The 53,830-nt window shown below is 71.3% G+C and carries 64 protein-coding genes (1 of these 64 cut by a window edge); 35 read left to right on the top strand and 29 right to left on the bottom strand.

The window, feature by feature from the left end; all coding sequences use genetic code 11:
• Window positions 1-164: 164 nt before the first annotated feature.
• The 9 genes from QQ657_RS34165 to QQ657_RS34205 are packed head-to-tail and all read left to right on the top strand — an operon-like array spanning window position 165 to window position 9,552.
• Entirely contained in the window at window positions 165-1,511 is a 1,347-nt protein-coding gene (locus QQ657_RS34165) for a SidA/IucD/PvdA family monooxygenase (protein WP_284746432.1), read from the top strand.
• The gene (locus QQ657_RS34170) at window positions 1,508-1,879 is read left to right on the top strand and encodes a cupin domain-containing protein (protein ID WP_350310727.1); all 372 of its coding nucleotides are present in this window, start codon (window positions 1,508-1,510) and stop codon (window positions 1,877-1,879) included. Before QQ657_RS34165 ends, QQ657_RS34170 begins: the two co-directional genes overlap by 4 nt.
• Entirely contained in the window at window positions 1,876-3,414 is a 1,539-nt protein-coding gene (locus QQ657_RS34175) for a class I tRNA ligase family protein (RefSeq protein ID WP_284746433.1), read from the top strand. Before QQ657_RS34170 ends, QQ657_RS34175 begins: the two co-directional genes overlap by 4 nt.
• Window positions 3,411-4,916 (top strand): FAD-dependent oxidoreductase, encoded by a 1,506-nt coding sequence (locus QQ657_RS34180; RefSeq protein WP_284746434.1) that lies wholly within the window; start codon window positions 3,411-3,413, stop codon window positions 4,914-4,916. The genes QQ657_RS34175 and QQ657_RS34180 overlap by 4 nt, the downstream gene beginning before the upstream one ends.
• A 17-nt stretch (window positions 4,917-4,933) precedes the next feature.
• A complete protein-coding gene (locus QQ657_RS34185; protein WP_284746435.1) occupies window positions 4,934-6,232 on the top strand; it encodes an ATP-grasp domain-containing protein in 1,299 nt (432 codons plus the stop codon).
• Entirely contained in the window at window positions 6,229-6,567 is a 339-nt protein-coding gene (locus tag QQ657_RS34190) for an avidin-fold protein (RefSeq protein ID WP_284746436.1), read from the top strand. The genes QQ657_RS34185 and QQ657_RS34190 overlap by 4 nt, the downstream gene beginning before the upstream one ends.
• A complete protein-coding gene (locus QQ657_RS34195) occupies window positions 6,564-7,910 on the top strand; it encodes an FAD-binding oxidoreductase (protein WP_284746437.1) in 1,347 nt (448 codons plus the stop codon). The genes QQ657_RS34190 and QQ657_RS34195 overlap by 4 nt, the downstream gene beginning before the upstream one ends.
• Window positions 7,910-8,446, top strand: coding sequence for a flavin reductase family protein (locus QQ657_RS34200; RefSeq protein ID WP_284746438.1), 537 nt, complete (start codon window positions 7,910-7,912; stop codon window positions 8,444-8,446). Before QQ657_RS34195 ends, QQ657_RS34200 begins: the two co-directional genes overlap by 1 nt.
• Window positions 8,447-8,502: 56 nt before the next feature.
• Window positions 8,503-9,552 (top strand): radical SAM protein, encoded by a 1,050-nt coding sequence (locus tag QQ657_RS34205; protein WP_284746439.1) that lies wholly within the window; start codon window positions 8,503-8,505, stop codon window positions 9,550-9,552.
• A 50-nt stretch (window positions 9,553-9,602) separates the two neighbouring features.
• Here the strand turns inward: QQ657_RS34205 and QQ657_RS34210 are convergent, their stop codons facing one another.
• Window positions 9,603-11,060, bottom strand: coding sequence for an HNH endonuclease signature motif containing protein (locus QQ657_RS34210; RefSeq protein WP_284746440.1), 1,458 nt, complete (start codon window positions 11,058-11,060; stop codon window positions 9,603-9,605).
• A 237-nt stretch (window positions 11,061-11,297) separates the two neighbouring features.
• A complete protein-coding gene (locus tag QQ657_RS34215; RefSeq protein ID WP_284746441.1) occupies window positions 11,298-11,666 on the bottom strand; it encodes a MerR family DNA-binding transcriptional regulator in 369 nt (122 codons plus the stop codon).
• Between QQ657_RS34215 and QQ657_RS34220 the strand changes: the two genes are divergently transcribed.
• Entirely contained in the window at window positions 11,614-12,078 is a 465-nt protein-coding gene (locus QQ657_RS34220) for an MFS transporter (RefSeq protein WP_284746442.1), read from the top strand. The genes QQ657_RS34215 and QQ657_RS34220 overlap by 53 nt on opposite strands.
• Window positions 12,079-12,298: 220 nt before the next feature.
• Here the strand turns inward: QQ657_RS34220 and QQ657_RS34225 are convergent, their stop codons facing one another.
• Together QQ657_RS34225 and QQ657_RS34230 are read right to left on the bottom strand one after the other, a co-directional pair.
• A complete protein-coding gene (locus QQ657_RS34225; protein ID WP_284746443.1) occupies window positions 12,299-12,583 on the bottom strand; it encodes a MoaD/ThiS family protein in 285 nt (94 codons plus the stop codon).
• Window positions 12,584-12,585: 2 nt separating this feature from the next.
• Window positions 12,586-13,668 (bottom strand): exo-alpha-sialidase, encoded by a 1,083-nt coding sequence (locus QQ657_RS34230; RefSeq protein WP_284746444.1) that lies wholly within the window; start codon window positions 13,666-13,668, stop codon window positions 12,586-12,588.
• 173 nt (window positions 13,669-13,841) lie between these two features.
• Between QQ657_RS34230 and QQ657_RS34235 the strand changes: the two genes are divergently transcribed.
• The 3 genes from QQ657_RS34235 (at window position 13,842) to QQ657_RS34245 (ending at window position 16,050) form a co-directional block, all read left to right on the top strand.
• Window positions 13,842-14,213: a YciI family protein gene (locus tag QQ657_RS34235; protein WP_284746445.1), complete on the top strand. Its 372-nt coding sequence runs from the start codon at window positions 13,842-13,844 to the stop codon at window positions 14,211-14,213.
• Window positions 14,214-14,264: 51 nt separating this feature from the next.
• Window positions 14,265-15,089, top strand: a complete 825-nt coding sequence (locus tag QQ657_RS34240) for an NAD(P)H-binding protein (protein ID WP_284746446.1) — start codon at window positions 14,265-14,267, stop codon at window positions 15,087-15,089.
• A 79-nt stretch (window positions 15,090-15,168) separates the two neighbouring features.
• The gene (locus QQ657_RS34245) at window positions 15,169-16,050 is read left to right on the top strand and encodes a M48 family metalloprotease (protein WP_284746447.1); all 882 of its coding nucleotides are present in this window, start codon (window positions 15,169-15,171) and stop codon (window positions 16,048-16,050) included.
• Here the strand turns inward: QQ657_RS34245 and QQ657_RS34250 are convergent.
• From QQ657_RS34250 to QQ657_RS34260, 3 genes are read right to left on the bottom strand one after another with little or no spacing between them, the layout of a single operon-like run.
• Window positions 16,040-17,014: an NAD(P)-dependent alcohol dehydrogenase gene (locus tag QQ657_RS34250; protein ID WP_284746448.1), complete on the bottom strand. Its 975-nt coding sequence runs from the start codon at window positions 17,012-17,014 to the stop codon at window positions 16,040-16,042. The two genes, QQ657_RS34245 and QQ657_RS34250, sit on opposite strands and share 11 nt — an antisense overlap.
• Window positions 17,011-17,235: a helix-turn-helix transcriptional regulator gene (locus tag QQ657_RS34255; protein WP_284746449.1), complete on the bottom strand. Its 225-nt coding sequence runs from the start codon at window positions 17,233-17,235 to the stop codon at window positions 17,011-17,013. The genes QQ657_RS34250 and QQ657_RS34255 overlap by 4 nt, the downstream gene beginning before the upstream one ends.
• Window positions 17,229-17,678 (bottom strand): hypothetical protein, encoded by a 450-nt coding sequence (locus QQ657_RS34260; RefSeq protein WP_284746450.1) that lies wholly within the window; start codon window positions 17,676-17,678, stop codon window positions 17,229-17,231. The genes QQ657_RS34255 and QQ657_RS34260 overlap by 7 nt, the downstream gene beginning before the upstream one ends.
• 106 nt (window positions 17,679-17,784) lie before the next feature.
• Here QQ657_RS34260 and QQ657_RS34265 point away from each other — a divergent pair, with 106 nt between their 5' ends.
• Together QQ657_RS34265 and QQ657_RS34270 are read left to right on the top strand one after the other, a co-directional pair.
• Entirely contained in the window at window positions 17,785-18,135 is a 351-nt protein-coding gene (locus QQ657_RS34265; RefSeq protein ID WP_284746451.1) for a YciI family protein, read from the top strand.
• Window positions 18,136-18,140: 5 nt separating this feature from the next.
• On the top strand, window positions 18,141-19,376 hold the full coding sequence (locus QQ657_RS34270) for an RNA polymerase sigma factor (RefSeq protein WP_284746452.1): 1,236 nt from the start codon (window positions 18,141-18,143) through the stop codon (window positions 19,374-19,376).
• A gap of 118 nt (window positions 19,377-19,494) precedes the next feature.
• Here the strand turns inward: QQ657_RS34270 and QQ657_RS34275 are convergent, their stop codons facing one another.
• Both QQ657_RS34275 and QQ657_RS34280 read right to left on the bottom strand, forming a co-directional pair.
• Window positions 19,495-20,112, bottom strand: a complete 618-nt coding sequence (locus QQ657_RS34275) for an enoyl-CoA hydratase/isomerase family protein (RefSeq protein ID WP_284746453.1) — start codon at window positions 20,110-20,112, stop codon at window positions 19,495-19,497.
• A complete protein-coding gene (locus tag QQ657_RS34280; protein ID WP_284746454.1) occupies window positions 20,109-20,702 on the bottom strand; it encodes a TetR/AcrR family transcriptional regulator in 594 nt (197 codons plus the stop codon). Before QQ657_RS34280 ends, QQ657_RS34275 begins: the two co-directional genes overlap by 4 nt.
• A 54-nt stretch (window positions 20,703-20,756) precedes the next feature.
• On the opposite strand from QQ657_RS34280, the gene QQ657_RS34285 reads away from it, so the two are divergent.
• Window positions 20,757-21,110 carry an arsenate reductase family protein gene (locus QQ657_RS34285; RefSeq protein ID WP_284746455.1) on the top strand — a complete coding sequence of 118 codons (354 nt, stop codon included), beginning with the start codon at window positions 20,757-20,759 and terminating at the stop codon, window positions 21,108-21,110.
• On the opposite strand, the gene QQ657_RS34290 is transcribed toward QQ657_RS34285, so the two are convergent.
• Window positions 21,107-22,318 (bottom strand): threonine synthase, encoded by a 1,212-nt coding sequence (locus QQ657_RS34290; protein WP_284746456.1) that lies wholly within the window; start codon window positions 22,316-22,318, stop codon window positions 21,107-21,109. The two genes, QQ657_RS34285 and QQ657_RS34290, sit on opposite strands and share 4 nt — an antisense overlap.
• Before the next feature lie 11 nt (window positions 22,319-22,329).
• Window positions 22,330-22,821 (bottom strand): EXPERA domain-containing protein, encoded by a 492-nt coding sequence (locus QQ657_RS34295; RefSeq protein WP_284746457.1) that lies wholly within the window; start codon window positions 22,819-22,821, stop codon window positions 22,330-22,332.
• 30 nt (window positions 22,822-22,851) lie between these two features.
• Here QQ657_RS34295 and QQ657_RS34300 point away from each other — a divergent pair, with 30 nt between their 5' ends.
• Window positions 22,852-23,646 carry a DUF1295 domain-containing protein gene (locus QQ657_RS34300; protein WP_284746458.1) on the top strand — a complete coding sequence of 265 codons (795 nt, stop codon included), beginning with the start codon at window positions 22,852-22,854 and terminating at the stop codon, window positions 23,644-23,646.
• Window positions 23,643-24,455 carry a carbon-nitrogen hydrolase family protein gene (locus QQ657_RS34305; protein WP_284746459.1) on the top strand — a complete coding sequence of 271 codons (813 nt, stop codon included), beginning with the start codon at window positions 23,643-23,645 and terminating at the stop codon, window positions 24,453-24,455. Before QQ657_RS34300 ends, QQ657_RS34305 begins: the two co-directional genes overlap by 4 nt.
• A 78-nt stretch (window positions 24,456-24,533) precedes the next feature.
• Here QQ657_RS34305 and QQ657_RS34310 read toward each other — a convergent pair whose 3' ends face one another.
• The 5 genes from QQ657_RS34310 to QQ657_RS34330 form a co-directional block, all read right to left on the bottom strand.
• Window positions 24,534-25,022 (bottom strand): tyrosine-type recombinase/integrase, encoded by a 489-nt coding sequence (locus QQ657_RS34310; protein ID WP_284746460.1) that lies wholly within the window; start codon window positions 25,020-25,022, stop codon window positions 24,534-24,536.
• Window positions 25,023-25,299: 277 nt separating this feature from the next.
• The gene (locus QQ657_RS34315) at window positions 25,300-25,767 is read right to left on the bottom strand and encodes a type II toxin-antitoxin system VapC family toxin (protein ID WP_284746461.1); all 468 of its coding nucleotides are present in this window, start codon (window positions 25,765-25,767) and stop codon (window positions 25,300-25,302) included.
• On the bottom strand, window positions 25,754-26,512 hold the full coding sequence (locus QQ657_RS34320) for a hypothetical protein (protein WP_284746462.1): 759 nt from the start codon (window positions 26,510-26,512) through the stop codon (window positions 25,754-25,756). Before QQ657_RS34320 ends, QQ657_RS34315 begins: the two co-directional genes overlap by 14 nt.
• A gap of 151 nt (window positions 26,513-26,663) precedes the next feature.
• Window positions 26,664-26,921 carry a hypothetical protein gene (locus QQ657_RS34325; protein WP_284746463.1) on the bottom strand — a complete coding sequence of 86 codons (258 nt, stop codon included), beginning with the start codon at window positions 26,919-26,921 and terminating at the stop codon, window positions 26,664-26,666.
• A complete protein-coding gene (locus QQ657_RS34330; RefSeq protein ID WP_284746464.1) occupies window positions 26,918-27,049 on the bottom strand; it encodes a hypothetical protein in 132 nt (43 codons plus the stop codon). Before QQ657_RS34330 ends, QQ657_RS34325 begins: the two co-directional genes overlap by 4 nt.
• Before the next feature lie 97 nt (window positions 27,050-27,146).
• Between QQ657_RS34330 and QQ657_RS34335 the strand changes: the two genes are divergently transcribed.
• From QQ657_RS34335 to QQ657_RS34345, 3 genes are all read left to right on the top strand, one after another.
• Complete coding sequence (locus QQ657_RS34335) at window positions 27,147-27,908, top strand: GntR family transcriptional regulator (RefSeq protein ID WP_284746465.1); 762 nt, start codon at window positions 27,147-27,149, stop codon at window positions 27,906-27,908.
• A gap of 122 nt (window positions 27,909-28,030) precedes the next feature.
• Entirely contained in the window at window positions 28,031-28,198 is a 168-nt protein-coding gene (locus QQ657_RS34340; protein ID WP_284746466.1) for a hypothetical protein, read from the top strand.
• Between the two features lie 165 nt (window positions 28,199-28,363).
• A complete protein-coding gene (locus tag QQ657_RS34345; RefSeq protein WP_284746467.1) occupies window positions 28,364-28,639 on the top strand; it encodes a hypothetical protein in 276 nt (91 codons plus the stop codon).
• Between the two features lie 8 nt (window positions 28,640-28,647).
• On the opposite strand, the gene QQ657_RS34350 is transcribed toward QQ657_RS34345, so the two are convergent.
• The 5 genes from QQ657_RS34350 to QQ657_RS34370 all read right to left on the bottom strand — a co-directional run bounded on the left by QQ657_RS34350 (window position 28,648) and on the right by QQ657_RS34370 (window position 32,328).
• Complete coding sequence (locus tag QQ657_RS34350) at window positions 28,648-28,953, bottom strand: hypothetical protein (protein ID WP_284746468.1); 306 nt, start codon at window positions 28,951-28,953, stop codon at window positions 28,648-28,650.
• A gap of 114 nt (window positions 28,954-29,067) precedes the next feature.
• Entirely contained in the window at window positions 29,068-29,814 is a 747-nt protein-coding gene (locus tag QQ657_RS34355; protein WP_284746469.1) for an SDR family NAD(P)-dependent oxidoreductase, read from the bottom strand.
• 125 nt (window positions 29,815-29,939) lie between these two features.
• Window positions 29,940-30,131: a hypothetical protein gene (locus tag QQ657_RS34360; protein ID WP_284746470.1), complete on the bottom strand. Its 192-nt coding sequence runs from the start codon at window positions 30,129-30,131 to the stop codon at window positions 29,940-29,942.
• A gap of 29 nt (window positions 30,132-30,160) precedes the next feature.
• Window positions 30,161-31,066 (bottom strand): LysR family transcriptional regulator, encoded by a 906-nt coding sequence (locus QQ657_RS34365; protein WP_284746571.1) that lies wholly within the window; start codon window positions 31,064-31,066, stop codon window positions 30,161-30,163.
• Window positions 31,066-32,328, bottom strand: a complete 1,263-nt coding sequence (locus QQ657_RS34370) for a cytochrome P450 (RefSeq protein WP_284746471.1) — start codon at window positions 32,326-32,328, stop codon at window positions 31,066-31,068. The genes QQ657_RS34365 and QQ657_RS34370 overlap by 1 nt, the downstream gene beginning before the upstream one ends.
• A gap of 46 nt (window positions 32,329-32,374) precedes the next feature.
• Between QQ657_RS34370 and QQ657_RS34375 the strand changes: the two genes are divergently transcribed.
• Both QQ657_RS34375 and QQ657_RS34380 read left to right on the top strand, forming a co-directional pair.
• Complete coding sequence (locus QQ657_RS34375; RefSeq protein WP_284746472.1) at window positions 32,375-33,103, top strand: alpha/beta fold hydrolase; 729 nt, start codon at window positions 32,375-32,377, stop codon at window positions 33,101-33,103.
• 241 nt (window positions 33,104-33,344) lie between these two features.
• On the top strand, window positions 33,345-36,572 hold the full coding sequence (locus QQ657_RS34380) for a tetratricopeptide repeat protein (protein ID WP_284746473.1): 3,228 nt from the start codon (window positions 33,345-33,347) through the stop codon (window positions 36,570-36,572).
• Here the strand turns inward: QQ657_RS34380 and QQ657_RS34385 are convergent.
• Window positions 36,509-36,733 (bottom strand): hypothetical protein, encoded by a 225-nt coding sequence (locus QQ657_RS34385; protein ID WP_284746474.1) that lies wholly within the window; start codon window positions 36,731-36,733, stop codon window positions 36,509-36,511. The two genes, QQ657_RS34380 and QQ657_RS34385, sit on opposite strands and share 64 nt — an antisense overlap.
• On the bottom strand, window positions 36,730-37,527 hold the full coding sequence (locus QQ657_RS34390) for an L-histidine N(alpha)-methyltransferase (protein ID WP_284746475.1): 798 nt from the start codon (window positions 37,525-37,527) through the stop codon (window positions 36,730-36,732). The genes QQ657_RS34385 and QQ657_RS34390 overlap by 4 nt, the downstream gene beginning before the upstream one ends.
• Window positions 37,528-37,555: 28 nt before the next feature.
• On the opposite strand from QQ657_RS34390, the gene pdxR reads away from it, so the two are divergent.
• Entirely contained in the window at window positions 37,556-39,001 is a 1,446-nt protein-coding gene (pdxR, locus tag QQ657_RS34395; RefSeq protein WP_284746476.1) for a MocR-like pyridoxine biosynthesis transcription factor PdxR, read from the top strand.
• A gap of 259 nt (window positions 39,002-39,260) precedes the next feature.
• Window positions 39,261-41,030 (top strand): MFS transporter, encoded by a 1,770-nt coding sequence (locus QQ657_RS34400; protein ID WP_284746477.1) that lies wholly within the window; start codon window positions 39,261-39,263, stop codon window positions 41,028-41,030.
• A 69-nt stretch (window positions 41,031-41,099) separates the two neighbouring features.
• Here the strand turns inward: QQ657_RS34400 and QQ657_RS34405 are convergent, their stop codons facing one another.
• Window positions 41,100-42,197, bottom strand: a complete 1,098-nt coding sequence (locus tag QQ657_RS34405; protein WP_284746478.1) for an acyltransferase family protein — start codon at window positions 42,195-42,197, stop codon at window positions 41,100-41,102.
• Window positions 42,198-42,305: 108 nt separating this feature from the next.
• Here QQ657_RS34405 and QQ657_RS34410 point away from each other — a divergent pair, with 108 nt between their 5' ends.
• Complete coding sequence (locus QQ657_RS34410; protein WP_284746479.1) at window positions 42,306-42,503, top strand: hypothetical protein; 198 nt, start codon at window positions 42,306-42,308, stop codon at window positions 42,501-42,503.
• Between the two features lie 126 nt (window positions 42,504-42,629).
• Here QQ657_RS34410 and QQ657_RS34415 read toward each other — a convergent pair whose 3' ends face one another.
• Together QQ657_RS34415 and QQ657_RS34420 are read right to left on the bottom strand one after the other, a co-directional pair.
• The gene (locus QQ657_RS34415; protein ID WP_284746480.1) at window positions 42,630-43,292 is read right to left on the bottom strand and encodes a peptidylprolyl isomerase; all 663 of its coding nucleotides are present in this window, start codon (window positions 43,290-43,292) and stop codon (window positions 42,630-42,632) included.
• 25 nt (window positions 43,293-43,317) lie between these two features.
• On the bottom strand, window positions 43,318-43,572 hold the full coding sequence (locus QQ657_RS34420; RefSeq protein ID WP_284746481.1) for a DUF2631 domain-containing protein: 255 nt from the start codon (window positions 43,570-43,572) through the stop codon (window positions 43,318-43,320).
• Between the two features lie 210 nt (window positions 43,573-43,782).
• Here QQ657_RS34420 and dxr point away from each other — a divergent pair, with 210 nt between their 5' ends.
• The 4 genes from dxr (at window position 43,783) to QQ657_RS34440 (ending at window position 48,104) form a co-directional block, all read left to right on the top strand.
• Window positions 43,783-44,985, top strand: a complete 1,203-nt coding sequence (gene dxr, locus QQ657_RS34425) for a 1-deoxy-D-xylulose-5-phosphate reductoisomerase (protein ID WP_284746482.1) — start codon at window positions 43,783-43,785, stop codon at window positions 44,983-44,985.
• A 3-nt stretch (window positions 44,986-44,988) separates the two neighbouring features.
• Window positions 44,989-46,206: a M50 family metallopeptidase gene (locus QQ657_RS34430; RefSeq protein ID WP_284746483.1), complete on the top strand. Its 1,218-nt coding sequence runs from the start codon at window positions 44,989-44,991 to the stop codon at window positions 46,204-46,206.
• A 118-nt stretch (window positions 46,207-46,324) separates the two neighbouring features.
• Window positions 46,325-47,476: a flavodoxin-dependent (E)-4-hydroxy-3-methylbut-2-enyl-diphosphate synthase gene (gene ispG, locus QQ657_RS34435; RefSeq protein ID WP_284746484.1), complete on the top strand. Its 1,152-nt coding sequence runs from the start codon at window positions 46,325-46,327 to the stop codon at window positions 47,474-47,476.
• A 37-nt stretch (window positions 47,477-47,513) separates the two neighbouring features.
• Window positions 47,514-48,104 (top strand): class I SAM-dependent methyltransferase, encoded by a 591-nt coding sequence (locus QQ657_RS34440; RefSeq protein ID WP_284746485.1) that lies wholly within the window; start codon window positions 47,514-47,516, stop codon window positions 48,102-48,104.
• On the opposite strand, the gene QQ657_RS34445 is transcribed toward QQ657_RS34440, so the two are convergent.
• Window positions 48,093-48,347, bottom strand: coding sequence for a hypothetical protein (locus tag QQ657_RS34445; RefSeq protein WP_155545387.1), 255 nt, complete (start codon window positions 48,345-48,347; stop codon window positions 48,093-48,095). The two genes, QQ657_RS34440 and QQ657_RS34445, sit on opposite strands and share 12 nt — an antisense overlap.
• 81 nt (window positions 48,348-48,428) lie before the next feature.
• Between QQ657_RS34445 and QQ657_RS34450 the strand changes: the two genes are divergently transcribed.
• Both QQ657_RS34450 and QQ657_RS34455 read left to right on the top strand, forming a co-directional pair.
• Window positions 48,429-49,235: a helix-turn-helix domain-containing protein gene (locus QQ657_RS34450; protein ID WP_284746486.1), complete on the top strand. Its 807-nt coding sequence runs from the start codon at window positions 48,429-48,431 to the stop codon at window positions 49,233-49,235.
• Entirely contained in the window at window positions 49,232-49,624 is a 393-nt protein-coding gene (locus tag QQ657_RS34455; RefSeq protein WP_284746487.1) for a VOC family protein, read from the top strand. The genes QQ657_RS34450 and QQ657_RS34455 overlap by 4 nt, the downstream gene beginning before the upstream one ends.
• Window positions 49,625-49,688: 64 nt before the next feature.
• On the opposite strand, the gene QQ657_RS34460 is transcribed toward QQ657_RS34455, so the two are convergent.
• Window positions 49,689-49,895, bottom strand: coding sequence for a DUF4177 domain-containing protein (locus QQ657_RS34460; RefSeq protein WP_284746488.1), 207 nt, complete (start codon window positions 49,893-49,895; stop codon window positions 49,689-49,691).
• 100 nt (window positions 49,896-49,995) lie between these two features.
• Between QQ657_RS34460 and QQ657_RS34465 the strand changes: the two genes are divergently transcribed.
• From QQ657_RS34465 to map, 3 genes are all read left to right on the top strand, one after another.
• A complete protein-coding gene (locus QQ657_RS34465) occupies window positions 49,996-50,850 on the top strand; it encodes a GNAT family N-acetyltransferase (RefSeq protein ID WP_284746489.1) in 855 nt (284 codons plus the stop codon).
• A 62-nt stretch (window positions 50,851-50,912) separates the two neighbouring features.
• Complete coding sequence (locus tag QQ657_RS34470; protein ID WP_284746490.1) at window positions 50,913-52,703, top strand: penicillin-binding transpeptidase domain-containing protein; 1,791 nt, start codon at window positions 50,913-50,915, stop codon at window positions 52,701-52,703.
• 23 nt (window positions 52,704-52,726) lie between these two features.
• Window positions 52,727-53,584 carry a type I methionyl aminopeptidase gene (map, locus tag QQ657_RS34475; protein WP_284746491.1) on the top strand — a complete coding sequence of 286 codons (858 nt, stop codon included), beginning with the start codon at window positions 52,727-52,729 and terminating at the stop codon, window positions 53,582-53,584.
• 1 nt (window position 53,585) lies between these two features.
• Here the strand turns inward: map and QQ657_RS34480 are convergent, their stop codons facing one another.
• A protein-coding gene (locus QQ657_RS34480) for an ABC transporter permease (RefSeq protein WP_284746492.1) crosses the window boundary here: on the bottom strand, window positions 53,586-53,830 show its final stretch. Its footprint extends 559 nt past the window's final position; the window shows 245 of its 804 coding nt (coding positions 560-804); its start codon lies beyond the right edge, outside the window; the stop codon is at window positions 53,586-53,588.

A 53,830-nucleotide genomic window follows, 5' to 3' on the forward strand; every position in this document is an offset into this window, starting at 1 on the left:
TTCTGGGCGCGTGGTGCCGGGAGATCGACGAGGTGCCGGTGCCGCGGCTGGTGGACCCGGAGCGCGCCGTCGACGTCGTCATCGAGGCGAAGAAACGCGGCCGGGGGGGGGCGGCCCCCCCCCCCCCGCCCCCCCCCACGTCGATCCGTGAAAGCAGTGATGACATGACTGTCCACGAAGTGGATGTCCTGATGATCGGGGCCGGCCCGGCGAACCTCGCGCTGGCCGTGGCCCTCGAGGAGTGCGGCCGGGCCGGCGTGGCCCGGAGCGCCATGGTTCTCGAGCAGTACGAAGACGTCAAGTGGCAGCGCAACCTGATGCTGCCGTGGGCGCGCAGCCAGGTGTCCTATGTGAAGGACCTGGTCACCCTGCGCAACCCGCGCAGCCGCTTCTCCTTCCTCAACTTCATGTACGAGCGCGGCGAGCTCGACGAGTTCGTCAACCTCGGCACCTTCAACCCGTTCCGCTGGCAGATCTCGGCCTACCTGCAGTGGGTCGCCGACTCGCTGGAGCAGGTCCGGGTGCGCTACAACGCCCGCGCCGAGCGGGTCCTGCCGATCCACTCGGAGTCGGGCCAGGTGCTCGGCTTCACCGTCCCGCTGTCCGACGGCGACACGATCCTCTGCCGCGACCTCGTCGTCGGCGGCGGCCGCGACGCCCACGTGCCGGAGGTGTTCCGCGGGCTGCCGGCCGAGCGCGTCGTGCACAGCACCGAGTTCAGCACCCGGGTCGCCGAGACCGTGGGGCTGGCCCGCCCGGGCAAGCCGCTGCGGCCGGTCGTCGTCGGCGGTGCCCAGAGCGCGGCCGAGATGTTCATGGCCCTGCACCAGGAGGCGCCGGGCTCGTCCCCGACGCTGCTGCTGCGCGCGATCGCCCTGAAGGACTACCAGACCAGCAAGTTCGTCAACGAGCTGTTCTTCCCGTCCTTCGTGGACGAGTTCTTCACGATGTCGGAAGAGGCACGTGCGAAGGTGCTCGAGGAGATGCACCTGACCAACTACGGCGGCCTGGCCGGGCCGTTCCTCGAAGAGCTCTACACGATGCTCTACAAGCAGAAGATGCTCGGCCAGCCCGTTTCGACGATCCGCGGCTCCGCCGACGTCGTCGGCTCCCGGACGGAGTCCCTGCCCGGCGGCGGTGAGGAGCTCGTGCTCGACGTCCGCGACCTCAAGCACGGCACGGTCGAGCAGGTCCGCTGCGACGCGGTGTTCCTCGGTACCGGCTTCGACCCGCGGATGCCGTCGATGGTCCGCGGCCTGGCCGAGTCGATCGGCCTGGACGGCGTCTCCGTCAACCGCCGCTACCGCGCCGACCTCGGTGCCGGTGCCCACGGCGCGCTGTACCTGCAGGGCGTCAACGAGGCGACGCACGGCATCTCGGACTCGCTGATCAGCGTGCTGGCCCAGCGGTCGGCCGAGATCGCCGGGGACATCGTCGAGCGCCGCGTCACGGGCACAGGCCCCGACGAAGACCGCCGCCGCTCCGACGAGTCCGTGGGGGTGGGGGTGTGATCGACATCCGCCGGCTCGACCGCGACCACTTGGAGCGCGCGTACGGGCTCGACTCGCAGCGGCTGCTGCCCTGGCCGGAGCTCAACGCGCCGTTCGAAGGTGCCTGGTGCGTCCTGCGTCCCGGCACCACCTCCACCGCGCACTCCCACCACGAGTACGAGATCTTCATCGCCGTCTCGGGCACCGCGACCCTGGTCGTGGACGACGAGCCGCACCCCTTCACCGCCGGCGACGTCGTCCGGCTGCCCCCGGGGTCGACGCACTGCGTCACCAACCGGGGCGCGGCGGACTTCGAGTACTACGGCGTGTGGTGGGACTCGGAGATGGCGGACCGCTTCACCGCCCGGCACGAAGCAGGCGTGTCATGAACGCCCGCACGGTCGTCATCTCGCCCGCCCCGACGGCGAACGGCGACCTGCACCTCGGGCACATCGCGGGCCCGTTCCTGGCCGCGGACGTGCACACCCGCTACGCCCGGTCGCAGGGCCGGGAAGTGTTGCTGGGAACGGGTTTCCAGGACACCTCGACGTTCGTGGTGACGACCGCGCACCGGCGCGGGGTCACCCCGGCGGAGCTGGTTTCCACGTCGGCCGCGCAGATTTCGGCCAGCCTCGAAGCCATGGGTATCGGCGTCGACGGCTACACCGGCGACGACGACCGGTTCACCAAGTGGGTCGTCGACTTCGTCGGCCGGCTGTACTCGGCGGGCAAGCTGGAACTGCGCACGATGAAGTTCCCGTACTCCTCGCGGTCGGGGCAGTTCCTGGTGGACGGCTTCGCGTCCGGCAGCTGCCCGGAGTGTCTCGCCGAGGGCTGCGCGGGGCTGTGCGAGAGCTGCGGGCAGCTGGTCGCCGCGGGGGACCTGCTGGACGTCCGGTCCACTTTGGACCCGTCGGACCCCATGGTGCTGCGCGAAGCCGACGTGCTCGTGCTGCCGGTCGAACGGTACCGGGCACAGCTGCAGGAGCACTTCGCGGCGCACGCGTCGGGAATGCGGCCGCACATGGCGCAGGCGATGGCGGCGATGCTGTCGAAGCCGTTGCCGGACTTCCCGGTGACGTACCCGATCTCGTGGGGCATCGAGGTGCCCTTCCCCGAGGTCGCGGGACAGCGCGTCAACCCGAACGCCGAGCCGATGGCGTGGAGCATGCACGCCACCGCGCTGGCCGCGGAGAAGCGCTCGGGCGCCGGTTCGTCGGAGGACGCCTTGTGGCTGGCCGGCGCGGGTTCGGAGATCGTGTACTTCCTCGGGTTCGACAACATCTACCCGTTCGCGATCGCCGGCCCGGCCATGCTCCTGGCGCTGGACGGGCGCTACGACCTGCCGACGCGGTACCTGACCAACGAGTTCTACGAGCTGGACCACCGGAAGTTCTCCACCAGCCGCGGGCACGTGGTGTGGAGCCGGGAGCTGGCGGCCGAGGTGCCGCGCGACCTGATCCGGTTCCACCTGGCCGCGACGAGCCCGGAGCACCAGCGGACGAGCTTCACCCGGGACGGCCTGTCCCGGGTGACCTCGACGCGGCTCGTCTCCCCGTGGAACCGGGTGGCGGACAAGGTGAACCGGTGGGTCGGTATCGGTCCGCTGCCGGTGTCTTCGCGGTCGCGTCGCGCGGCTGCGCTGATGGCCGAGCGGTTCGCGGCGTCGTACGAGCTGGCGGGGTTCAGCCTGAACCGCGCGGCGGAGACGATCGCGGAGCAGCTGGCCCGCCTGGACGGCCGCGAGGTGACGGGCGCGAACGCGGGCGACTTCTGCTTCGAGGTCGACCGGCTGCTGCGTGGGGCCGCGCCGATCCTGGTGGATCTGGCCGAGCAGGCGCTCGGGGAGGACGCGGGAGTGGACGCGGAGTCGTTCACCCCGGCAGCCCTGCCGCGCTTGCGCCCGGCGGGGAGCGACCGATGAGCGCGGACACGTTGCCGGGCGCGGTGGTCGCCGCGCCCGGCGCCGGCCGGGATGGCCCGGCCGGCGCGGTGACTCGCGCGGGCTTGGAGGCCAGCGCGGGCCGGGGTGACCTGGGTCGGGCGGTGTCGCGGACGAACCCGGCGGCGACCGTCGACGCGCGGCAGGCAAGCGTGCTTGCCGGGTCCGGTGGGACCGCCACCTTACCGGGCGTGACGGGCGCCGGCACCCGGCAGGCGACCGCGATGGTCGCCGGCCGGGCCGCCACTCTGCCGGAGTCCGCCGTCGCCGTGCCCAGCATGGGGCTGGGCGGGCCGCTGTCCCCGGCGGATCTCCCGGCGAGCGCCGGGCACAACGGGCTGCTCGGCACCACCCTCGCCGCGGCGAACGCCCCACGCCCCGCCGTGGCCGCGTCCGGGGCCGGCCGGTCCGCTCGGCGTGGCAGCCTGCGGGTCGTCGTGGTCGGTGGGGGTATCACCGGGTTGCTCACCGCGATCCAGTGCGTCCTCGCCGGGCACCGCGTCGTCCTGCTCGAACGCGGCCCCGTGCCGCACCCCGGGTCCACCTCCTTCGACCAGCACCGCGCGCTGCGGGCGCTCGTCGTCGGGGACCGGGCCGCCACGCGGCGGGCCGCCGAGCTGCACCGGCGGTGGCGGGAGCTGGACATGCTGCTCTGCGACCACCTGCCGGGGGCCGGCCTCTACCGGCGCGTCGGGGTGCTCCAGGCCCTGCCGCCCGGTCTCGTGCCGTCGGCCGTCGCCACTGCGGGAGCCGCCGGGGTGCCCATCAGGATCGTGCACCCGTCCGCCTACCCCCTCATCGGGTTCCCGCGGGGCAGCGGCGCCGTGTTCGAGCCGCACGCCGGGACGCTGCTCGCCGACCGCGTGCTGCACGCCGCCGCGCGCTGGCTGCGGCACCACCCGGACGCCGAGCTGCGGCCCGGCCGGGAAGCCGTCGCCATCGACCCGGACCAGGCGAAAGTCCACCTGGCCGATGGCACGACCGTGACCGGCGAAGCCGTCCTCGTCGCCGCGGGTCCCTGGACCGCGGCGCTGGTCGACCAGCCGGTCGCGCTGCACCGGCAGACGATGGTCTACCTGCGCCCGCCCGCCGCGCTCGCCCACGCCTGGGCGGCGACGCCCACCGCGGGCGGGATCGGTGCCGACGGCCGGGCGTGGCTGCTGCCCTCGGTGGCGGGCACGCTGCTCAAGGTCAGCACCGACGCCGTCCGGCGCGAGGTGCCCACCCTGTCCGGCCCCGACGACAACGCGGGCTGGGCGGCCCGCGTACTGGCCGCCGGCATCGTGTCCGATGTGGACGGTTACGACGTCGTGCGCGTCAAGCACTGCCACTACGCCACCTCCGACGGTGACGAAACCGGCTTCGTCCGCATCGGGCCCGCCGCCTGGGCCCGCCCGGCCAGCGGCGCCGACGGCTTCCGCACCGCCCCGCTGGCCGCGGACGCCGTCGTCGCCGAGCTCGCCGCCCAGCCTTCCTTCCTCTGACCCCGAAAGGACTTTCGATGACCTCGAACCCGGGTGCGCTGCTCGTCATCGGCAGCGGCCTCAAGCTCTACCGCGAATACCTCGTCCGCTCCGTGGCCGACCGGGCCCGCGAAGCCGGGCTGCGGCTGGTCCTGATCAACAACCTCAAGCCGACCTGGCAGCACGAGTACTTCGACGACATCACCGTGGTCAACGTCTTCGACCACGCGCTGCTCGCCGAGACCGCCCGTGAGCTGGCGACGCAGTACACCGTGGCCGGCGTGCTCTGCTGGGACGAGCCGCTGGTCATGCCGGCGGCCGAGCTGGCCGACGAGTTCGGGGTGCCCGGCCTGAGCATCCCCGGCGTGCACGGCTGCCGCGACAAGCACAGCTGCCGCGTCCGGCTCACCGCCGCCGGCCTGCCGCAACCCGGCTTCCACCTGGCCATCGACCTCGACGACGCCCGCGCGGCGGTCGCCCGCATCGGCTTCCCGGTGGTCGTCAAGCCCCGCGCGCTCGGCGCCAGCATGGGCGTCTCCCTCGCCCGTGACGCGGGGGAGTTCGACGCCGCCTACCGCGTCGCCCACGAGGCCAGCCTCGTCGGCGACGAGCCCTTCCGCGGCGGCGCGATCATCGAAGGTTTCGCCGACGGCCCCGAGATCAGCATCGACGGCGCTGTCCACAAGGGCGAGTACCTGCCGATGTTCATCGCCCGCAAGAGCACCGGGATGCCGCCGTTCTTCGAGGAGACCGGCCACCTCGTCGACTCCGCCGACCCGCTGCTGCGCGACGAGGAACTGTTGCGCGTCCTGGCCGAAGCCCACCGCGTGCTCGGCATCGAGAACGGCATCACCCACACCGAGGTCCGGCTGACCGAGCGCGGTCCGGTGATCATCGAGATCAACGGCAGGCTCGGCGGCGACCTCATCCCGCTGCTCGGCAAGACGGCCACCGGCATCGACCCGGGCAGCGTGCTGTTCGACGTCGCGACCGGCCAGCGCCCGGACGTCACCCCGACGCGGTCCGGGGTCGCCGGCATCGGGTTCGGCTACCCGGACCACGACTGCGTCGTGCACTCGGTCGAGGTGCCGTGGGAGGCTCCCGGGCTGATCATGGCGTCGCCGATGGTCGAGCCGGGCACCACGCTGCGGCTGCCGCCGGGCGGCTACATCGCACGCCACTCGTTCGTCGTGTGCGAGGCCGACGACACCGACACCTGCCGGCAGCGGCTGGCCCACGCGGCCTCGCTGGTCGAGGTGGACGCCGTCGAGATCGAACCGCCGCCCGCCGGCACGACGCTGGCGATGCCGGCCGGACTCCTGGACGTGGACGAATGAGCATCCACTACGACGGCCGCCGGTTCCGCACGCTGGGCGGTGGCGACGGCACCTACGCGGAGTACCGCCAGCACGGCGACCTGGTGTGGGCGGAGTTCGAGGGCGGCCACGTCCTGCGCGGCACGGTGACCGGCACCTGCGACGCCGGCGGCGTCCTGCGGCTGGCCTACACGATGGTCCTGGCGAGTGGCGAGGTGATCGCCGGGCACAGCACCAACACCCCGCAGTGGCACGGCGGCACCCTGGTGCTGCGCGAGGTCTGGGAACGCTACGGCGAGCACGCGGCCGCCGGCGTCTCCTACCTCGAAGAGGTCGCCGAGGCGGTCGCGTCATGACCGCCTGGGACGGCCTGCGCGGCCTCGGCGAGCTCCGGTTCCCCGGCGACCCCGGCTTCGCCGCCGTGTCGCCGGTGAACCGGCGGTTCGCCGCCACCCGCCCCGCGGCGGTGCTCACCGTGACGAGCGCGGGCGACGTCGCCCGTGCCGTCGGGTGGGCCCGCGCGGAGTCGGTGCCGGTGACGGTCCGCGGCGGCGGGCACAGCTACGCGGGCCACTCGGCGGGGCCCGGCCTGGTGCTCGACCTGCGGCGGCTGTCCGGGATCCGCGTCGATCGCGGCACCGGGCGGGTCACCGTCGGCGGCGGCACCCCGATGAAGGCGCTCTACGCGGGGTTGCGGCCGTGGGACCTGACGTTCCCGCTCGGCAACTCCGACACCGTCGGCATCGGCGGCCTGACCCTCGGCGGCGGTGTCACGACGATCTCCCGCGCGCACGGCCTGACGTGCGACGCGCTGGTCTCGACCGACGTCGTGCTCGCGGACGGCCGGGTCGTCACGGCGTCGGCGTCGGAAAACCCGGACCTGTTCTGGGCCTGCCGCGGCGGCGGGGGCGGCAACTTCGGCGTGAACACGGGCTTCACGTTCCAGGCGCGCCCGGCCCCGGCCGGCTCGACGTGCGTCGTGCTCTGGGCGTGGCCGCACGCGGTCGAGGTCCTCGCGGTGATGCAGGAGATCATGCTCGCCGCGCCGGAGGAGTTCTCCGCGCGGATCGGCATCGCGCGCTCGGCGGGCGACGACGGCGTCGTCTCCGTGGTGGGCCACCACCTCGGCCCGGCCTCGGAGCTGTGGGAGCTGCTGGCGCCGGCGTTCGCCGTCGCGGCGCCCGACCGGGTCGACATCGAAGACCGGGACTTCTGGGACGCGGCGTCCTTCCTGCACCACAGCAGCGAAGGCGGGGCGTTCGCGGTCCGTACGCGGTGCACGCCGCACGCGATCGCGGACGCCGGGCTGGAGGCGCTCGTCCGGGCGGTCGAGAAGTGGCCCGGCAGCGGCAATCCCGACGGCGCCGGGGCGGCGTTGTTCGCGTGGGGCGGGGCGATCGGCCGCGTCCCGGTGGCGGACACCGCGTTCCCGCACCGGGACACGAAGTTCCTGCTGAGCCTGGACACGTCGTGGGCCGAGCAGGACACGCCCGGAGTGGTCGCGGCGAACCTGGACTGGCTGCACGCGCTGCACGCCGAGACGGGCGAGTTCGCGCCGGACGCGTCCTACGTCAACTTCACCGATCCGGACCTCGAGGACTGGCGCGGCGCCTACTACGGCCCGAACGCCGCCCGGCTCGCCGAGGTCAAGCGCCGGTACGACCCCGACCGGTTCTTCTCGTTCCCGCAGGCGTTGTGATGACCATGGCACCCGACCTGCGTGGCGCGATGCGCACCTTCGCGACCGGCGTGTGCGTCGCCACGACGTACCGCGACACCCCCGGCGGCCGGCGGCACGACGCCGTGACCGTCAACTCCCTGGGGTCGATCTCCCTCGACCCGCCGCTGGTTTCGCTGTCGTTCCGCAAGGAGTCGGCGTTCCTGGCGGACCTCCTCGAAACCGGCCGCTGGGTGGTGTCGATCCTGCCGGCAGACGCGCGGGACGTGGCTCGGCGGTTCGCCGGCCCGCGTGCGTCGCGCTTCTCCGAAATTGCTGTCCTGGAGGCTAAGCCGGGGGAGCGGACGGGAGCGCTCGTGCTGGACGGCGCGAGCTGGCTGGAGTGCGCCCTGGCCGAGAAGTTCGACCTGGGCGACCACACGCTGGTGGTCGGCGAGGTGCTGGCCACGGGCCACGACCGGCACGCACCGGCCCTGGTGTTCGTCCACGGCGGCTACCACGCGGTGACCGACCCGCGGCACGTCGCCGGGCCGGGGCAGTGGGGCGAGGCGCTCTAGCGGTCATGTCCGAATCCGGCTAGCCCGGCCACCCCGGGCCGGGCATGCTCGTCGGAGTGAGTGAAGACGCGATGCGCTGGAGCGGCCAGCGCACGGACCGGGTCGACGAAGGAACGCTGCCGGGCCTGGCCCGGCTGACCGGGTTCGTGCGCAGTGTCCGCACGCCGGAGTTCCGGGACGTGACGTTCCACGAGGTGCTCGCGAAGAGCGCGCTGAACCACGTCCCGGCGGACGCGCGCATGCTGCCGGGCGAGTACACGATGAACCCGTACCGCGGGTGTACTCACGCTTGTCAGTACTGCTTCGCGAGGCCGACCCACACGCGCCTCGGCCTGAACGTGGCCGGCGACTTCGACAACGAGATCATCGTCAAGACGAACATCGTGGAGGTGCTGCGCAACGAGCTGGCGCGGAAGAGGAAGCTCCCCCCGCGCGTGGCGTTCGGCACGAACACGGACGTGTACCAGCGCGCGGAGGGCCGGTACGAGCTGATGCCGGGCATCATCGACGCGCTGACGGGGCACCGGGTACCGTTCTCGATCCTGACGAAGGGGCCGCTGATCCGCCGCGACCTCGACCTGCTGGCCCGGGCGGCCGAGCGGACGACGGTGCACTTGGGTGTGTCGCTGTCGATGCTGGACGAGGAGCTGCAGCAGTCGGTGGAGTTCGGCACGGCAACGACAACGGCCCGCTTGGCAACGATCCGCGCGATCCGCGACGCGGGGCTCGAGTGCACGGTGTTCCTGTCGCCGATCCTGCCGCACTTGTCGGATTCGCCTGCCCAGCTGGAGTCCTTGGTGTCCGCGGTGGCTTCGGCGGGGGCGACGGATGTGCTGTACCACCCGCTGTATTTGTCCAGCGCGGTGAAGGACGTGTTCTTCGCTTGGTTGCGGCGGACGTATCCGTCGTTGGTGGCGGAGTACACGCGGTTGTATTCGTCGGGCTCGGAGACGTCGTACCGGCACGAGATCGGGGCCCGGATCCGTCCGTTGATCGCGAAGTACGGGTTTCCGGAGCCGGACGAGACGATCGAGGACAAGTTCGCACTGAACGGGCGGCGGGAGCAGCAGCCTCCTGAGGAGCCGGCTCAGGCGACGTTGTTTTGATGACGTGGGTGTGGGCCCGTAGCCGGTTGGTTGCGGGCCTTTCCCTGTGTTCATGCTGCGAATGGCAGTGGTTGGTGGAGGTTGTTGCGCCTGGGTTTTCGGCGTTTGTCGAGGAATGTCGGTGGGAGGAATTCGGGTAGGCCGTCGGTGGCGATGCGGACTTGCCAGCCGGAGCGGTGCAGGAGTCGGTGGTGGTGGGCGCACATGAGGACCAGGTTGCCCAGCTCAGTGGCCCCGCCGTCGGCCCAATGCCGGACGTGGTGGCCGTGACAGTGTCGGGGTGGGCGGTGGCAGCCGGGGAATGCGCAGCCGCGGTCGCGGAGGTAGAGGGCGCGGCGGAGTGGGGTGGAGATGAGGCGGCGTTGGCGGCCGAGGTCGAGGGGTTCGCTCTTGCTGCCGAGGACTGCGGGGATGAGCATGCAGTCGCAGGCGTGGATTCGGGCTTCGGCTGCGGAGATGGTGCCGAGGTCGCCGAGGGTGGCCCGGCCGGTGCCTACCTTGGGGGCGGTACCGGTACCGCCGAGGGTGGCCTGACCGGTAGTGGGCCTGGGCGTGGTCCCGGTGTTGACGAGCGTGGCCCGGCCGTCAACGGCCTTCGCACGGGTCCAGGATTCGCCGAATGTGGCCTGACCGGTGGCGGGCATGGTGCCGGTGTTGCCGAGGGGCGCCGTGCCGGTGCCGACCTTGGGCATGGTGTCGCCGAGGATTGTTGTGGCGAGGCCGGACTTCAGGTCCTCCAACGACACCGCGATCATCACGTGGGCTCGTTCGCCGGCCTGCAGCGGCAACTCTGGGGAGTTGAACGCCAGGTCGATCGCGTCGGAGAACGCATCCCCGTAGCGTTCCAGTGGGGAACGTAAGTCTGGGCCTTCGTCGGTCGTGCGGCGTTGTGCGAGGGAGTCGAGCAGGGCGCTGGCTCGGGCGCCGGTCTCGTCGTCGAAACGGCCGTTCAGTTCCCAGAACCCGGTTCTTTTGCGGCGCAACGACAGTTCGCGGCTGAGCGTGGCCGGCTCGGTCTCGTCGGGTTCGGTGCCGTCGGGGTCCAGGTGGGCCAGGATGCGGGCGCCGAGCGCGGCGACCTGCTTGTGGCCGGCCTCGGAAGCGAAGGACAGTAAGTGCTGCTCGGCGTCGTCTCGGTGCTCGGGTGGGATTTGGGTCATCACGCCGACGATCGTGTCGATCATCGGGGTGCTTAGCCGACCGTCCGAAGCTGCAAAGCCGGTGGCGGGAGCGACGGCGGGGATGGGGGTGCCGTCGAGGGTGTGGGTAGGTGTGAGGGCTCGGGCCCGTTTGACCACGGTCTCGGCAGCGGACTTGGAGATGTCGGCGAGGTGTTCGAAGAGTCTTGCGGCAGAACGGTATCCGAACAACTCCATGACACCGCGGGACTCGATTTCCACGAGCAGAGAACCGATCTCAGCCTCAGCAGACCGCGCAACAGTGAGCAGCGCGGAGATGCGGTCGGCCAAGGCCACCGCATCCGCTTTCCACACCGCTTCGCTGTCCACACAACAAGATTACCAACATTCGAACACATGTCATCACTCGAAAGAATGATCCCGAGCAAGTCCGGCAGGGACACCGTTGCGTGGGGAATCGGCGCTCCCGCACCGAGCGGCAAGCGACCACACGAAGCGCCGATTTCCCACGCCCCGGCGAAGCCGGATCTCTAAAAGTCAGGAGCCCAAAGCCCATCAGCATCCTCAGTCTCCAACCGCCCCGATAGACCCCGATCTTCCGATCGATCAACTGAAAGTTCTCCTCCCGCTCAGCCAACCGAGCCAGCACCTCACCCGATGAGCCTCGAGCAACTCCAGCTGTTCCGGCTCATTTCCCCGCCCAGCACCAACCAATTCGGCATACCGCCGCCGCCCGCCGGAGGTGCGGTCGACGCGCGTGACCACCAGGCCAGCGCGTTCGTAGTACCGCAGCGTGTGCGCGCTGACCCCCGTGCGGCGCGCCGCCTCGGCAATGGTCAGGCCGTCGACGCCATGAAAGTTCCGGTTCTGGCCATCTGCTGCGCCAGCATCGTCGCCGTCATGGACATCTCGATCGTCACTGTTGCCCTGCCGTCGATCCGCGACGAGTCTGCAGTGGACAGTCGACGCCTGCACGCTGGTGCTGGCCGGGTTCCTCGTGCTCGCCGGGTCGACCGCCGACCGGTTCGGGCGCAAGCGCGTCTTCCTCACCGGCCTCACCGTCTTCGGGCTCGGGTCGTTGCTGTGCAGCGTGGCGCCCGGCATCGGCCGGCTGATCGCCGCCCGCGCCGTCGAAGCCGTCGATGGCACCATGCTCAACCCGGTCGCCCTGGCCATCGTCGTCACCACCTTCCCCGCGCCGGCCGACCGCGCCCGCGCCATCGGCGTGTTCGGCTCGATGTCCGTACTCGCGCTCGCGCTCGGCCCCATCCTCGGCGACAGCCTGGGCTGGCGGCCGTCTTCTGGGGCAACGTGCCGATCATCGCTGTCGCGATCGCCGCCACCGTCGCGTTCGTGCCCGAGTCCCGCGCGGCTCGGGCGTGGCTAGGCCCGTCGACGCCGCTTCCGCTCGTGCTTGCGGACTACCTGCTGTTCGGCGTCTTCCTCGGCGCGGTCAACCCGCCGATCACCAACTCGGCCGTCTCCGGCCGCCAGACCGGCACCACCCTGGGCGTCGCACTCGGTGCCGGTGGCCGCGCTCAGCACCGGCCCGCACGCGAAGGCGACGGCCACGCGCGCGGCAATACTGTTCGCCGAGGTCGAAGGAGTCAACCTCCGGCGACCGACGGGATGATCTGCACCTCGCCGCGGTCGCGCAACGCCGCCGAGGGGCCGCCGCGGTGGCGGCACTCCTCGCCGTCGACGTAGAAGTTGACGTAGCGGCGCAGCCCCGCCTGCTCGTCGCGCAGCCGCCGCTCCAACGCGGGATACCGCTGCGCGAGCACGTCGAGCAGAGCGCCCAGCGTGGCCGGCTCGCCGATCTCGACGTCCAGCCGGGACTCGCCGCCGGTCTTCTCCCGCAGGGGCCCGGGCACCAGCACGGTGATCCGCACGGTCACACCGTCGCCGCGCGGACGCTCAGCACGTCCGGCAGGTGCGAGACGACCAGTTCCCAGCTGTCGCCGTCGTCCCGGCTGGCGTAGACGTCGCCGGTCCGCGAGCCGAAGTACACCCCGGCCGGGTCGGCGTCGTCGGCGCACATCGCGTCGCGCATGACCCCGGCCCAGTACCCGTCCGGCAGCCCCGCGCCCACGGCCTCCCACGACTTCCCGGCGTCCTCGCTGCGGTACACCCGGCACCGGCCTTCGGGCGGGAACCGCATGACGTCGGCGGTCAGCGGGAACGTGTAGATCACCTCGGGCCGGTGCGGGTGGACGACCATCGGGAAGCCGAAGTCGCTGGGCAGGCCGTCGGCGATGGACTGCCAGCTCGCCCCGGCGTCGTCGCTGCGGTAGACGCCGTGGTGCACCTGCGCGAAGAACCGGTCCGGCGCGCTCGGGTGCATCGCGACCTTGTGCACGCAGTGGCCGTACTCGGGGTACGGGTCGGGCACGTGCACGGCCTTGATGCCGGTGTTGCTCGCCCGCCAGGACTCGCCGCCGTCCTCGGTGCGGTAGACGCCGCCGGTCGACATCGCCACGGTGACGCGGCCCGGCTCGACCGGGTCCGGGAGGACCGTGTGGATCGCCTTGCCGCCGCCCCCGGGCGTCCAGTGCTCGCGGTGCGGGTGGTCCCACAGGCCGCGGACCAGCTCGAACGTCCGGCCGCCGTCGGCCGACCGGAACAGTGCGGACGGCTCGGTGCCGGCGTAGACGACGTCCGGTTCGCTCACCGGCCCTGGCACGAGCTGCCAGGCGCGGACCAGGGACTCGGCGGTGTCCGGCGGGAACGCGATGGGGGCGTGGTCGGGCTCCTGCCAGGTCGCGCCCAGGTCGTCACTCGTGGCGACGCTCGGCCCGAAGTGCTCGCTGGTGACCCCGGCCAGCAGCCGCGGCGCCGCGCGGCGCGTGTCGATGCCGACCGCGTACACCTCGGTCATCGGGTGGTGGGGGCCGGTCACCGCCCAGCTCGTGCGGTCGTCCGTGCTGGTCGCCAGCCACAGACCCTTGCGCGTGCCGATCGCGAGCAGAACGGACATAAGGCACCCTTCCTCCCAGTGACCCGCGTCACAGTACCCTGCCGGAAAATCTTCGGAAAATCTTCGGGGAAAAATGTCGAACGCCGCGAGCGGCCGATCGACGCGGGGGTGAAGGCCGGTCGACGAGCCCGGGATGACCCGGGCCCCGGCCGACGAGAACAGGGAGAACGACCATGCGTTTCCTCATGATGCACCGGATCGACGAGAACGACCCGCAGGCGTGGAACCCCACCCCGGAGTTCGTGGAGAAGATGGGCGGGTTCGTCCAGGCGGCGGCCGAGAAGGGCATCCTGATCACGGCCGAGGGCGTGCACAAGTCGGACAAGGGGGCGCTCATCCGCAAGCCGCGCGGCGCGGCCATCCGCGTCACCGACGGGCCCTTCGCCGAGGCGAAGGAGGTCATCGGCGGGTTCGCGCTGATCAACGCCGCCGACCGGGCGGAGGCCGTCGAGTTCGCCAAGTCCTACGTCGAGCTGTTCGACAACGAGATCGAGGTCGAGGTGCGCCAGGTCGTCGAGTACGACGACCTGCCGGCGCAGGACTGACGGCCGCCGGTGGCGCTACGCTGGCCGGGAACCGACTCTGGGGGTAGAGCGATGTTCCTGGTCACCGGCGCCACCGGCAACGTCGGCGCGGAAGTGGTTGCGGCACTGGCGAAAGCGGGCGAACCGGTCCGGGCGCTGGTGCGCCGGCCGGACGTCGCGCTCCCGGACGGCGCCGAAGCCGTCACGGGCGATCTCAACGATCCCGCGAGTCTCGGCGACGCGCTCGAGGGCGTCGCCGGGATCTTCCTGCTGCCCGGCTACCACGACATGCCCGCCATGCTGGCTCGGGCGCGTGAGGCGGGCGTCCGCCGGATCGTGCTGCTGTCCGGTGGCTCGGCGGCGCTCGAGAACCTGGACAACGCGGTCTCGGCCTACATGACCCTGGCCGAACGCGCGGTGCGGGAGTCGGGGCTGGACTGGACGTTCCTGCGCCCGCGCGCGTTCATGGCGAACGCGCTGCGCTGGCTGCCGCAGCTGCGCGAGGGCGACACGGTCCGCGCGCAGTTCCCGCAGGTCGCGGCCGCGTCCGTCGATCCGGCGGACATCGCCGCGGTGGCGGCGCGGGCGCTCGCGGGCGGCCACGAAGGCCGGATCCACGACCTGACCGGCCCGGTGGCGCTGCGGCCCGCCGACCAGGTCGCGGTGCTGGCGGAGGTGCTCGGCCGGAAGCTGGAGTTCGTCGGCCTGCCGGACGACGAGACGCGCGCCGAGCTGGAAGCGACCATGCCGCGCGAGTACGTCGAAGCGTTCTGGGACTTCTACGTCGGCGGAACCCTGGACGAAGCGACCGTGTACCCGACGGTGGCCGAGGTGACGGGCCGGCCCGCCCGCACGTTCGCCGACTGGGCCGAGGCGCACGCGGACGCGTTTTCCTGACAGCTCCCGGACAGTTCCGGCGGACCGTTGTGCTCCGCCGGGCGTCACGCCAAGGTGGACCCCGGCCGGGAGGGGGAGCGTGAGCGACAAAGAGCGGGCCAGGGTGGATCTTTCCGCGGTCCTGGGGGTGGTGCTCGCCGTCCCGGTGGTCGCCAGCAGCCTGTTCGTGCTGGCCCTGCTCGGAAAACTGGTCTGGCCGGCGTACTTCTGGGTGTTCCCGGCCGGCTGGGCGGTGGCCGGCGCGATCACGTTCGTCCCCGTCTACGAGCACGTCGTGCTGTCCGTGCTGCTCAAGATGCGCGAGCCCAGCCAACGCGAGCTGACCTGGCTCACGCCGAGCTGGGCGGCCGTCTGCGCCGCGGCCGGCGTCGACGGCGGCCGGTACCGGCTGTGGGTCGAGCCCTCGCGCGAATTGAACGCCTTCGCCGCCGGGGGCCGGACCGTCGCGGTGACCCGGGCCGCCCTCGACCTGGAGCGCCCGGGTCTGGAAGCGATCCTCGCCCACGAGCTGGGCCACCACCTCTCCGGGCACACGCGGGCCACCCTGCTGATCCACTGGCTCGAGCTGCCGGCCCGGGTGCTGGCGCGGCTGATCCGGCTGATCGCCTGGGTCGTACCGCACGTCGGCCGGGCGTTCCGCTCCTTCGGCCGGTCGGCCGAGGTGCTGGTCACCGTGCTGCTCAGCCTCGGCATCCTCACCGCGCTCGCGTTCCTCGACCCCTGGCTGCTGCTGACACCGCTGCTCGGCCCGGTGCTCGCCTGGTCGAAGCGGCTCGGCGAATACCGGGCCGACCGGATGGCGGCGCGGCTCGGGTACGGCCGGGAGCTGGCGCTGCTGCTCAAGGCGTGGAGCCTGCGCGACCGCGGTGACGAGCGCCGGCTGTGGTCCCGGCTGATGGCCGGGCACCCTGCCCACATCGACCGGGTCAAGCGGCTGAAGGACCTCGGCGTCAGGCTGTGAGGACGGTGAGCACGACCTTGCCCGCCGCGCGCCCCTCGTGGAGGTGGCCGAGCGCGGCGGCGGCGTCGGCGAGGGGGTAGGTCCGGTCGAGCACCGGGGTGAGCTTCCCGGCCTCGATCAGGTCCCGCAGGTCGTCGAGGTCCGCGCCGCGCACGCGGGAAACGAGCCCGCACAACCGCTGCCGCACGAACGGGTTCAGCAGCGCCGCCCGGAACACCCGCTGGATGCCGCCGAGCCACCTGCGGCCGTTTTCGCCGCCGACGATCACGAGCGTGCCGCGCGGGGTCAGCGACCGGCGCAGGGTGCTCAGTGAGCGTAGGCCCGCGGTGTCCACGATCAGGTCGTACCGTCGGCCCGCGAAGTCCTCGCGCGTGTAGTCGACTACGTGCTCGGCGCCGAGCGTGCGGACCAGGTCCGTCTTGGCGGTGCTGCACACCCCCGTGACCTCCGCGCCGGACGCCTTGGCCAGCTGGACCGCGAAGGTGCCGATGCCGCCCGCCGCCCCGATGACCAGGACGCGCTGCCCGGCCTGGACGCGGCCGACGTCGCGCAGAGCCTGCAGGGCGGTGCCGCCGGAAACCAGCACGGCGGCCGCCTGCTCGAAGGAGAGACGGGCGGGTTTCGCCGCGACGAGGTGCTGCTTCGCGACGGCGTACTCGGCGAACGCGCCTTCGCAGACGCCGAACACCTCGTCACCCGGGCGGACCCGCGTGACGCCGTCGCCGACCTCTTCGACCGTCCCGGCGAAGTCGAGGCCGCGCACCGGCGGCTTCGGCCGGCGCAGCCCGAAACCCAGCAGGCGCAGCAGGTACGGGTGCCCGGTGGTCAGGTGCCACACGCCCGGGTCGACGCCGGCCGCGTGCACGCGCACGAGGACCTCGCCGGCACCGGGCGACGGTCTGCCGAGGTCGCGGAACTCGAGGACGTCCGGGCTGCCGTAGCGGTCTTGGACGATCGCTTTCATGGTGACTCCTCCGGGTACTGGAACACTTCTTCGAGCGGGACGCCGAACACGTGCGCGATCTGGAACGCCAGCTCGAGCGAGGGCGAGTACCGGCCCTGCTCGATCGCGATGACGGTCTGGCGGGTGACGCCGATCCGGGCGGCGAGGTCGGCCTGGGTCAGCCGGCCGTGCGCGAACCGGAGGGCGCGGATCGCGTTGGTGACGCGGGTCGGTTTCACCACGGCTGGAAACCCCGGCGGTAGGCGAAGATCCGGGCGGCCGACCCGAGGATCGCCGAGAGCGTGAACGCCAGGTAGACGGCGTTGGCGATCCAGAAGTGCGGTGCTTCGGCCATCGCCAGCAGCAGCGCCGCGACGGCGCCGATGACGACGAACGAGTGGCCGACGTACTCGCCGAACCGGCCGATCTCGCGGTCGCGCTGGTCCTTCCCGCCGTCCTTCGAGACCATCGCGGCGAGGATGCTGAGCACGATCGACGCGACGATCGACGCGCCGACCGTCCACATCAGCGTCGCGACGTACGGGACTTCGGCCAGCGGCCGCCCGCCGGCCCGGCCGAGGACCACGACCAGGTACACCGCGTAGCTCACTATCGCGGCGATCCCGAGGATCCAGGCGCGCTTCTCTTCGTGGGTCACCGTGTCAAGGTAAAACAAACCAGACATCGTGTCAAAGTTTCTTGACATGAGAAAATTATCGGCGAGGGTGTCCAAGGCGGCGTCGGCCGTTCGTAGTCACCGCGTACGGCAACCGAGCCATTGGAGGACCACCGTGAAGTACCTGATGCTGATCAACGCCAGCCTGAACGACCAGGGCGAGGTCACCGGCGGCTGCACGCCGGAGGGCTGGCAGCTGTTCTACAAGGAGATCAAGGAGGCGGGCGTCCACCTCTACGGGAGTCCGCTCGCCGACTTCACCACGTCCACCACGGTCCGGGTCGACGACCGCGGCGAGCGCGTCGTCACGGACGGCCCCTTCGCCGAAACCCGGGAGGTGCTGGGCGGCTACTTCGTCGTCGACGTGCCCGACCTCGACGTCGCGCTCGACTGGGCGGCGCGCTGCCCGGGCTCCCACGACGGCGGGTCCATCGTGGTGCGTCCCCTCGCGGATTTCGAGGGCTGACGGCGGTGGAGGGGCGGGCGTCGGTCGAGGCGGTGTTCCGGGAGGAGCGCGGGCTGTTGCTCGCCGCGCTCGTCCGCCGGTTCGGCGACCTCGACCTGGCTGAGGAGGTGACGTCGGAGGCGATCGAGGCCGCGCTGGTGCGCTGGCCCGCCGAGGGCGTGCCGCCGAAGCCGGGTGCCTGGCTGATGACGACGGCGCGGCGCAAGGCCGTCGACCGGCTGCGCCGCGACCAGGCCTACGCGGCCCGGCTCGCGGTGCTGCAGGTCGAGGCCGACCGCGCGGCGCCCGCCCCGCCCGCCGACGGCGGCCTGCCGGACGAGCGGCTCCAGCTGTTCTTCACCTGCGCCCACCCGGCGTTGCCGGCGGAGGACCGGACGGCGCTGACCCTGCGCTGCCTGGCGGGGTTGACGACGGCGGAGGTGGCGCGCGCGTTCCTGGTGCCCAGCGCGACGATGGGCAAGCGGATCGTGCGGGCGAAGAACCGGATCCGGGTGGCCCGCATCCCGTTCCGGGTCCCGGACGCCGCCGAGCTGCCCGGGCGGCTGCCGGGCGTGCTCCAGGTCGTCTACTCGATCTTCACCGAGGGCTACGCGGCGAGCTCGGGCCCGGACCTGCAGCGGCTCGACCTGGCGGAGGAGGCGATCCGGCTGGCCCGGATCCTGCGCCGGCTGCTGCCGGGGGAGCGGGAGGTCGCGGGGCTGCTGGCGCTGATGGTGCTGATCCACGCGCGCCGCGAGGCCCGCACGGGCCCGGACGGCGACCTGGTGCTCCTCGACGACCAGGACCGCGGCCGCTGGGACCGCGCGCTGATCGAGGAGGGGACGGCGTTGGCCGAGGTGGCGCTGACGGGCGGGCCACCGGGGCTGCACGGCGTCCAGGCGGCGATCGCGGCCCTGCACGACGAGGCCCCGGACGTGGCGGGGACGGACTGGCCGCAGATCGTGGGGCTGTACGACGTGCTGCGCGGGCTGGCGCCATCCCCGGTGGTGGAGCTGAACCGGGCGGTGGCGGTGGCGATGCGGGACGGCCCGGCGGCGGGCCTGGAACTGCTCGACGCCTTGGCGGACGAACCCAGGCTGCGGGAGTACAGCCCGTTCCCGGCGGCGCGAGCGGATTTGCTCAGCCGCCTCGGCCGCCACGCCGAAGCAGCGTCGGCGTACCAGGAGGCGCTGGCGTTGGCGGGCACGGAACCCGAGCGGGCCCACCTGCGCCGCCGCCTCACCGAGTGCCCAAAGCCATGAGGGGCACCCTTATGGACATAAGAGCCATGAGGGTGCCCTTCATGGCTTCCAAGCCGGCGCCGCGACCGGCCGGAACTGTCGGTGCCCCCGGGTAAAGTGGATACCGGGGGCCGGAGGCCTACGCCGGGGTGCGCAGCGCCGTCACCGCAGGCGCGAACATCGTCGCCTTGATCGCGCCCAGCGTCCCGCGGTCCTTGCCCGCCAAGGCCTTGACCCGCTCGGAAGCCACCTTCACCACGTCGCCCTCGGCCGCGATCTCGTCCACCAGCCCGAAAGACAAAGCGTCCGGGCCACCGAACCGGCGTCCCGTCGTCATCGACGCGATCGCCGCCGACGGCGTCAGCTTCCCCTGGATCAACGCCGCCATTCCCGGTGTGAACGGGATGTTGATGTCGGCCTCCGGAAAGCAGAAGTACCCGCGGTCCGAGCGCATCACGCGGAAGTCGTGCGCCATCGCCAGCATCGCGCCCGCGCCGAACGCGTGGCCGTTGATCGCCGCGACCGTCGGGACCGGCAGCGTCAGCACGCGCGCGAACAGCTCCTGCACCTCGGCCACGTACTCGGAAGCCTTGTCCCCGTTGGCCATGAGCCACTCGAGGTCGAGGCCGTTCGAGTAGAACTTGCCGCCGCCGGTGGTCACCAGCATGTCGTCCACTTCGTCCAAAGTGGAATGGACGCGCTGCAGCCACTCCGGCGTGAAGCGGTTTTCGTCGTCGCCCAAGGGTAAAACGGTCACGGTCGGTCCTTCTCTCGAGGGGGTACAGTCAGCACGGCTCGCACGGCGGCGGCCAGCCGGTCCCGCACCAGGGGATCGGTGATGTCGCGTCGGAAGAACGCCGTCGGCAGGTCGACGACGGCGGTGGTGATCACCTCGACGGCCAGGCCGTCGCCGCGGTCCCACACCTGCCGCGCCAGCCGCACGAGCAGCGCGACCAGGCGTTTGTCCAGCGCGTGCAGGGCGTCCGCCAGCTCGTCGGGCAGTTCGGGGCCGAACAGCCTGTCTGCCTTGACGCGAAGCAGCATCCGGGCCCCGTCGGGACGCAGGGAGGCGAACACCGCGGGCGTGTCGGCCGCCGCGACGACGGCGTCCACCGGGGACGAAGCGGCGTCCACCCGCGAGGTCTGCAGGTCGAGGAACGCGGTCGCCGCGCGCAGCCAGACCTGGGCCAGCAACTCGCTGAGCGACCCGAACGCGTGGTAGATCGTCCCGTTCGGCACGCCCGCGGCCGCCGCCAGGCCACGCACGGTGACCTCGCCCGACGACGCGACCAGCCGTTCGGCGACGTCGAGCAGCGCGTCGAGGTCGTGGACGCGGGGCCGGGGCATGCCGCGACCATAACAGAACGCGTGCTCCAAAACCAAGGCGGTAGGCTGCCGGTCGTGGAGATCTGGGTCAATCCGGCGTGTGCGAAGTGCCGGTCCGCCGTGTCGCTGTTGGACGAAGCCGGTGCGCAGTACACCGTGCGCCGCTACCTCGACGACCCGCCGACCGCCAAGGAACTGAAGGCCGTCCTCAAGCGGCTCGGCCTCGAGCCGTGGGACATCACGCGCACCGCGGAACCGATCGCGAAGGAACTCGGCCTCAAGACGTGGGGCCGCACCCCGGCCGACCGCGCGCGCTGGATCGACGCCCTGGCGGAGAACCCGAAGCTGATCCAGCGCCCGATCATCACGGCCGACGACGGCACGACGGTCGTCGCCCGTGACCCCGAAACGGTCCGCTCGGTCCTTTAAGGAATGCGCCCGTCCTTCGCGAGCAGCGGGACGTCGAGCGGCACCGTCTCCGGGTACTTGATCCCGGCGCCGGTGTTGAGCACCACGACGTCCTCGTCGCCGGAAAGCCATCCCGACTCGCGCAGGTGCCGCAGCGCGGCGAAGCACGCCCCGCCCTCGGGGCAGATGAACGTACCCTCGAAAGTGGTCAGTTCCCGTTGCGCGGCAAGCAGTTCCTCGTCGGTGACGGCCACCGCGGTGCCGCCGGTCTCGTACACCGCGTCAAGCACCAAGAAGTCGCCCAGTGCCTTGGGCACGGTGATGCCGAAGGCGACAGTCCGGGCGTCGGGGAACAAAACACTCTCCCGGGATCCCTGCGAGAAGGCCTGGACGATCGGCGCGCACCCGGTGGCCTGCACCGCCACCAACCGGGGCAGCGGCCCGGAAACCCAGCCCAGCGCGAGCATTTCCAGCAGCGCCTTGTAGATCCCGATGATCCCGACCCCGCCGCCGGTGGGGTAGAGGATGACGTCGGGCAGCCGCCACCCGAACTGCTCGGCGATCTCGTACCCCATCGTCTTCTTGCCCTCGATGCGGTACGGCTCCTTCAACGTCGAGACGTCCTGCACCCCCGGACGCCGCGGAACCGCCGCCGCCACGAGCTTCCCCGCGTCACCGATCAGACCGTCCACCCGGTACAGCTCGGCACCCGCGGCAACGCACTCGCGCATGGTGATCGCCGGGGCGTCGTCCGGCATCGCGATCAGGCTCGACAGGCCCGCGCGCGCCGCGTACAGCGCCCAAGCCGCACCCGCGTTGCCGTTCGTCGGCATCGCGATCCCGCCCACGCCCAACTCGGCCGCCCGCGAGACGCCGACCGCGGCGCCCCGCGCCTTGAACGTGCCGGTCGGGACCAGGCCTTCGTCCTTCATCCACAGCCGCGAAAGTCCCAGCTCACGGCCGTAGCGCGGCAGCCGCAGCAACGGCGTCATGCCCTCGCCCAGGCTCACGACGTGCTCGGCCGACCGCACCGGCAGCACCTCGTGGTAGCGCCACAGCGTCGGCTCGCGCCCCGCGATCTCCTTCGGCGTCACGGCTTCGCGGACGCCGTCGAGGTCGTACCGCGCCAGCAGCGGCGCACCCGACGGCGAGAGGCCCTGGACGGCGTCGGCGTCGAGGCGCTCGCCGGTCCGGGAGCATTCGAGGTGGCTGAGGAACGAGTACGGCACGGCGCCTCCGGTCAGAAACGGCGGGTGAACGGGAGTGGCTTGCGCATCCGGACCAGCAGCAGGAGCGGCACCAGGACGTAGGGCAGGTTGAAGGCCAGGAACTTCGCCGGGTTGCCGGTGCGGAAGGCCGGGTCGCCGAAGAACTCGACGCCGAACACGACGACCCCGGTCAGCGTGACGATCATCGTCGCGTAGATCACCGACGGCAGCTGGATCCAGTTCCGGCCGGAGAGCAGCGCGAAGACGAGCACGACGTAGAACGGCATGTAGACGAACGCCGAGAGCCCGGTGACGATCCGCATCCAGTCCGGCGGGTGCATGAACAGCGGGTCGGCGTCGTGGGCGTACCAGTAGTTCGAGTTCACGAAGAAGTTGTCCGACGGCTTCGAGAAGTCGACGCCGACGGTCGGCAGCAGGTCGCTGATCAGCGACGTCACCGTGAAGGCCGAGAACAGCACCGCGAAGAAGACGTCGATCTTCCGGTCCCGCAGCGGCAGGTTCATGAGATCGATCCTAGGTCCTATTGTGGGCGGATGGACGCGCTGCGGGTCTGCCTGTACGTCTTCGCCGGAGTGACGCTCGGCACCTGGGTGATGTCGGTGCTGACCAGGGAGTACTCCTGGGTCGACCGGATCTGGTCGATCGTCCCGGTCGCGTACGTGGCGATCTTCGCCGGCGCCGCCGGATTCGCCGACGCGCGCCTCGACGTGATGTTCGCGCTGGTCACTCTGTGGGGGATCCGGCTGACGTTCAACTTCGCCCGGAAGGGTGGTTACGCCCGCGGCGGCGAGGACTACCGGTGGGCGGTGCTGCGCGAGCGGATGGCGCCGTGGCAGTTCCAGGTGTTCAACTTCTTCTTCATCTCGCTCTACCAGAACGCGATCCTGCTGCTGATCACGCTGCCCGCTTACACGGCGCTGGAGCACCAGGGCTCGTTCGGCGTGGCGGACGTCGTCGTCGCGGTGGTCTTCGCCGCGTTCCTGGCCGGGGAGACGGTCGCCGATCAGCAGCAATGGGTGTTCCACCGGGAGAAGCACGCGGGCCGCGCGTCGACGCGGTTCCTCCAGGACGGGCTGTTCCGCTACTCGAGGCACCCGAACTTCTTCTTCGAGCAGGCGCAGTGGTGGGTGATCGCGGTGTTCGGGATCGTCGCCGCGGGTCTGCAGTGGACGGTCGTGGGCGCGGTGCTGCTCACGCTGCTGTTCGTCGGGTCGACGAAGTTCACCGAGAGCATCACCAAGTCGCGCTACCCGGAGTACGCGGACTACCAGCGCCGGACGTCGCCGGTCGTGCCGTGGTGGCCTCGCCGGGAGCCGGTCCGCGGATGACGGTCGTCGCCGCCCTCCAGATCGGCACGAGTGTCCCGCTTGCGCGGATCCTGGACTTCGAGGACGAGATCCGCGGTGCCTCGCTGGTGGTGCTCCCCGAAGCCGTGCTCGGCGGATACCCGGGCCGGCAGCCGTTCCCCGAGTACTTCCGCTCGGCGGTGGCGGTGCCGGGGCCCGAGACGACCGCGCTGGCCGGTCTCGCGGCGCGCACGGGCGCGAGCCTGGTCGTCGGCGTGATCGAGCGCGACGGCTCCACGTTGTACAGCACGGCGGTGTTCTTCGACCCCGATCTCGGGCTGGTGGCGAAGCATCGGAAGCTCGTCCCGACCGCGCGCGAACGGCTGTTCTGGGGTCGCGGCGACGGTTCGACGCTCCCGGCGATCCCGACGGCGGCGGGCCTGGCGGGGGCGGCGATCTGCTGGGAGAACCACATGCCGCTCCTGCGCGCGGCGATGTACGCGAAGGGCGTCGAGATCTGGTGCGCCCCGACGGCGGACGACCGCGACGTCTGGCAGGCGTCGATGCGCCACATCGCCGACGAGGGCCGGTGTTTCGTGATCTCGGCCTGCCCGCACGAGACGGAGGGCGACGACCCGTTCCGCGGCGGCAGCGTGATCGTCGGCCCGCTGGGCGACGTGCTGGCGGGCCCGTTGCGTGACGGCGAAGGTCTCATCACGGCGGAGATCGACCTGGAGGAGATCGTGGCGGCCCGCAAGAGCCTCGACGTCTCGGGGCATTACGCGCGGCCGGACGTCTTCGCGCTGACCGTGGACGAGCGGCCCCGGGACGGCGTCACCTTCCTGCGGTGACGAACCTCGGTCTACCTGCGGAAACCTCTTCGGGAGCCTGTGAGCGAGAAGGGGAGTGTGTGAGTGCGTTGTCGCTGGTCAGCCAGCGTTCGTTACGTCGCCTTCGGCAGCATCTGGGAGCGGCTGGTTGCCGAGGTCCGTCCCACGTGTCGTCCCACGCGATCCCACGGCCTTGAGGGACTGCTGTTCGCCGAGCGCGGCCAGCAGCTGAGCGTTCGAGGCCTCCGTCTCCTGGACGTAGCCGGCCAGCTCTTCGAGGTCGGCGTGACCCATCTTCCGCTGCACCAGAAGGACATCGGCGCCGCCTTCGACAGCGCGGGTGGCGTAGCCGTGACGCAGTTCGTAGCCGCCCGTCACGTCGAGATCGACTTTCTCGCCGGCGCGCTGCATGTGCCGGCGAAGTCCCGCCGGCGTGGTCGGGCGTCCGTCGACGTTCACGAACAGCAGTACGCTGCCGCATGTCTTGCCGTCGTAGTGCTCGCAACCACAACCGGGCTTCAGGCTCCGGCCTGCGATGCGCCGGTCGTAGATCTCGCACGCCCGGGTGGTCATCGGCACAGTCCGCATGTCTCCGTCCCTCGGGTGGCTGCGGATCGATCCCGCGCGGTACGTCGAAGGCGGAGATTACCTATAGCTGCGCCTCGGAGATCGACCTGTACGTCCAGGCGATCGCCTGAACAGTGAGGGAGGCTTGACGACGTGTAGCAAGGGACTGGTGACGGCGCCGGTGGTCTTCAATATCGAGGAGTCCAACCCGGCTCCGCCAAACGTCTTTCAAGGGCGGCGCGCGGCGAGGCGTACTTGCAGTTCGCAGGACCGCGTCGCCTTCAGCTGTACCCACCGGTCAGTCGTGGTCGAAGAGGGTGGGCTCGCCGGGGAGGTAGGGCAGGTCTACCCACACGGCTCCTACCTTGGTGCCGATGGGAAAGTCGTCTTCGTCGAAGGTGAAGAGCACGTCTACGCTAGCTTCTAACGCGCTAGCGATATGGATCGCATCGCCGAGCTTGTACTGCTTGATCAAATGCAAGTCGCGCGCCTGAAGGGCGACTTCGCGCCCGAATTCGACTAGCACTACGCGTGGACCGTCCACATATTGCAGTACGCGCGCGTCGAGTCCAACGTCAGGGTGCGGAGTCGGGCTTTGCGCTAGGCACTCAACCAAGCTGAAGGTGGAGACATAGATCTCGAACTGCCCCGCATCGGCAGCGTCCATGATGCGTTGTACGCGCTCCCATCCGTCGCCTCTCGCGAAGAAGCGGGTCAGGACACAGCTGTCTAAGTAGACGGTGCTGTAGGGATCAGGCCGTGCCATGCACGCCTCCCAGGTAGTCCTTCACCGTCGAGGTCACTGCTTCCTCAGCGATACCCAAGCCCGATGCGAGGCGGGGGGACTCATCGCGCGTTGGGAGGCGGGTGATCGCTCGCAGTTGCAGCGACAAAGGGCGTCCTCGATAGTCTCGGATCAGCTTGCCCCGAGCTTCGACCCGGCGGCCAATCAGGCTGCGGACGTTGTCGAGTTGTGCGGCGGTGAATCTGATGACGACCGACTTGCCCCCGCGCTCGGGCCATATCCGTGCTTCGTAGCGCTCGTGCACGTTGAGCGAGTCGAGGTGGCCAATGACTGATCCGATGCTTGTGCGGCGAAGAGAGCCAGCCTCACGGAGGTGGTCGCGTGTGACCAGGGTGATGCGCACCCGGTCAACGATCTTGTCGCCGTCCCTGAGTGTGAGTTCGGTTCCTTCAGCGTCGAACCCACCTAGATGTGCAGCGGCGTCTCGGCCAGCTTGTATCGCAGTGTCGTTCCAGCCGTCGGGGATTTCGGCGCCGTTTTCGGCTATGCGCAGTCCAGCGACGAGGCGCCGGAACGCGGCATCTGTCGTATCTGGTTCCTGCATCGGCCGGAATGCTGCATCGACGCTGCCATCGCGCAGATGGGCGAAGTGTACGGCGCCGCCGCCGAGAGCCTTGATCAGTTCGGCGACTTGGTGCAGACCAGTTAGAACCTGTGCAGCATCCATGTCGTTGGTGTGTCCATGCACGTAAATGGCCAGTTCCATAGTTCACCTCCTCGCTCCGCATCCTCATCACATCAGAACTTGCACAGCGTTCGTTACGACACGTCGAGGATCACACGAACGGACGAGGCTTGCGCGGCGGCGTGTGGAACCCGGCCGACGCGCCGATGGAGGGCAGTGCGCCGGCCGGGGCTCAGCGGCGGCCCTGGCGCGTGTGCTGCTGCGGGATACCGCGCTCGCGGCGGTAAATCGAGTCGCACCGCGGGTACTCCGTCGGCGAACCGTGGTCGCGGCGCTGGTTCAGCGGCTGGAACGCGGCGGCGGCCGTGGCGCCGCACAGCATCGTGATGCCCTGCCCCGGTTTAGGGATGCCAGTCAGTCGGGTCCGGTGCCACTCGCCGTCGATGACCGGGTGGATCGCCTCGAAGTCGATGTAGATCACGGCGCTCATCGCATGCCCAACTCGGCGTCGAACTGCTCGCGCAACTTCTTCGCTTCGGCCCAATCCTCCGGGGTCATCTCGGCGATCGTCGTCGGCCGCTCGCTGGCGTCGGTGACGCCGTCCGATTCCTGGTCCATCTCGCCCCGCCATTACTGGTAAGCACGTCTTGACCACTCACCGTGCCATGAGACAGGTCACTGGTCAAGACAAGCTGACCAGTGGGATACTGGAAGCATGGTTGATCGGACGAGCGGAATGCCCGCATTCAGGCAGGTAGCTGCGGACCTGCGCGAGAAGATCACCGCAGGCGAGTACTCGCCCGGCGAGCAACTGCCGAGCGAACGCGACCTCGTCGACTCCTACGGCGTCTCGCGACCGACGATCCGCGAGGCCGTGAACCTGCTGCGCTCCGAAGGACTCGTGACGGCCGAGCACGGCCGCGGCGTATTCGTCCGGCCGCCGGCCAGCATTCAGCGCGTCGCCCGGACGCGACTGTCTCGCGAGGCCCGCGAGCGCAACCGTGGTGCGTTCCTCGCCGATGCCGCCGCCCGCGGCTTCACACCGTCCACGTCGGTGAAGATCCGCTTCGAGCAGGCCGACGCCCGCGCAGCCGCACACCTCGCGGTCGACGAAGGGACCGAGGTCACCGTCCGGGACCGCGTGATGCGTGCCGATGGGTTGGTGGTCCAACTCGCGGTGTCGCGCCTCCCGCGCACACTGACACGCGACACCGCGATCGAGCAGGTCGACACCGGCCCTGGCGGCGCGTACGCCCGGCTGGAAGAGGCCGAGCACCGCATCGGCTCGTTTGCCGAGCACGTCGGCGCTCGCATGCCGACGCCGGACGAAGCGTCGCTCATGCAGCTTGCCGTCGGGGTGCCCGTCATCACTGTGACGCGAGTGGCCTTCGGCGAGAACGGCACGCCGCTGGAGATGAACGACATGGTGCTCGCGGCGGACCGCTACGAGCTGTCATACGAGTGGCCTGCTGACTAGCGCGAGCCGATGTGCGGTGCGGCTTTCTGGTCCGTCGTCCGCCATCCGTAACAGAGAGCTTTCGGCGGGCGACATGGACGGCGGACCACGCCGTAGTGCGGGGCCGTAACCAGGGAGGTGCCGTGTTCGGCCGGAAGAAGCGTCGCAACATCGCCAAGCAGACCGAGATTCAACGCCGGCAGGCCGAAGCGCAGGGCCTCGTGGTCAGCCCCTACCCCGAGGGCTCCCTCGGGGATCGTCTCTACAAGCGCAAGGCGGCGAAGGCTGCGGGAGAGCCCACCCAGCAGTAGGAGTAACCCGCTAACACAAGAAAGCCCCTGCTGGCCGTCGTGGCTATGCAGGGGCTTTCGTCGTCTTGGGACGTTCACGCCCTCGCCACGGAAATCTGCTCGAGCAGCGCGGCGAGTGCCGCGGCCCAGCTGCCGTGCTCGAGGCCGGTGTTACAGCGGGCCGCGGTGTCGCCGTCCTCCCTCCAGCACGCCCACCAACGGCGGGCGCTCGTCGCGCTGCTCCCGCTGCAGACTGGCCGCGCTCACCGGCCGGCCGCCGCGCGCAGTCGGCGCGCCGCGCGGTCTTCGAACGTCGTGCACCCGACCACCGCTCGGCACGTCTCCCTCGCCCGGGCGTCGAGGTACGGCGTGTACCGCGAGCCGAGCAGCAGCGACCCGCAGTCCGCGGCTGTCTCGCTGTGCCGGCCGTACGCGCGCGAGCGGAGCCGGCTGTCCGGGTAGGCGCGTTGCTACTGGGTGTGCATCCACTCGTGGTTGACGATGGACGTGATCAGGTCGGGGTTGCATGGCACGACCTCGGACACCATCACGCCCTCGTCGGGGCGCGCCACGCCCCATGCGTCGGGCCGGGTGGGGCCGACGCGCCACTCGACACCGAACCGGCCGAGCCGCGCATCCACGAGCGCGGCGCGATCGCACGACGGCGCCGCGGCCGCGTGCGCGGGGGCCAGACCGACGAGCAGCCCGACGACGGCCGCGAGGACGATGGCGAGAGCAAGGAAGCGAAGAGTGACGGGGTGCGTCTGGGAGCGCATCGGGGCCTCTCGTAGTAGGCCCTTCGTCCCACGTGCGTCCCATGATCTTGGATTTCTAGTAGGTCAGTCCCGGGACGGCGTCACCTTCCTGCGGTGACGCCGTACCGACGGGGCTCAGACCGCCAAGCGGCCGCCGTCCAACCGGAGGATCGCGCCCTGCACGAAGCTCGACTCCGCCGTCACCAGGAACGCGATCGCCGCCGCGATCTCCTCGGGTGCGGCGACCCGTCCGGCCGGGCCCGCCGAGGCCAGTTCGTCCAGGCCGTCGCCGAACACCGCCGTTCCCTCGGTGCGGGTCGGGCCGGGGCTGACCGCGTTGACGCGCACGCCGGACGGCCCGAACTCCGCCGCCCACGCCTTGGTCATCAGCTCGACCGCCGCCTTCGACGAGCCGTAGAGCGCCATGCCCGCCATGCCCCGCGCCGCGACCATCGTCGACACGTTGACGATCGCGCCGTGGCCGCGGGCGGCCATCTCCGGCGCCAGCTCGGCGGTGAGGAAGAACGGCACCTTCACGTTCGTCTCGTAGACGCGGTCGAAGTCGGCCTCGTCCGTGTCCGAAGTGGACCCGGTGGGGAAGATCCCGGCGTTGTTCACCAGCACGTCGACGTGCCCGCCCACTTCCCGGGCCCGCGCGGCCAATGCGCGCGCCGACGCCGCGTCCATCAGGTCGGCCGCGACGAAGTCGGCCTTCCCACCCGACTCCCGGATGCGTGAGACGACCTCCGCGCCGCGCGCCGCATCCCGGCCGGACAGCACGACGTGGGCCCCGAGCCCGGCCAGCGCGACCGCCGTCGCCCGCCCGATCCCGCTGGTTCCGCCGGTCACGAGCGCCGTGGTCCCGGACAGTCCTTCAGTCATCACTCAACTCCTCGCGGCCGGGGTGTTTCCCCGGTCACCGGGTTCAAGGAGGAGCACCGGGCAGGACTTCCGGATGAGCGTTCGGCGCTGCTTATGCCGGGCATCAGCCGGGGTGATGGGCGGCGCTACCAGGCGGAACTGCCCGCCGCATTGAGCGCGGTGAGGAACAGGGGGCAGCGACCGGTTGCCGTGACCGCGATGATCGTGTCGGACCTCCCGATGAGCGGCAGGAACACCAGCTGCCGGTCGGTGAGCATCAGCGTGCCGCCCATCATGGGGACGGCTCCGAGCATCCGGCCGCCGTACTGGGTCGTCACCGCTTCCTTCCGCCGTTGCCGGAAAGTGGCTACGGCGACCGCGGAGATACGTCTTCCAGCGCCGCGACGAACTCCGCGACGTCCCGGCGGTGCGACGTCGCCGGCCAGACGGCCCAGGTTCGCCGGATGATCGGGTTTCCGGCCAGTGGCAGCCACCGGACCGTGTCCGGCATCGGGTACGGCCACTCGGGCGGGGCGAACGCGTACGCGCCGCCCGCGCTGACCGCCGGGATCTTGAGCTCGACGATCAGCCGCTGCTCTTCGGGCACCTCCGGCCCGACGTCGAGGCCGTGGCTGCGCAGCGTCGCCGCCAGCTCGTCGTACCACGCCGGGCTGCCCGCGCGGGCGAAGGCGAACCAGTCGAGCCCGGCCAGGCTCTCCAGGCGCACCCCGTCCGGCCCCGCGAGCTTCTCCGCGACATCCGCCGCGAGCAGGACGCCCACGTTCTCCGCGACGACGAGCTGTGCGTCGAGGTCCGGCCCGGCCGGGCGTTCGCGCACCAGGCCGATGTCCAGCTCGTCCGCCCGCAGCGCCGCCACCTGGGCCACCGATGACAGGTGGCGGGCCTGCACCCGCGTGTCCGGGCAGGCCTCCGCCAGCCGCGCCAGCGCCGAAGGCAACAGCTCCGGCGGCAGCTCCAGGGGGATGCCGACGCGCAGCACGCCACCACCGGTCTTCGTGTGCCGGGCCATGGCCGCGACGGCCTGGTCGTGGCGGGCCAGCACCGCGCGGGCCTCGCCCAGCAGCGTCGTGCCGGGGTCGGTCGCCTGGACGCCGGTGCTGGTGCGGACCAGCAGCTGGACGCCGAGGCGGCGCTCCAGCGCGGTGATCGTCTGGGACAGCGCCGGCTGGCTCACGTGCAGCTGCCGCGCCGCCTTCGACATCGCGCCCGCCTCGACGACCGCGACGAACGCCCGCAGCTCGCGGATCTCCATCACCGCGCCCAGCGGATCGGCAGCGACTTCAGGCCGTTCTGGAACGTCGAGCGCAGCCGCACCGGCTCGCCGGCGAGCGTCACCTCGCCGAGCAGGTCCAGCACCGCGCCGAACATCGCCCGCAGCTGCACCCGGGCGAGGTGCGCGCCCAGGCAGAAGTGCGGGCCGTGGCCGAAGGTGAGGTGGTCGTTGGGGGTGCGGCCGATGTCGAACGCGTCCGGGTCGGCGAACACCGAAGGGTCACGGTTGGCCGCGGAGAACCAGACCACCACCTTGTCCCCGGCCCGGATATCCACATCGGACAGCCGGGTGTCCGCGGTCGCCGTGCGACGGAAATTCATGACCGGAGTCCACCACCGGAGCATTTCTTCGACCGCGGACGGCAGCAGCGAACGGTCGGCCAGGAGCCGTCGGTACTCCGAGGGGTGCGAGAGCAGCGCCAGCATCCCGCCGGGCAGGCCGTTGCGCAGGGTTTCGTTGCCCGCCACGGAAAACAGCCAGAAGAGGTTCTCGAACTCGGCGAGCGAGACGCGCCCGCCGTCGTCGCCGACGTGCTGCATCAGGTTGCTCATGACGTCGTCACCCGGGTGCTCGCGCTTGTACTCGCCGAGCGCGTTGGCGTACGCGTAAAGATCCGGCATGCCGGCGCGGGTGCGCGGGTCCGGCATCGACCCGTCCGGGCCGGGCGACGGGCGGACGGCGAGCGCGGCCCGCGCCAGGTCGGTGACGTCCGAAGCGGAGACGGTCGAGCTGGCCGCGTACTCGGCGTCCTGGTAGCCGATGACCCGGTTGCTCCAGTCGTACATCAGCCGCCGGTCCTGCTCAGGCACACCGAACACCGCGGCGAGGGTGAGCAGCGGCAGGTCGGCGGCCACCTTGGCGAAATCGCAGGAACCCTCGCCGGCGACGGCCGCGACGAGGTCCCGCGCCGACGCTTCGATCCGCTCGGTCAATTTCGCGATCGCGCGGGGCGTGAACGCCCGCGTCAGCAGCCCCCGCAGCCGGCCGTGCTCCGGCGGGTCCATGTTGAGCATCATCCGGCGCACGTAGGCGAGGTCGGCAGCCGAAGCGGGGTCGCGGATCTGCGTCCCGCCGAGCTGCGAGGAGAACAGCCCGGGATCGCGCAGGACGTGCCGCACGTCGGCGTGCCGCAGCACCGCCCAGAAGTCGTCGACGCGCACCACCGGTGACGCCTGCCGAAGCCGCGCCAGCTCGTCGTACGGCACACCCCGCACGTAGGTGTCCGGATCGGTGATCGCCACCGCCCGACCCTAGCCGCGCCCACCGACAGTTTGGCAGGCTGCCGGAATGGACACGCTGAACATGCGCACCGGCGGCGAGGGCGAACCGGCCATCCTGTTCCTGCACGGCCTCGGCGCGACCGGCGCGGTGTGGGCCCACCTGACCGAACTGGTGCCCCGGCGCGTCCTGGTCCCCGACCTGCCCGGCCACGGCCCGTCCGCGCCACTGCCGCACTACAGCTTCGAGACGCTGGCGACGGCCGTCGCGCGAGCGCTCCCCGGAAACGGCCCGCTGGTCGTCGCCGGCCATTCGCTCGGCGGCGTGCTCGCGCTGGAGCTCGCGTCCGGCAAGTACGACGTCGAGGTCGAAGGCGTGCTGGCGCTGGGCGTGAAGGTCGAGTGGACTCAGGACGACCTGGGACGCGCGGCGAGCTTCGCGGCGCGGCCGCCCCGGGTGTTCGAGACGCAGCCCGAGGCCGACCAGGCGTACCTGAAGGTGTCCGGGCTGCTCGGCATCGCGCCCGCGGACCCGGCCGGGCTTCGCGAGACCGAGGGAGGTTGGCGTCTCGCGATGGACCCGGCCGCGTTCGGCGTCGGCGCGCCGGACATGCTGGCGCTGCTCGCCGCGGCGCGGTGCCCGGTCGTGCTGGCGGCGGGCGAGAACGACCCGATGAGCCGGCCGGAGCAGCTGCGCGCGCTGGACCCGGCCGCGGTCACCCTCGCCGGCCTCGGGCACAACGCCCATGTCGAGGATCCAGCCGCCGTACGCGCCCTGTTGGAGCGCTTCGGCGTCTGAAGGCTCGGGTGCAGCCGTCGTACCCCATGCGACGGCTGCTCCGAACCCCTCGCCACCACCGGACCCGCAAAGCCTAGGAAACCGTGGTGGACGTGGGCCTGTACCCGCCGGCCGCGCCGTCGTCACGGTCGGTACCTGCGGAAACGGTTATCTTCGCCGTTCGGTGGTACAGGTATAGCGGCACGATCGGAATCCTGGAGGGGTACGTTCCGCTGCGGGGGCACGCGGGGAGAGGACGCCTGTGGACGAAGCCCTGCCGTTCGCCGGATGGCTGCGGGAACGGCGTGTGCTCGCCGGCCTCACCCAGGCCCAGCTGGCCGAGCGCGCCGGAGTGAGCCTGCGCGCGGTGCGCAACGCCGAGCTCGGCAGCGTCCGCCGGCCCCGGCCGGAGACGGAACGCCGGCTGCGGGAAGCGCTTGCCGAAGCACCGCCGGAGCGGGTGCGGATCGGCGTCCTGGGCCCGCTCACCGTGTGGCGCGGGGATTGCCCGGTCGAGATCGGCGCCGAGAAGCAGCGCCTGCTGCTCGCGATGCTGGCGCTGCAGCCGAACCGCACGGTCCGGCGCGAGGACCTCGTCGACGTCATCTGGGACGAGTCGCCGCCGTCGGGCCTGGAGCTGCTCCACACCTACGTCGCGCGGCTGCGGCGGGCGCTGCGGCCCGCCGACCCCATCGCCACCGACAAGGGCGGCTACCGGCTGACCGCCGGCGTCGACGACCTCGACCTCCTGCGGTTCGAGGCGTTGCTGGCCGAGGACGCCCACCGCGAGGCCCTGGAGCTCTGGCGCGGGCCGGCGCTGGCCGACGTCGGACCGCTCCGGCAGCACCCCGCCCGGCTGGCCCTGGCGATGAAGCGCGCGAAGGCGGTGATGGCCTACGCCGAGGCCGCGGACCCCGAAGACGCGGCCGTCCAGCTGCGCGCGCTCACCGCCGAGGAGCCGCTGAACGAGTCCGCGCACGCCCGGCTGATGCAGGTGCTCGCCGCGTCCGGGCGGCAAGCCGCCGCGCTGGCGGTGTTCGAGGAGATCCGGCTGCGGCTGGACGGCGAACTGGGCATCGAACCCGGCTCCGAGCTGCGCGCGGCCCAGCGGCAGGTGCTGCGCCAGGACTTCGCCGCCCCGGAACCGCCGGCCCGCGTCCCCGCCCAGCTGCCCGCGGACGTCGCCGGCTTCCGCGGCCGCACCGGCCAGCTGGCCGAGCTCGACGCCCTCCGGGACGGCGGCGGCACCGGCGCGCGCATCGCCGTCCTGTCCGGCACCGGCGGGGTCGGGAAGACCGCCCTCGCCGTCCACTGGGCCCAGCGGTCCCTCGGCGAGTTCCCGGACGGTCAGCTCTACCTGGACCTGCACGGCTACGGCACGGTCCGGCCGGTCGAGCCGGGCGACGCGCTGTCCGGGTTCCTGCGTGCCCTCGGCGTCGACGGCGCGGACATCCCCGCCGAGCCGGAGGAGCGCGCCGCGAAGTTCCGCACCGCGCTCACCGGCCGCCGGATGGTGCTGCTGCTGGACAACGCCGGCTCGGTCGGGCAGGTCCGCCCGCTGCTGCCCGGCTCCGCGTCGTGCCTGGTCCTGGTGACCAGCCGGGACGCGCTGCCCGGGCTGATCGCGCGGCACGGCGCCCGCCGCGTGCTCGTCGACCTGCTGACCGAGGCCGAAGCCCTCGACCTGCTGCGGACGCTGCTCGGCGCCCGCGTCGACGACGAGCCGGACGCCGCCGAGGCGCTGATCGGCTACTCCGCCCGGCTGCCGCTGGCGCTGCGGCTGGTCGCGGAGCTGGCGCTGAGCCGGCCGGGGGAGCGGCTCGCCGCGCTCGCGGAGGAACTCGCCGACGAACGGCGCCGGCTCGACCTGCTCGACGGCGGCGGCGACCCGCTGACCGCGGTCCGGGCCGTCTTTTCGTGGTCCTACCGGCACCTGAAGGCCGACGCCGCGCGCGTGTTCCGGCTCTGCGGCCTGCACCCGGGCCGCGACCTGACGCCGGCCGCGATCGCCGCGCTCGCCGGCGTCGCGCTGCCGGAGGCGGAACGGCTGACGGCCACGCTGGTCCGCGCGCACCTCGCGCAGGAGACCGGCGAGGACCGCGTCCAGCAACACGATCTGCTGCGCGTCTACGCCGCCGAGCTCGCCGCGCGGAACGAGGTCGAGAGCCACGCCGCGCAGGAGCGGCTGTTCGACTTCTACGTCCGGTCGGCCGCACAGGCCATGGACGTCGTCCTGCCGCAGGAACGCCATCTGCGCTATGAAGTGCCCGACCCGGACGTCAAGGTGATCGACGCGCCGGCGTGGCTGGAGGCCGAGCGCCGCAACCTGCTGGCCGTCGCGACGCACGCGACGCGGCACGGGTGGGCCGACCACCTGCGGCTGCTGTCCGGGATCCTCTGGCACTACCTCGACGTCGGCGGCTACCACGAGGAATCGCTGGTGCTGCACTCGCACGCGTCGGCGCTGGCCCACGACGCCGGCGACCGGGTGGCCGAGGCCGAGCCGCTCATCCTGATCGCGCTCGGCCACTGGCGCGTCGGCCGGTCCCGGGAAGCACGGCGGTACCTGGAGGAGGCGCTCGTCCTCGCCCGCGAGACCGGCGACCAGCGCACCGAGATCCACGCGGTCAACACCCTCGGCCTGGTCTGCCGGGCGCTGGGCCGGTTCGCCGAGGCGATCACGTATTCGACGGAAGCCCTGTCCCTGACCCGCAAGGCCGGCGACCGCACCAGCGAAGGCCTCGTCCTGGTGGTGCTCGGCTGCTCCTGCCGCGGCATCGGCCGCTACGGCGAAGCGATCGGCTACCTCGAGGAAGCGCACGCGCTGGCCCGCGACACCGCCGACCGCACGAGCGAGGGCTATGCGCTGGTCAACATGGGCGACTCGCTGTCTGCGCTCGGCCGTCACGACGAAGCGGTCCGTGCGCTGGAGGAGGGCCTGGAGCACTTCCGCGCGATGGGCGTGTGGGTCAGCGAGGGATACGCGCTGGGCATCCTCGGCGACGTCGAGCACGCGCGCGGCCGGTACCCGCAGGCCGCGGCCCACCTCGAGCGGGCCCTCGAAATCGCGCAGGAGACGGGCAGCCCGACCAACCGCAGCGTCGCGCTGAAGCACCTCGGGGACGTCCGGCTCGCCCAGGGCCGGGACGCCGAAGCGGCCCAGCACCTCGAAGAGGCACTGGGCCTGGCCCGCGAATGCGGCGACCGGGGTGTGGAGTCCCGGGTCCTGAACAGCCTCGGCGCGCTGGCGGCGGCCCGGGGCGCGTCTTCTGACGCGCTCGGCCACCACCGCGAAGCCCTTGCCGTGGCGAAGGAAACGGGCTGCCGGCCCGAGCAGGGCAAGGCCTACTACGGGCTCGGCGAAGTCCACTGTGGACTCAATGACCCGGAAACGGCGCGCGAACACTGGGAACGCGCGCTGGCCTGTTACGCCGGCGAGTGCGTACCCGGCGCGAAGCGGGTCCGGGACCGGCTGACGGACCTGGAGTAGTGGCGTTCGTCCGCGACGAGGTCGCTTTCGAGCCGCTGTACGTCCCGGTCGTAGACGTCGGTGCTGCCGGCCAGCCGGTTGCGCGGGTACGGACGGCGGCGGTACGCGTGGTCGAGCGCCCAGGCGAGCAGGACTACGGCGGCGAGAACGGCGATGATCATGACGCTCCTCCCGGAGTGCGAAGGGCTGTTGCCTTGTAGAACGCGTAATGGAAGGTCCCGTATTCCCTGGTGGTGCGGTAAAGGTCGGCGATCCCGCGGGCCCAGCGAGCTTCGTCGATCAGCCCCTGTGCGACGGCGGTCTCGCCGACGCCTTCAACCATTGCGATGAAGGTGTCGCGGGTGAAGCCCGTGACGAGGTCCGGCTTCGACGCGTCGACGTAGACCGTCCGCGGTTCGACTGCGACGTCGTCGAAACCGGCGTCGGCGAGCAGTGGGTAGAGGCGCCGGCCGAGGAGCCCGTCGCCGCCGGCGTCGGCCTGCAGGCGCACCAGGCAGTCGATCGCGGCCTGGGCGTGCTCGCTGCGCGGGTGGAAGAACGCCGAGCCGTGGTCGCCCTCGATGACGGTGATAGTCCCGCCCGGCCGCAGCAGGGTTTTCAAGTGGGCCAACGCTTTCTCGGGCTCCGGCAGGTGTTCGAGCACGAAGCAGACGAAGAGGTGGTCCCACTCGCCGTCGAGCGCGAACAGGTCGGCCTGGCGGAACTCGACGCCCGTGACTCGCTGCCTGGCTTGGCTCAGGGAATCTTCGGAGACGTCGACCGCGGTCAGGTGCGCGTCCGGGCTGCGGGCCACGAGGTGGACGGTCTGGGCGCCGACGCCGCAGCCGACCTCCAGCACACGGCTCCCGGCGGGGTAGGCCGTCCCGCCGTGCAGCAGCGCGGCCAGGGTGTCGGCCTGGTCGCCGAGGCGGCGGGCCTCGGGTTCGGTGTATCCGTGCACGTAGCTGGTGTCCATACGACCAGCGTGCTGCGACAATGGCTCGATGGACAGAGCCAAAACCCCGCACTCGGAGGGGTCCATAGGATCGGACTTCCTCCAGCTCGACGTCCGCGGGGCGCCGGCGGGCGGGCTCGCGGACTGGCTCGCGGGGCAGCTGCGCGCGGCCGTCGCCGACGGCCGGCTCCCGATCGGCGGCCGCCTGCCCGCGTCCCGGGTCCTGGCCGCCGAGCTGCGCGTGTCCCGCGGGGTCGTCACCGAGGCCTACCAGCGCCTGATCGACGACGGCCACGCGGCGGGCCGCGGCCGGGCCGGCACGGTGGTGGTGGCCGCGCCCGTGCTCGCGCCCGAACCCGCGCGCGTCCGGCCGCCGTCGAAGGTGATCACGCCGATGCCGGGCGTCGAGATCTTCGACGCGGTCCGCGCGGCCCCGGCCCGCATCGACCTCACACCGGGCGTCCCGGACCTGACGGCGTTCCCGCGCGCGGCGTGGCTGCGGGCCGAACGCGCGGTGCTGGACGAGCTGGAGCCGTCCCACTTCGGCTACGGCGACCCCCGCGGCGCGCCGGCGATGCGGCTCGCGGTGTCGCACTGGCTGGCGCGCAGCCGCGGCATCCGGGTGGACCCCGGCGAGATCATCGTGGTGGCCGGCGTCGCGCAGGCGTTGACGCTGGTGGGGGAGGTGCTGCGGCAGCACGGCGTCGACGAGATCGCGGTCGAGGACCCGAGCTCGCTGGGCGCGCGGCAGCACCTGCACCACTGCGGCCTGGCGACCCCGCCGGTCCCGGTGGACGACGACGGCCTGCGCGTCGCCGAACTGCGTGCCCCGGCGGTGCTGGTGACGCCGGCCCACCAGTTCCCGATGGGCGTGGTCCTGGGTGGCGAGCGCCGCCGCGACCTGATGCGCTGGGCGGCCGACGGCGGGATCGTGGTGGAGGACGACTACGACGCGGAGCACCGTTACGACCGCGCACCGGTGCCCGCGGTCCGGTCGATGCTGCCGGAGGTGTGTTACACGGGGAGCGTTTCGAAGCTGCTGGCGCCGGCGTTGCGCGTCGGCTGGCTGCTGGCGCCGCCGCGGTTCCACGACGAGCTGGTGGCGGCGAAGCGGTTCGCGGACCTGGGCAACCCGGTGCTGGCGCAGCTGGTCCTGGCCCGGTTGATGGAGACGGGCGAGCTGGAGCGGCAGCTGAGGGTGGTCCGGGCCCGGCACCGCCGCCGTCGCGACGCGATGATCCGGGCGCTGGCGGCTTCCCTGCCCGCCGCGGTGGTCCACGGCGCGGCGGCGGGGCTGCACTTGACGATCACGTTCTCGTCGGACCTGGATGACGTCGCACTGGCGGCCGCGGCGCTGGCGGAGGGGGTGAAGGTCCAGCCGTTGTCTTGGCACCGGCAGCTCCCGGGGCGGCCGGGGCTGGTGCTGGGGTACGCGGCCCGGACATCGACGGAGATCGCCGAGGGGGTCGCGATCCTGGGGAAACTCCTGCGCTGACGCCGGCCGTCTTTTCGTACTTTCGTGCGCCCGGCCCGGACGTCTTGAATGAGTCATTCAGGACCTCCGGCGCCCTGAATGAGTCATTCAAGACATCAGACCCGCGCCGGCGCCAGACCGGCCCGACAAGTAAAGGATCCACAAAGGACGGTCAACCCAGTGTGATCATGCTCTCCCAGGCGATTCCGGAACTTGGTTGCCATGCGCAAGCAACTTGCTTAGCCTAGCTAAGGGACTTTGCGAGCAGAAGGGTTGCACAGTGGCGGAACGCCGGACGTATTCGATCGCGGAACTGGGGCCGCGGTACAAGTGGATCGCGCTGTCCAACACGACGCTGGGCATGCTGATCGCCACGATCAACTCCTCGATCGTGCTGATCGCGCTGCCCGACATCTTCAAGGGCATCGGCATCAACCCCCTCGAGCCCGCCAACACCAGCTACCTGCTGTGGATGATCATGGGCTTCCTCGTGGTCACCGCGGTGCTGGTGGTGAGCTTCGGCAGGCTCGGCGACATGTACGGCCGGGCGAGGATGTACAACCTCGGCTTCGCCGTCTTCACCGTTTCCTCCATCATGCTGGCCGTCACCTGGTTCGGTGGCGACGCGGCCGCGTTGTGGCTGATCGGCTGGCGGATCGTGCAGGGCGTCGGCGGTGCCTTCCTGATGGCCAACTCCTCGGCGATCCTCACCGACGCCTTCCCGGCCAACCAGCGCGGCCTCGCGCTCGGCATGAACGGCGTCGCGGCCATCGCGGGCTCGTTCCTCGGCCTGGTCGTCGGCGGCGTGCTCGCCCCGGTCGACTGGAACCTGATCTTCCTGGTGTCGGTGCCCTTCGGCGTGATCGGCACGATCTGGGCGTACCTCAAGCTGCACGACACCGGCGTCCGCAAGCACGCGCGGATGGACTGGTGGGGCAACATCACCTTCGCCGTCGGCCTGATCGCGGTGCTGGTCGGCATCACCTACGGCATCCAGCCCTACGGCACTTCGCAGACCGGCTGGGCCAGCCCGATGGTGCTCTCGTGCTTGATCGGCGGCGTCGCGGTACTGGTCGCGTTCGTGATCATCGAAACCAAGGTCGACAACCCGCTGTTCCGGCTTTCGCTGTTCAAGATCCGGTCGTTCACCTGGGGCAACGTCGCGAACCTGACCGCGTCGCTCGGCCGTGGTGGGCTGCAGTTCATCCTGATCATCTGGCTGCAGGGCATCTGGCTGCCGCAGCACGGCTACACGTTCGAGCAGACGCCGTTGTGGGCGGGCATCTACATGCTGCCGATGACGGTCGGGTTCCTGGTGGCCGCCCCGACGTCGGGCATCCTCGCCGACCGGATCGGCAGCCGCCTGCTCGCGTCCAGCGGCCTGTTCATCACGGCCGTGACGTTCCTGCTGCTGATCATCCTGCCGGTGAACTTCGACTACTGGGCGTTCGCGGCGATCCTGCTGATCAACGGCATCGGCATGGGCATGTTCTCCTCGCCCAACCGCGCCGAGGTGATGAACAGCCTCCCGGCGGACTCGCGCGGCTCCGGCGCGGGCATGATGACGACGTTCCAGAACGCGGCGATGGTCCTGTCGATCGGCTTCTTCTTCAGCCTGATCATCTCGGGTCTGTCGAACAGCCTCCCGTCGACGATGCACGACGGCCTGATCGCCCACGGCGTCCCCGAAGCGGCGGCCACGCAGGTGGCGAACCTGCCGGCGGTGGCGGTGCTGTTCGCGGCGTTCCTGGGGTACAACCCGATCCAGCAGCTCCTGGGCGGCCAGCTGTCGTCGCTGCCGCCGGACCAGGCGTCGTTCCTGACGGGCCGCAGCTTCTTCCCGAACCTGATCTCGGGCCCGTTCCAGTCGGGTCTGGCGGTGGCGTTCGGCTTCGCGATCGCGGTGTGCTTGATCGGCGCGGTGGCATCGCTGCTGACGAAGGACGCGCGCCCGAAGAGCCGCGAGTCGGTGGGCGAGGAGCTGGCGGCGGTCGCCGGGGAGTCGGGCGGCGGGCCGAGCGAGCTGGTGGCCCCGGTGAGCGAACGCTGACGGAGGTTCAGGAAGCCGGGTGCCGCACTGCGCGGCGCCCGGCTTTTCCCGTCTTGGGCGATCGGCGGGTCAGGCCGCGGCGAGCGCGGGTTCGGCGACCTCGGCCGCCGGCTCCGTCTTCCTGGCCCGGCGCCGCGTGATGATCCGGCGCCCGACGTCGATCATCGGGACCTCGACCCAGCGGTACAGCAGGTCGGCGGCCAGCAGCCCGACGATCGTCACGGCGACCGCGGTGAGCGTCCGGTGCGGGGCGAACTGCGGGATGGCGCCCGCGAGCGCCACCGCGACGACGCCCTGCATGAGGTAGAGCGAGTACGACCGCTCGCCGATGAACCGCATCGGCCGCAGCGACAGGACCCAGGCCAGCGGCCCGCCGCCGGCGACCAGCGACGGCACCAGCAGCGCGGCGAGCAGGATGTAGATCGTGCCGGTGATCGAGCCGCCTTCGTCGCTCAGCAGCTCGGCGATTTCGGCGAACATGGTCTGGACCGCGACCAGCGCGGCGGCGACCACCAGCCCGACGACGGGGTGCGTGAACACCCGCAGCGCGGCGAAGCCCTTGCGGTGGTGCAGCACGATCGCCAGTGTGCAGCCGATGAGGATCGGCGAGTACGCGCCGGCGTAGGGCATGAAGGGGATCAGGGCGAGCATGAGGGCGACGAGCCCGAGGGAGAGGCTCAGCCGCTTCACGAAGGCGAGCGCGCCGACGCCGAACGCGAGCAGCGGCCAGACGAGGTAGAACTTCTGCTCGACACCGAGCGTCCAGGCCTGGCCGAACAGAGCCATCTGGTGGAACTCGCCGACGAAGGCGACGTTCCACGGCAGGGCGGCGACGATCCCGCTGTGCCGCAGGCCCATGCCCCGGAAGTAGGCGAAGACGACGACCACGCCGATCACGACGTAGTAGACGGGAAGGATGCGGAACGCCCGCCGGATGTAGAACTCCGGCAGGGACACCCGGCCGTTGCGGGCCTCTTCGCGCAGGGCCAGGGTGGTGATCAGGAAGCCGGAGAGCACGAAGAAGAGGTGGACGCCGATCCAGCCGTTGGCCCGCACCCAGTTGGGGCCCCCGTAGTGGAAGAAGACGACGAGCACGGCGGCGATGGCCCGGACCCCGTCGAGGGCGTCGAATCTTCGGGTGGCCAGGTAAGTTTCGTGTGTGATCATCGTGTCCCCCCTCAGGCTGCTCACAGCTTGCCCAATGTAAACGGGCTGAACTGGCATTCACTCGTTGGGGTGACGTTTGGGATGTTCGGGCCGGTAGGGTGCTTGATCGTGAGTCAGTTCGTGACTGGCGGGGGCGGGGACCTGGACCCGGTGGTGCAGGCCGTCGGACAGGCGTCGGGCTCGGAGCTGGGCTTGCTCGGAACGCTGGTCCAGGGGCAAGTGGTCGATGTCTGGTTTCGACCGCCAGGGCAGAAGTCGATCGAAGAGCGGCTTCGGGATCCGGGCTACGGTGCTTCTCCGGAATGAATAGGCGAACAGTGGAATCCGGAGGCGCTCGTCCTCGCCTTGCCGCGCGTGGGCTGACGTGATCCGTGCATGTTGGCCGACGGCGTGCACGCGCGCAGAGAATGGGCCTTCCCTGTAGCTACCGAGCTACCAGCCGACGGAAGCCCGCTGGATCTTCACCGGATGCGCCGGAGCGCCGTCCAAAGGCCCGTTCGGGTCGGTCGGGATGATCCCGTCCGCCACCATGTGGTCCAGCGCCTCCATGCCCCTCACCACACGGCCCAGCACCGAGTAGTTCGCCGGGATGTTCGCGAACGAGTGCACGATGAAGAACTCCGACCCGTTGGTCCCCGGCCCCTGGTTCCCCATGGCGACGGTCCCACGCGGGTAAGTCTCCGCACCGGAAACCTCATCCGGGAACTTGTACCCCGGCCCGCCCTTCTCGACCTCGTAGATGTCCCCGCACTGCAGGACCCCGAGCCGGGAAGAGTTCGAAAGCCGCCAGCACTGGGACCGGTCGTAGAACCGCTGCAGGATGAGCGAAACCATGTTGTGGACCGCGCAGGGCGCCGCCCCGGCGCGGTTGAGCCGCACCGTCACCGGGCCGTAGTTGAAGCGGAACGTCACGTCGACCGTCCCGCGCGTCAACGCGAACGGCAGCGGACGCACCACGGGCCGGGCAGCCGGGTTGTCCGGCGTCGGCGTGAAGGAGCAGCTGACCACCGGTGCGGACGCGGCCGAAGCCGAAGCCGGCGCCATCAGCAGCGCACCCAGAACACCGACGAGAGCCAGACCCCAGCGCAGCTTCATGCCGGGGACGTTAGCGAATGACGAACTACTTGCGCCAGGCCGTGCGCTGCTTGCGGATGTCGAGCACCAGCAGCAGGACCAGGAACAGCGCCAGGCCGACGAGCCACACGTTCTCGGTGTTGTTCTCGTGGTTGCCCTTGATCATCACCAGCAGGATGATCGCGCTGACCCAGCCGGCGATGCGGGTGGCCTTCGGGAACGAACCGTGCCAGCCCCAGGCCGCGGACGGCTCGTCGCGGGGGTCGACCTCGGGCCGCTTCTCGACCGCCTTGCCTGCCACGATGAACTCCTCAAGACCCATGAACCACGTACCCGCCGATGATCCCACACCTCCGGGTGCGCCGCGGAGACGCCCCGCGTGGGGATGGCCACTCGTGAGAGCCTCGGAGCGGGCCCGCACAGCGGACCGGCTCGCGCGCCGGCGACAACCCCGGCGCAAGGGGAACCTCCGGGTGCGCCGCGGAGACGCCCCGCGCGACAATGACCCGCGATGACTACCTCGCGAAGCGTTCTCGTGCTCGGCTCCACCGGGTCCATCGGCGTGCAGGCCCTGGACGTCGCCGCGCGCAACCCGCACCTCTTCCGGGTGGCCGGGATCGCGGCCGGCGGTGCCGATCCGGCCGCGCTCGCCGCGCAAGCGCTCGCCCACGGGGTCGAAGCCGTCGCCGTGACCAAGGCCACGGCCGCCGAAGACGTGCAGCTCGCGCTCTACGCCGAAGCGCAGAAGCGCGGCTACGACCAGGGTGACTTCAAGCTCCCGCGGCTCTTCGCGGGCTCGGACGCCGTCACCGAGCTCGTCGACGCCGTCCCGGTCGACACCGTCCTCAACGCCCTGCCCGGCTCCCGGGGCCTCGAGCCGACGCTGCGGGCGCTCGCCACCGGCGCCACCCTCGCGCTCGCGAACAAGGAGTCGCTCATCGCCGGTGGGCCGCTCGTGCTCGCCGCCGCGAAGCCGGGGCAGCTGGTGCCCGTCGACTCCGAGCACTCCGCCATCGCGCAGGCCCTGCGAGCCGGAAACAAGAACGAGGTCGCCCGGCTCGTGCTCACCGCCTCCGGCGGTCCCTTCCGCGGCCGCAAGCGCGCCGAACTGGCCGATGTCACCGTCGAGCAGGCGATGGCGCACCCGACCTGGTCGATGGGCCCGCTGATCACCATCAACTCGGCCACGCTGGTCAACAAGGGCCTGGAGCTGATCGAGGCGGCGCTGCTGTTCGACATCGCGCCGGACAAGATCGACGTCACCGTGCACCCGCAGTCGATCGTGCACTCGATGGTGACCTTCACCGACGGCTCGACGATCGCCCAGGCCAGCCCGCCCGACATGCGGCTGCCGATCGCGCTCGCGCTGCATTGGCCCGACCGGGTCCCCGACGCCGCCCCCGCCTGCACCTGGGACAAGGCCGCGACCTGGACTTTCGAGCCGCTGGACGACGACGCCTTCCCGGCCGTCGAGCTGGCCCGCCACTGCGGCACCGTGGGCGGCTGCCTGCCCGCCGTCTACAACGCGGCGAACGAGGAGCTGGTCGCTGCTTTTCTCGCGCAGAACACCCGCTTCACGTCGATAGTGGACACTGTTTCCGAGGTGGTGGGAGCCGCCGACGAGTGGCGTCGCGAACCGCGCGACGTCGACGACGTTCTCGCCGCCGAGCGCTGGGCTCGCGCGCGGGCCGGTTCGATCATCGAGGGGAAGTAGCGGGTGTCCTACATCATCGGTGTGGTGCTCTTCGCACTGGGGATCTGCGTCTCCGTCGCACTGCACGAGGCCGGCCACATGGTCACCGCGAAGGCCTTCGGCATGAAGGTCCGCCGGTACTTCGTGGGCTTCGGGCCCACGGTCTTCTCCTGGCGCCGCGGGGAGACCGAGTACGGCCTGAAGTGGATCCCGCTCGGCGGCTTCTGCGACATCGCCGGCATGACCGCGCTCGACGAGGTGACGCCGGACGAGGCGCCGCGCGCGATGTGGCGGTTCAAGACCTGGAAGCGCACGGTCGTGATGAGCGCCGGGTCGGTCACGCACTTCATCCTCGGCTTCGTCGTGCTCTACCTGATGGCCGTCACGATGGGGCTGCCGAACCTGGCCCCCGCCACGACCGAGCCGGTGCTGGCCGCGACCTCCTGCGCCCGCTCGACCACCACCGAGGCCGAGGCCGAGGCCCAGGACATCTCCTGCCCGCCGGGCGCGCTGACGCCGGCGAAGACGGCCGGCCTGCAGGTCGGCGACAAGGTCCTGTCCGTCGGCGGCAAGCCGGTCGCGACCTGGGACGCGATGCTCGCCGCCGTGCAGGCCACCAGCGGCCCGACGGCCTTCCAGGTGCTGCGCGACGGCAAGACGCTGAACCTCACCGTCGACGTCCCGAAGGTCAAGCGCTGGACCAGCGCCGGCGTCAAGGAAGTCGGCATGATCGGCGCGTCGGCGCAGCCGCCCGCGCTGACCACGCAGTACGGCCCGGTCGCCGCGGTCGGTGCCACGTTCAGCTTCACCGGCACGATGTTCTCCGAGACGGCCCAGCGGCTCGTCGAGTTCCCCGAGCGCATCCCCGCCGTCGTCACCGCGATCTTCGGCGGCGAGCGCGACCCGAACACCCCCGTCAGCGTCGTCGGCGCGAGCCGGATCGGCGGCGAGGCCGTCGAGCGGGGCATCTGGGTGCTGTTCTTCTTCCTGCTGGCCAGCCTGAACTTCTTCATCGGCGTGTTCAACCTCCTGCCGCTGCTGCCGCTCGACGGCGGGCACATCGCGGTGGTCTGGTACGAGCGCGTCCGCGACTGGATCCGCGCCCGGCGGGGCAAGGCGGCCGGCGGGCCCGTCGACTACACGAAGCTGTCCGGGATCACGATGGTGCTGGTGCTCATCGGCGGCGCGGTGACCCTACTCACGGTGACGGCGGACATCGTCAACCCGATTCGTCTGCAGTAGTGCCCCGCCTCGGAGGGGTTCCGGCCCCTCCCGGGCGGGTCATACAGGGCGTAATGCTGCTCACCGTGACGGTTGACATGGTGAAGGTGGCCCGGTCGGGGTAGGTACGCTGGAGGCCGTGACCGTCGCACTCGGTATGCCCGCCCTGCCCCCGCCCGTCCTCTCCGAGCGCCGCAAGACCCGCCAGCTCCAGGTGGGCTCGGTCGGCGTCGGCAGCGACCACCCGATCTCCGTGCAGTCGATGACGACGACACTCACCTCCGACGTCAACGCGACCCTGCAGCAGATCGCCGAGCTGACCGCCGCGGGCTGCGACATCGTCCGCGTCGCCTGCCCGTCGGCCGACGACGCCGAGGCGCTGCCCGCGATCGCGAAGAAGTCGCAGATCCCGGTGATCGCCGACATCCACTTCCAGCCGAAGTACGTCTTCGCCGCGATCGAGGCCGGCTGCGCCGCGGTCCGCGTGAACCCGGGCAACATCCGGAAGTTCGACGACCAGGTCAAGGAGATCGCGCAGGCCGCGAAGGACCACGGCACGCCGATCCGGATCGGCGTCAACGCCGGCTCGCTCGACAAGCGGATCATGGACAAGTACGGCAAGGCGACGCCGGAAGCGCTGGCCGAGTCGGCGCTGTGGGAGGCGTCCCTGTTCGCCGAGCACGACTTCCACGACATCAAGATCTCGGTGAAGCACAACGACCCGGTGGTCATGGTGCGCGCGTACGAGCTCCTCGCGGAGCAGTGCGACTACCCGCTGCACCTCGGCGTCACCGAGGCGGGCCCGGCGTTCCAGGGCACGATCAAGTCGGCCGTCGCGTTCGGCGCGCTGCTGCGCCAGGGCATCGGCGACACGATCCGCGTGTCGCTGTCCGCGCCGCCGGTCGAAGAGGTCAAGGTCGGCATCCAGATCCTGCAGTCGCTGAACCTCAAGCAGCGCAAGCTGGAGATCGTGTCGTGCCCGTCCTGCGGGCGCGCGCAGGTGGACGTCTACACGCTCGCCGAGCAGGTCACGGCCGGGCTCGAGGGCATGGAGATCCCGCTGCGCGTGGCGGTCATGGGTTGCGTCGTGAACGGCCCGGGCGAAGCCCGCGAGGCCGACCTGGGTGTGGCTTCGGGCAACGGCAAGGGCCAGATCTTCGTGAAGGGCGAGGTCATCAAGACCGTGCCCGAGCACGCGATCGTCGAGACCCTCATCGAAGAGGCCATGCGCATCGCCGAAGAGGCCGGGGAGTCCCTCGGCGAGGGCGAGCCGGTGGTCACCGCTGGCTGAGCTACTGACGGACGACGCTCTCGAGGCCTCGTCCGTCGTGGCCAACGTCGCGATGAACCGCGAGCGGCGGCTGGCCGGCCGCGACGGCTACTCGCGGGTCCTCGGGTTCGACATCCTGGGCCTGCCGCCGGGCGCGCGCTGGCTCGACCTGTGCTGCGGCAGCGGACGTGCGCTCCTCGACGCGGCCGCGGCCCGGCCGGACCTGGACATCACCGGCGTCGACCTGGTCGGGTACTTCGCGGCGGCCGGGCCCGTGCGGTTCGAAACTGCGTCGATCACGGCGTGGGAGCCCGACGGCGCCTTCGACCTCATCACCTGTGTGCACGGGCTGCACTACGTCGGCGACAAGCTCGGCGCGCTGCGCCGGGCGGCGTCGTGGCTGAGCGACGGCGGGGTGTTCGTGGCGAACTTCGACGTCGCCGGCGTCCGGCTGCCGGGCGGCGCGCGCCGGGTCCTCCCGGCGTTGCGTGAGGCGGGTTTCGCCTACGCCCCACGGGCGCGGCGGATCCGGTGCACCGGCCGGTTCGACGGCGCACTGCCGTTCCGCTACCTCGGCGCCGACGACCGGGCCGGCCCCAACTACACGGGCCAGCCGGCGGTCCACTCGTACTACGAGTCAGCCCTGTAGGTGGTGCTGGGCGGCGTCGCGGATCTGCAGGCGGACGTTCTCCAGCGCGGCGGCGACCTCGTCGATCTGCTGCGACGCCAGCTGGATCGAGCCCTGGATCGCGGTCGCGGTCGAGGTTTCGCCGAGCAGGCCGAGCACCTGCGCCTGCAGGTCTTCGAGGTCGCTCTTGGTGGCGAGCGCGATGCCGGTGGGCACCTGGTCGGCGAGCAGCTCCAGCTGCTGCGCCTGCTCCTGGATCGTCATCGGTGGTTCCTTCCGCGGGGGGACGCATCCTCCGTGTTAGCAGAACCGGAACTGTCGGTGGTGACGTTTACGCTGGTATTCGTGAGCGTGACCTGGGCTGTCCACCAGCCGCACCCCGTGGTGCGGCCCCTGGTCACGCGCTATGTCGGGTACGCGCAGGACGACGTCACGCTGCCGGTCCACCGCGGCCTGCCGTCCCGGCATGTGACGCTGGTCATCAGCCTGGCCGGTCCGGTCCGGATGGCCGGGCACAGCCTGCAGGCGCTCGTCGGCGGGCTGCACACGCGCGCGGTGCTGATCCGGCAGGACCGCCGCCAGGAAGGGCTGCAGCTGGAGCTCGACCCGCTGGGCGTGCGGACGCTGTTCGGCGTCACAGCGGCGGAGCTCGGCGGCGAGGTGCACGACCTGGCTGAGTTCGGCCTCGGCTCACTGCCAAACCGGCTGCGGGAGCTGCCGACCTGGCACGAGCGGTTCGCGCTGCTCGACGACGTGCTGGCCGCCCGGGCGGTCGAGCCGGTGGCACCACCGCCCGAGCTGGGGGAGGCCTGGCGCCGGATGCGGGGCGCCGACGGGCAGGTCCGCGTCACGGAGCTGGCCGGCGAGGTCGGCTGGAGCCGCCGTCACCTGGGGGAGCGGTTCCGGGCGGAGCTGGGCCTGGCACCGAAGCAGGCGGCGCGGGTGCTGCGGTTCGAGCGGGCCGGGCGGCTGCTGCGGCAGGGTCACGCGGACCTGGCCGCGCTGGCCGTCGAATGCGGGTACTACGACCAGGCGCACCTGACCAACGAGTGGCGGGCGCTGGCCGGGTGCACGCCGGGCACGTGGATCGCCGAGGAGCTCCCGTTCCTCCAAGACGAGGAGGTGGCGGCGGGGCAAGACTCGCGGGCATGACTCCTGAACCGAACGTCTGGCCCGCCCTGCGCTACGACGACGCCCCGGCGGCCGTCCGTTTCCTCGTCGACGTCCTGGGCTTCACCGAAGCACTGGTGGTGCCCGAAGGCGACTTGATCGCGCACGCGGAGCTGCGCTGGCCCGAGGGCGGCGCGGTGATGCTGGGCAGCGTCCGCCCGCCGGACGGGATCCACGACGCGATGAAGCCCGGCACCGGCGCGGTGTACGTGGTGTCGGACAAGGTCGACGAGATCCACGCGCGGGCGAAGGAGGCGGGCGCGGAGATCACGGCCGAACCGACCGACACGGAGTACGGCTCGCACACCTTCAGCCTCCGCGACCCGGAGGGCAACGCCTGGACGATCGGCACCTACCGCGGCGCACCCTGACCCGCCCGGAGGTCATGAACGAGCCATTCATGACCTCCCCGGCCGGCGGCGAAGCGGGAGCCGGCTACTGCACCGGCCGCTCGAACGTCACCAGCAGCCCGTCGACCCCGCCGGGCCCGACGCGGCCCTTCACCTCCGCCGAGGTGATCGCCTTCAGCTGCCACCCGTCGACGGCGTGGTCGTTGAGCAGTTTCTCGAGCTTGCCGCCCGACATCTTGCCGCCGATCATCTTCTCCCGGACCTCGACGACCTTGTACGTATACCGCTGCATACGGCCCATTCTCCTCGCGAACCACGACACGGGCCGTTCATCCCAGCGTGTCGACGACCTCGCGTTCCGTTTACCGGCGGAATCTGGCACCCTGGACTCCGTGTTGCGGCTTGCAGGTGCACGGCTGCTCGATGATCGGGACTATCCGGCGGTCCGTGCCGCGCTCGCCGCCGACCCGGTGGGCAGCTGCATGGTCAGCGCCCGGGTCGAGGCTGCCGGTCTCGACCCGTGGCGGCTCGGTGGTGAGCTCTGGGCCGCCGACAGCCGTCCGGTCCGCGCCGGTCGGCTGCAAGGCCTGTGCTTTTCCGGGCCCAACCTCATCCCGCTCCGCGGCAACGCCCCCGCCCTGCGCTCCTTCGCCGATCGGGCGCTGCGGAGACAGCGGACCTGCTCGTCGCTCGTCGGCCCGGCCGAGCAGGTCCTCGGCCTGTGGGACGAGCTCCAGGACGAGTGGGGCCCGGCCCGCGAGGTCCGCGACGACCAGCCGCTGATGGCTCTCGACGCGACGCCGCTGGTCGCGGCCGACCCGCTGGTCCGCCCCGTCCGGCCGGACGAGCTCGAGCGGTACCTGCCCGCGGCCGTCGCGATGTTCATCGAGGAGGTGGGTGTCGACCCGCGCAGCGGCGACGGCGGCGCCAGCTACCGCGCCCGCGTCACCGAGCTGATCGGCGCCGGGCGCGCGTTCGCCCGGTTCGAGAACGGCGAAGTCGTGTTCAAGGCCGAGATCGGCGCGATGTCGGCGACCGTCGGGCAGATCCAGGGCGTCTGGGTGCACCCGGACCGCCGCGGCGACGGCCTCGGCACCGCCGGTACCGCCGCCGTGGTCAACCGGCTCGTGCGCGGGCTCGGCCGCACCGCCAGCCTCTACGTCAACGCCTTCAACACCCCCGCCCTCGCGGCCTACCGGAAGATCGGCTTCCAGCAGGTCGGCCAGTACGCGACGGTGCTGTTCTAGCCACTCTTCCGTGGCGGCGTTTCGAGGCCGTGACACCCCCGCTGACCAGGCATCATCCCGCCATGAGTGCACGTCGACACCGTGCCCTCGCGGTGCTGCTGCTCGTCGCCGCGACCACGGCCGGGTGCTCGGGTGACGATCCCGAGGACGCCCTCTCCGCCTTCCTCGACGCCCTCGCGTCCGGGGACGTCGCCGCCGCGGCCGCGAACACCGACTCGCCGGCCGCGGCCACGAGCGTGCTGTCCCAGATCCGCGGCGTGCTCGAGCCCGAGTCCCTCGACGTCGACGACGAAGAGGTCAAGGAGCCGAACGGCGACACCGTTACCGCCGGCTACCAGCTCACCTGGCACCTGCCGCAGGGCCGCACGTGGTCCTACCGCGCCGACGCCCTGCTGCGCGCCGCCGAGAACGGCTGGCAGGTGCACTGGCAGCCGACGGTCGTGCACCCGCAGCTGGCCGTCGGCCAGACCCTCGGCCTGCTGCCGCAGCTGCCCGAGATCGCGCCGGTCCTCGACCGCGACGGCGTGCCGCTGATGCGCCCGCAGACCGTGGTCGGGGTGGCCGTCGACCCGCAGAAGACGGGCAACGCGAGCGCGGTGGCCGGCTCGCTCGCGAAGGCGCTGCACCGCTACGAGCCGTCGGTCACCGGCCGGTCGGTGCTGGAGGGGATGAGCAAGACCAAGCCCGGCGACGCCTACCCGGTGATCAGCCTGCGTGCCGGCGACTACCAGCGGGTCAAGCCGGTGATCTACGATCTGCCCGGCGTCCGGTTCGTCAGCCAGGAGCGGCTGCTGCCGGTCACCCGCGGGTCCGGGCAGCAGGTCCTGCCCGGCATCCGCGCGCTGGTCGAGCAGCAGCTGGCGGGGGCGGCGGGCTGGCGGATCGTCACCAGGGGCGTCACCGGCGGCGAGGTCTCCGAACTGAAGGCCGAGCCGCCGCGCCCGTCGCCGGCGGTCACCAGCACGCTCAGCGCGCGGATCCAGGCCGCCGCCGAGAAGGCCCTGGACACCGAGCCGTACCCGGCCGCACTGGTGGCGATCCAGCCCTCGAGCGGGGACATCCTCGCGGTGGCGCAGAACCGGGCCGCCGACGACGAAGGCTCGCTGGCCCTGGCCGGCCGCTTCCCGCCGGGCTCGACGTTCAAGATCGTGACGGCGGCGGCCGCGCTGTCGGCGGGCGACGTCGACGCCGGCAGCCCGGTCGACTGCCCCGGCACCACGACGATCGAGAACCGCGTCGTCCCGAACGAAGGCCGGTTCGACCTCGGCCGCGTCCCGTTGACGACGGCGTTCGCGCGCTCGTGCAACACGACCTTCGCCCGGCTCGCCGCCGGGCTGCCGTCCTCGGCGCTCACCGACGCCGCCCGCTCGTTCGGGATCGGCGCGGACTTCGTCGTCCCGGGCCTGACCACGGTGACCGGGGCCGTCCCGGCCAGCGACTCGGCCGTCCAGCGCGCCGAGAACGGCTTCGGCCAGGGCACGGTGGTGACCAGCCCGTTCGGCCTGGCGCTGGCCGCGGCCACGGTGCAGGCGGGGAAGGTGCCGACGCCGTCGATCGTCAAGGGCCTGCCCGCGACCACGCAGAACGTCGGCGACCCGCCGTCCGACGAGGTCCTGAGTGCGCTGCGCGGGATGATGCGCGAGGTCGTCACCGCGGGCACCGCGACCGGGCTGCGGGACATCCCCGACGTCGCGGGCAAGACCGGCACCGCCCAGTTCGGCGACGGCTCCCGCTCGCACGGCTGGTTCGTCGGCTACCGCGGTGACCTGGCGTTCGCCGTGCTGCTGACCGAGGCCGGGTCGTCCAAACCGGCGGTGCAGGCCGCCCACCGGTTCCTGGCGGGGGTCGGCTGAGCGGGCCGTCGTAAAGTGGGGGCATGTCCGTTCGTGCCCCGCTGGTTCCCGGCGTCCAGACGCCGCGCCGTGACGTCCCCACTTCCATCGCCCGTCCCGAGTACGTGGACAAGCCGGCGCCGAAGCGGGACACCGGCAGCGGCGTGCGCACGCCCGAGGTGATCGAGGCGATGCGGACCGCGAGCCGCATCGCGGCGCAGGCGCTGGAGGAGGGCGGCAAGGCCGTCAAGCCGGGCGCCACCACCGACGACATCGACAAGGTGGTGCACGAGTTCCTGCTCGACCACCACGCCTACCCCTCGACGCTGGGCTACCGCCGGTTCCCGAAGTCGTGCTGCACCTCGCTCAACGAGGTCATCTGCCACGGCATCCCGGACTCGACGATGATCGAGGACGGCGACATCTGCAACATCGACGTGACGGCCTACATCGGCGGCGTCCACGGCGACACGAACGCGACGTTCCTGGCCGGCGACGTCTCCGAGGAGGCGCGCCTGCTGGTGGAGCGCACCCGCGAGGCGACGCTGCGGGCGATCAAGGCGGTCCGGCCGGGCCGGCAGCTCAACGTGATCGGCCGGGTCATCGAGGCCTACGCCAAGCGCTTCGGCTACGGCGTGGTCCGCGACTTCACCGGCCACGGCGTCGGCCCGGCGTTCCACACGCCCCCGACGGTCCTGCACTACGAAGAGCCCTCCGTCGACACGGTGATCGAGGAGGGCATGACCTTCACGATCGAGCCGATGATCACCCTGGGCACCATCGACTACGACATCTGGGCCGACGACTGGACCGTCACCACGAAGGACAAGAAGTGGACGGCCCAGTTCGAGCACACCCTCGTGGTGACGGCCGACGGCAGCGAGATCCTCACGCTGCCCTGAGTCAGTGGCTGGTCGCCTTCTTGTAGCAGCGCACCGAAAGCGGCACGAAGACCACCAGCAGCACCACGATCCACAGCACCGACGCCAGCACCGCGTGCTGCATCGGCCAGACGTCGTGCACCGGCATCGCCGCGCTCGTGTTGCCGAACAGCTCCCGGGCCGCCTGGGTGATCGCCGAGACCGGGTTCCAGTCCGCGATCACCCGCAGCGGCGTGGGCAGCCGCGCGCTGTCGACGAACGTGTTGG

It is taken from the genome of Amycolatopsis ponsaeliensis (genome assembly GCF_030182635.1).
In the GTDB taxonomy this organism is placed as follows: domain Bacteria; phylum Actinomycetota; class Actinomycetes; order Mycobacteriales; family Pseudonocardiaceae; genus Amycolatopsis; species Amycolatopsis ponsaeliensis.

Coding starts and splice junctions, on each gene's coding strand:
- QQ657_RS34190 (WP_284746436.1), top strand. CDS start 6,229: ATGAGCATCCACTACGACGGCCGCCGGTTCCGCACGCTGGGCGGTGGC.
- QQ657_RS34195 (WP_284746437.1), top strand. CDS start 6,564: ATGACCGCCTGGGACGGCCTGCGCGGCCTCGGCGAGCTCCGGTTCCCC.
- QQ657_RS34260 (WP_284746450.1), bottom strand. CDS start 17,678: ATGTCTGGTTTGTTTTACCTTGACACGGTGACCCACGAAGAGAAGCGC.
- QQ657_RS34320 (WP_284746462.1), bottom strand. CDS start 26,512: ATGGAACTGGCCATTTACGTGCATGGACACACCAACGACATGGATGCT.
- QQ657_RS34325 (WP_284746463.1), bottom strand. CDS start 26,921: ATGAGCGCCGTGATCTACATCGACTTCGAGGCGATCCACCCGGTCATC.
- QQ657_RS34385 (WP_284746474.1), bottom strand. CDS start 36,733: ATGATCATCGCCGTTCTCGCCGCCGTAGTCCTGCTCGCCTGGGCGCTC.
- QQ657_RS34405 (WP_284746478.1), bottom strand. CDS start 42,197: ATGATCACACACGAAACTTACCTGGCCACCCGAAGATTCGACGCCCTC.
- QQ657_RS34445 (WP_155545387.1), bottom strand. CDS start 48,347: ATGACGATCCAGGAGCAGGCGCAGCAGCTGGAGCTGCTCGCCGACCAG.
- QQ657_RS34375 (WP_284746472.1), top strand. CDS start 32,375: ATGGACACGCTGAACATGCGCACCGGCGGCGAGGGCGAACCGGCCATC.
- QQ657_RS34335 (WP_284746465.1), top strand. CDS start 27,147: ATGGTTGATCGGACGAGCGGAATGCCCGCATTCAGGCAGGTAGCTGCG.
- QQ657_RS34330 (WP_284746464.1), bottom strand. CDS start 27,049: ATGGACCAGGAATCGGACGGCGTCACCGACGCCAGCGAGCGGCCGACG.
- QQ657_RS34185 (WP_284746435.1), top strand. CDS start 4,934: ATGACCTCGAACCCGGGTGCGCTGCTCGTCATCGGCAGCGGCCTCAAG.
- QQ657_RS34355 (WP_284746469.1), bottom strand. CDS start 29,814: ATGACTGAAGGACTGTCCGGGACCACGGCGCTCGTGACCGGCGGAACC.
- QQ657_RS34180 (WP_284746434.1), top strand. CDS start 3,411: ATGAGCGCGGACACGTTGCCGGGCGCGGTGGTCGCCGCGCCCGGCGCC.
- QQ657_RS34295 (WP_284746457.1), bottom strand. CDS start 22,821: ATGAACCTGCCGCTGCGGGACCGGAAGATCGACGTCTTCTTCGCGGTG.
- QQ657_RS34415 (WP_284746480.1), bottom strand. CDS start 43,292: ATGAAGCTGCGCTGGGGTCTGGCTCTCGTCGGTGTTCTGGGTGCGCTG.
- QQ657_RS34300 (WP_284746458.1), top strand. CDS start 22,852: ATGGACGCGCTGCGGGTCTGCCTGTACGTCTTCGCCGGAGTGACGCTC.
- QQ657_RS34165 (WP_284746432.1), top strand. CDS start 165: ATGACTGTCCACGAAGTGGATGTCCTGATGATCGGGGCCGGCCCGGCG.
- QQ657_RS34305 (WP_284746459.1), top strand. CDS start 23,643: ATGACGGTCGTCGCCGCCCTCCAGATCGGCACGAGTGTCCCGCTTGCG.
- QQ657_RS34235 (WP_284746445.1), top strand. CDS start 13,842: ATGCGTTTCCTCATGATGCACCGGATCGACGAGAACGACCCGCAGGCG.
- QQ657_RS34250 (WP_284746448.1), bottom strand. CDS start 17,014: ATGAAAGCGATCGTCCAAGACCGCTACGGCAGCCCGGACGTCCTCGAG.
- QQ657_RS34350 (WP_284746468.1), bottom strand. CDS start 28,953: ATGCGCTCCCAGACGCACCCCGTCACTCTTCGCTTCCTTGCTCTCGCC.
- QQ657_RS34460 (WP_284746488.1), bottom strand. CDS start 49,895: ATGCAGCGGTATACGTACAAGGTCGTCGAGGTCCGGGAGAAGATGATC.
- QQ657_RS34200 (WP_284746438.1), top strand. CDS start 7,910: ATGACCATGGCACCCGACCTGCGTGGCGCGATGCGCACCTTCGCGACC.
- QQ657_RS34390 (WP_284746475.1), bottom strand. CDS start 37,527: ATGGACACCAGCTACGTGCACGGATACACCGAACCCGAGGCCCGCCGC.
- map (WP_284746491.1), top strand. CDS start 52,727: ATGTCCGTTCGTGCCCCGCTGGTTCCCGGCGTCCAGACGCCGCGCCGT.
- QQ657_RS34240 (WP_284746446.1), top strand. CDS start 14,265: ATGTTCCTGGTCACCGGCGCCACCGGCAACGTCGGCGCGGAAGTGGTT.
- pdxR (WP_284746476.1), top strand. CDS start 37,556: ATGGACAGAGCCAAAACCCCGCACTCGGAGGGGTCCATAGGATCGGAC.
- QQ657_RS34315 (WP_284746461.1), bottom strand. CDS start 25,767: ATGGCACGGCCTGATCCCTACAGCACCGTCTACTTAGACAGCTGTGTC.
- QQ657_RS34365 (WP_284746571.1), bottom strand. CDS start 31,066: ATGGAGATCCGCGAGCTGCGGGCGTTCGTCGCGGTCGTCGAGGCGGGC.
- dxr (WP_284746482.1), top strand. CDS start 43,783: ATGACTACCTCGCGAAGCGTTCTCGTGCTCGGCTCCACCGGGTCCATC.
- QQ657_RS34455 (WP_284746487.1), top strand. CDS start 49,232: ATGACTCCTGAACCGAACGTCTGGCCCGCCCTGCGCTACGACGACGCC.
- QQ657_RS34280 (WP_284746454.1), bottom strand. CDS start 20,702: ATGCCCCGGCCCCGCGTCCACGACCTCGACGCGCTGCTCGACGTCGCC.
- QQ657_RS34470 (WP_284746490.1), top strand. CDS start 50,913: ATGAGTGCACGTCGACACCGTGCCCTCGCGGTGCTGCTGCTCGTCGCC.
- QQ657_RS34310 (WP_284746460.1), bottom strand. CDS start 25,022: ATGCGGACTGTGCCGATGACCACCCGGGCGTGCGAGATCTACGACCGG.
- QQ657_RS34230 (WP_284746444.1), bottom strand. CDS start 13,668: ATGTCCGTTCTGCTCGCGATCGGCACGCGCAAGGGTCTGTGGCTGGCG.
- QQ657_RS34175 (WP_284746433.1), top strand. CDS start 1,876: ATGAACGCCCGCACGGTCGTCATCTCGCCCGCCCCGACGGCGAACGGC.